Origin of the sequence: Micromonospora sp. NBC_00362 (assembly GCF_026342155.1) — a bacterium.
Taxonomy (GTDB): Bacteria; Actinomycetota; Actinomycetes; order Mycobacteriales; family Micromonosporaceae; genus Micromonospora; species Micromonospora hortensis.
This window is the reverse complement of the sequence record NZ_JAPENH010000002.1, coordinates 288,358-346,028: the sequence shown is the minus strand read 5'-3', so window position 1 is coordinate 346,028 and position 57,671 is coordinate 288,358. Positions and strand designations below refer to the sequence as shown.

43 protein-coding genes, 1 tRNA gene, 2 pseudogenes and 2 CRISPR repeat arrays (2 of these 48 only partly in view) are annotated in these 57,671 nt (G+C 68.4%); of the genes and pseudogenes, 27 read left to right on the top strand and 19 right to left on the bottom strand.

Annotated elements, in window-relative coordinates:
• The 4 genes from OG992_RS33495 to OG992_RS33480 all read left to right on the top strand — a co-directional run.
• Positions 1 to 901, top strand: the 3' portion of a protein-coding gene (locus OG992_RS33495; protein WP_266305505.1) for an ABC transporter ATP-binding protein. The gene continues 32 nt to the left of window position 1, outside the view; the window shows 901 of its 933 coding nt (coding positions 33-933); its start codon lies beyond the left edge, outside the window; the stop codon is at positions 899 to 901.
• Positions 898 to 1,701: an ABC transporter permease gene (locus OG992_RS33490; protein WP_266305504.1), complete on the top strand. Its 804-nt coding sequence runs from the start codon at positions 898 to 900 to the stop codon at positions 1,699 to 1,701. Before OG992_RS33495 ends, OG992_RS33490 begins: the two co-directional genes overlap by 4 nt.
• A 44-nt stretch (positions 1,702 to 1,745) precedes the next feature.
• Positions 1,746 to 1,943, top strand: a complete 198-nt coding sequence (locus OG992_RS33875) for a hypothetical protein (protein WP_323182032.1) — start codon at positions 1,746 to 1,748, stop codon at positions 1,941 to 1,943.
• A 131-nt stretch (positions 1,944 to 2,074) separates the two neighbouring features.
• Positions 2,075 to 2,389, top strand: a complete 315-nt coding sequence (locus OG992_RS33480; RefSeq protein WP_323182029.1) for a LuxR C-terminal-related transcriptional regulator — start codon at positions 2,075 to 2,077, stop codon at positions 2,387 to 2,389.
• Here OG992_RS33480 and OG992_RS33475 read toward each other — a convergent pair.
• The 5 genes and pseudogenes from OG992_RS33475 to OG992_RS33455 all read right to left on the bottom strand — a co-directional run.
• Positions 2,343 to 2,579 (bottom strand): annotated as a pseudogene (locus OG992_RS33475) (ISNCY family transposase); the annotation flags it as partial. The gene OG992_RS33480 and the pseudogene OG992_RS33475 overlap by 47 nt on opposite strands.
• Before the next feature lie 482 nt (positions 2,580 to 3,061).
• Positions 3,062 to 3,982 carry a serine hydrolase gene (locus OG992_RS33470; protein ID WP_266305503.1) on the bottom strand — a complete coding sequence of 307 codons (921 nt, stop codon included), beginning with the start codon at positions 3,980 to 3,982 and terminating at the stop codon, positions 3,062 to 3,064.
• The gene (locus OG992_RS33465; RefSeq protein ID WP_266305502.1) at positions 3,975 to 4,265 is read right to left on the bottom strand and encodes a hypothetical protein; all 291 of its coding nucleotides are present in this window, start codon (positions 4,263 to 4,265) and stop codon (positions 3,975 to 3,977) included. The genes OG992_RS33470 and OG992_RS33465 overlap by 8 nt, the downstream gene beginning before the upstream one ends.
• A gap of 36 nt (positions 4,266 to 4,301) precedes the next feature.
• Positions 4,302 to 4,802, bottom strand: a complete 501-nt coding sequence (locus tag OG992_RS33460; RefSeq protein WP_266305501.1) for a SigE family RNA polymerase sigma factor — start codon at positions 4,800 to 4,802, stop codon at positions 4,302 to 4,304.
• Positions 4,795 to 5,673 carry a hypothetical protein gene (locus OG992_RS33455; RefSeq protein WP_266305500.1) on the bottom strand — a complete coding sequence of 293 codons (879 nt, stop codon included), beginning with the start codon at positions 5,671 to 5,673 and terminating at the stop codon, positions 4,795 to 4,797. Before OG992_RS33455 ends, OG992_RS33460 begins: the two co-directional genes overlap by 8 nt.
• A 742-nt stretch (positions 5,674 to 6,415) precedes the next feature.
• On the opposite strand from OG992_RS33455, the gene OG992_RS33965 reads away from it, so the two are divergent.
• Positions 6,416 to 6,664, top strand: a complete 249-nt coding sequence (locus tag OG992_RS33965; RefSeq protein ID WP_353962162.1) for a CGNR zinc finger domain-containing protein — start codon at positions 6,416 to 6,418, stop codon at positions 6,662 to 6,664.
• On the opposite strand, the pseudogene OG992_RS33450 reads toward OG992_RS33965, so the two are convergent.
• Positions 6,654 to 7,224, bottom strand: a pseudogene (locus OG992_RS33450) (serine hydrolase domain-containing protein); the annotation flags it as partial. The gene OG992_RS33965 and the pseudogene OG992_RS33450 sit on opposite strands and share 11 nt — an antisense overlap.
• A 113-nt stretch (positions 7,225 to 7,337) precedes the next feature.
• On the bottom strand, positions 7,338 to 9,143 hold the full coding sequence (locus OG992_RS33445; protein WP_266305499.1) for an FtsX-like permease family protein: 1,806 nt from the start codon (positions 9,141 to 9,143) through the stop codon (positions 7,338 to 7,340).
• On the opposite strand from OG992_RS33445, the gene OG992_RS33440 reads away from it, so the two are divergent.
• The 3 genes from OG992_RS33440 (at position 9,143) to OG992_RS33430 (ending at position 10,455) form a co-directional block, all read left to right on the top strand.
• Positions 9,143 to 9,517, top strand: a complete 375-nt coding sequence (locus OG992_RS33440) for a tyrosine-type recombinase/integrase (RefSeq protein ID WP_323182040.1) — start codon at positions 9,143 to 9,145, stop codon at positions 9,515 to 9,517. The genes OG992_RS33445 and OG992_RS33440 overlap by 1 nt on opposite strands.
• The gene (locus OG992_RS33435; protein WP_266305498.1) at positions 9,499 to 9,846 is read left to right on the top strand and encodes a WD40 repeat domain-containing protein; all 348 of its coding nucleotides are present in this window, start codon (positions 9,499 to 9,501) and stop codon (positions 9,844 to 9,846) included. The genes OG992_RS33440 and OG992_RS33435 overlap by 19 nt, the downstream gene beginning before the upstream one ends.
• Before the next feature lie 543 nt (positions 9,847 to 10,389).
• Positions 10,390 to 10,455: transfer RNA gene (locus OG992_RS33430), tRNA-Val, on the top strand.
• Between the two features lie 426 nt (positions 10,456 to 10,881).
• Here OG992_RS33430 and OG992_RS33425 read toward each other — a convergent pair.
• Together OG992_RS33425 and OG992_RS33420 are read right to left on the bottom strand one after the other, a co-directional pair.
• Entirely contained in the window at positions 10,882 to 11,055 is a 174-nt protein-coding gene (locus OG992_RS33425; protein ID WP_266305497.1) for a hypothetical protein, read from the bottom strand.
• 201 nt (positions 11,056 to 11,256) lie between these two features.
• Positions 11,257 to 12,312 (bottom strand): hypothetical protein, encoded by a 1,056-nt coding sequence (locus OG992_RS33420; protein WP_266305496.1) that lies wholly within the window; start codon positions 12,310 to 12,312, stop codon positions 11,257 to 11,259.
• Positions 12,313 to 12,997: 685 nt separating this feature from the next.
• Between OG992_RS33420 and OG992_RS33415 the strand changes: the two genes are divergently transcribed.
• The 5 genes from OG992_RS33415 to OG992_RS33395 all read left to right on the top strand — a co-directional run bounded on the left by OG992_RS33415 (position 12,998) and on the right by OG992_RS33395 (position 20,295).
• The gene (locus OG992_RS33415; RefSeq protein ID WP_266305495.1) at positions 12,998 to 14,527 is read left to right on the top strand and encodes a glycoside hydrolase family 3 N-terminal domain-containing protein; all 1,530 of its coding nucleotides are present in this window, start codon (positions 12,998 to 13,000) and stop codon (positions 14,525 to 14,527) included.
• Positions 14,521 to 15,576, top strand: coding sequence for an Ldh family oxidoreductase (locus tag OG992_RS33410; protein WP_323182027.1), 1,056 nt, complete (start codon positions 14,521 to 14,523; stop codon positions 15,574 to 15,576). Before OG992_RS33415 ends, OG992_RS33410 begins: the two co-directional genes overlap by 7 nt.
• Complete coding sequence (locus tag OG992_RS33405; RefSeq protein ID WP_266305493.1) at positions 15,573 to 17,177, top strand: hypothetical protein; 1,605 nt, start codon at positions 15,573 to 15,575, stop codon at positions 17,175 to 17,177. The genes OG992_RS33410 and OG992_RS33405 overlap by 4 nt, the downstream gene beginning before the upstream one ends.
• A complete protein-coding gene (locus tag OG992_RS33400; RefSeq protein ID WP_266305492.1) occupies positions 17,174 to 19,306 on the top strand; it encodes a hypothetical protein in 2,133 nt (710 codons plus the stop codon). The genes OG992_RS33405 and OG992_RS33400 overlap by 4 nt, the downstream gene beginning before the upstream one ends.
• A 167-nt stretch (positions 19,307 to 19,473) precedes the next feature.
• Complete coding sequence (locus OG992_RS33395; protein WP_266305491.1) at positions 19,474 to 20,295, top strand: sugar phosphate nucleotidyltransferase; 822 nt, start codon at positions 19,474 to 19,476, stop codon at positions 20,293 to 20,295.
• A 25-nt stretch (positions 20,296 to 20,320) separates the two neighbouring features.
• On the opposite strand, the gene OG992_RS33390 is transcribed toward OG992_RS33395, so the two are convergent.
• The 6 genes from OG992_RS33390 to OG992_RS33365 form a co-directional block, all read right to left on the bottom strand.
• Complete coding sequence (locus OG992_RS33390; RefSeq protein ID WP_266305490.1) at positions 20,321 to 20,737, bottom strand: hypothetical protein; 417 nt, start codon at positions 20,735 to 20,737, stop codon at positions 20,321 to 20,323.
• 890 nt (positions 20,738 to 21,627) lie between these two features.
• Entirely contained in the window at positions 21,628 to 22,275 is a 648-nt protein-coding gene (locus OG992_RS33385; protein ID WP_266305489.1) for an N-acetyltransferase, read from the bottom strand.
• 35 nt (positions 22,276 to 22,310) lie between these two features.
• Complete coding sequence (locus tag OG992_RS33380) at positions 22,311 to 22,844, bottom strand: hypothetical protein (protein ID WP_266305488.1); 534 nt, start codon at positions 22,842 to 22,844, stop codon at positions 22,311 to 22,313.
• A gap of 455 nt (positions 22,845 to 23,299) precedes the next feature.
• Positions 23,300 to 23,977: a GPP34 family phosphoprotein gene (locus OG992_RS33375; RefSeq protein ID WP_266305487.1), complete on the bottom strand. Its 678-nt coding sequence runs from the start codon at positions 23,975 to 23,977 to the stop codon at positions 23,300 to 23,302.
• A gap of 11 nt (positions 23,978 to 23,988) precedes the next feature.
• A complete protein-coding gene (locus OG992_RS33370) occupies positions 23,989 to 25,002 on the bottom strand; it encodes an acetamidase/formamidase family protein (RefSeq protein ID WP_266305486.1) in 1,014 nt (337 codons plus the stop codon).
• The gene (locus tag OG992_RS33365; RefSeq protein WP_266305485.1) at positions 24,999 to 26,405 is read right to left on the bottom strand and encodes an APC family permease; all 1,407 of its coding nucleotides are present in this window, start codon (positions 26,403 to 26,405) and stop codon (positions 24,999 to 25,001) included. Before OG992_RS33365 ends, OG992_RS33370 begins: the two co-directional genes overlap by 4 nt.
• 305 nt (positions 26,406 to 26,710) lie before the next feature.
• Between OG992_RS33365 and OG992_RS33360 the strand changes: the two genes are divergently transcribed.
• A complete protein-coding gene (locus OG992_RS33360) occupies positions 26,711 to 28,510 on the top strand; it encodes a prolyl oligopeptidase family serine peptidase (RefSeq protein WP_266305484.1) in 1,800 nt (599 codons plus the stop codon).
• 4 nt (positions 28,511 to 28,514) lie between these two features.
• Here the strand turns inward: OG992_RS33360 and OG992_RS33355 are convergent, their stop codons facing one another.
• Positions 28,515 to 29,891 carry a helix-turn-helix transcriptional regulator gene (locus OG992_RS33355; RefSeq protein WP_266305483.1) on the bottom strand — a complete coding sequence of 459 codons (1,377 nt, stop codon included), beginning with the start codon at positions 29,889 to 29,891 and terminating at the stop codon, positions 28,515 to 28,517.
• A gap of 329 nt (positions 29,892 to 30,220) precedes the next feature.
• Here OG992_RS33355 and fxlM point away from each other — a divergent pair, with 329 nt between their 5' ends.
• From fxlM to cas2, 12 genes are all read left to right on the top strand, one after another.
• Positions 30,221 to 31,477 carry a methyltransferase, FxLD system gene (fxlM, locus tag OG992_RS33350; RefSeq protein WP_266305482.1) on the top strand — a complete coding sequence of 419 codons (1,257 nt, stop codon included), beginning with the start codon at positions 30,221 to 30,223 and terminating at the stop codon, positions 31,475 to 31,477.
• A gap of 35 nt (positions 31,478 to 31,512) precedes the next feature.
• On the top strand, positions 31,513 to 31,641 hold the full coding sequence (fxlA, locus tag OG992_RS33345) for an FxLD family lanthipeptide (protein WP_266305537.1): 129 nt from the start codon (positions 31,513 to 31,515) through the stop codon (positions 31,639 to 31,641).
• Positions 31,642 to 31,730: 89 nt separating this feature from the next.
• On the top strand, positions 31,731 to 34,496 hold the full coding sequence (locus OG992_RS33340) for a lantibiotic dehydratase (RefSeq protein WP_266305481.1): 2,766 nt from the start codon (positions 31,731 to 31,733) through the stop codon (positions 34,494 to 34,496).
• Complete coding sequence (locus OG992_RS33335; RefSeq protein ID WP_266305480.1) at positions 34,493 to 35,569, top strand: lanthionine synthetase C family protein; 1,077 nt, start codon at positions 34,493 to 34,495, stop codon at positions 35,567 to 35,569. The genes OG992_RS33340 and OG992_RS33335 overlap by 4 nt, the downstream gene beginning before the upstream one ends.
• Before the next feature lie 27 nt (positions 35,570 to 35,596).
• Positions 35,597 to 36,364 (top strand): thiopeptide-type bacteriocin biosynthesis protein, encoded by a 768-nt coding sequence (locus OG992_RS33330; protein ID WP_266305479.1) that lies wholly within the window; start codon positions 35,597 to 35,599, stop codon positions 36,362 to 36,364.
• 522 nt (positions 36,365 to 36,886) lie between these two features.
• Positions 36,887 to 40,606: direct repeats of the CRISPR family, unit length 37 nt; unit sequence GCTGCGCCCGGTCTTCGGACCGGGCGAGGATCGCAAC.
• A 762-nt stretch (positions 40,607 to 41,368) separates the two neighbouring features.
• Positions 41,369 to 43,609, top strand: coding sequence for a CRISPR-associated helicase Cas3' (gene cas3, locus OG992_RS33325; RefSeq protein ID WP_266305478.1), 2,241 nt, complete (start codon positions 41,369 to 41,371; stop codon positions 43,607 to 43,609).
• Between the two features lie 8 nt (positions 43,610 to 43,617).
• On the top strand, positions 43,618 to 44,304 hold the full coding sequence (cas5c, locus tag OG992_RS33320) for a type I-C CRISPR-associated protein Cas5c (RefSeq protein ID WP_266305536.1): 687 nt from the start codon (positions 43,618 to 43,620) through the stop codon (positions 44,302 to 44,304).
• Positions 44,304 to 46,130, top strand: coding sequence for a type I-C CRISPR-associated protein Cas8c/Csd1 (cas8c, locus tag OG992_RS33315; protein WP_266305477.1), 1,827 nt, complete (start codon positions 44,304 to 44,306; stop codon positions 46,128 to 46,130). The genes cas5c and cas8c overlap by 1 nt, the downstream gene beginning before the upstream one ends.
• A complete protein-coding gene (cas7c, locus tag OG992_RS33310; protein WP_266305476.1) occupies positions 46,127 to 46,993 on the top strand; it encodes a type I-C CRISPR-associated protein Cas7/Csd2 in 867 nt (288 codons plus the stop codon). The genes cas8c and cas7c overlap by 4 nt, the downstream gene beginning before the upstream one ends.
• Complete coding sequence (cas4, locus tag OG992_RS33305) at positions 46,990 to 47,637, top strand: CRISPR-associated protein Cas4 (protein WP_266305475.1); 648 nt, start codon at positions 46,990 to 46,992, stop codon at positions 47,635 to 47,637. The genes cas7c and cas4 overlap by 4 nt, the downstream gene beginning before the upstream one ends.
• A complete protein-coding gene (gene cas1c / locus OG992_RS33300) occupies positions 47,630 to 48,655 on the top strand; it encodes a type I-C CRISPR-associated endonuclease Cas1c (RefSeq protein WP_266305474.1) in 1,026 nt (341 codons plus the stop codon). Before cas4 ends, cas1c begins: the two co-directional genes overlap by 8 nt.
• A gap of 1 nt (position 48,656) precedes the next feature.
• Positions 48,657 to 48,947, top strand: coding sequence for a CRISPR-associated endonuclease Cas2 (gene cas2 / locus OG992_RS33295; protein WP_266305473.1), 291 nt, complete (start codon positions 48,657 to 48,659; stop codon positions 48,945 to 48,947).
• A 127-nt stretch (positions 48,948 to 49,074) separates the two neighbouring features.
• A CRISPR array of direct repeats spans positions 49,075 to 50,363; the repeat unit is 37 nt; unit sequence GCTGCGCCCGGTCCCCGGACCGGGCGAGGATCGCAAC.
• A 1,091-nt stretch (positions 50,364 to 51,454) separates the two neighbouring features.
• On the opposite strand, the gene OG992_RS33290 is transcribed toward cas2, so the two are convergent.
• Entirely contained in the window at positions 51,455 to 52,246 is a 792-nt protein-coding gene (locus OG992_RS33290; RefSeq protein WP_266305472.1) for a hypothetical protein, read from the bottom strand.
• Between the two features lie 236 nt (positions 52,247 to 52,482).
• Entirely contained in the window at positions 52,483 to 55,788 is a 3,306-nt protein-coding gene (locus OG992_RS33285; RefSeq protein ID WP_266305471.1) for a hypothetical protein, read from the bottom strand.
• 869 nt (positions 55,789 to 56,657) lie between these two features.
• Between OG992_RS33285 and OG992_RS33280 the strand changes: the two genes are divergently transcribed.
• Entirely contained in the window at positions 56,658 to 56,945 is a 288-nt protein-coding gene (locus OG992_RS33280) for an NIPSNAP family containing protein (RefSeq protein ID WP_266305470.1), read from the top strand.
• On the opposite strand, the gene OG992_RS33275 is transcribed toward OG992_RS33280, so the two are convergent.
• A protein-coding gene (locus OG992_RS33275) for a WD40 repeat domain-containing protein (RefSeq protein WP_266305469.1) crosses the window boundary here: on the bottom strand, positions 56,940 to 57,671 show its 3' end. Its footprint extends 2,790 nt past the window's final position; 732 of the gene's 3,522 nt are visible here — the last part of the coding sequence; its start codon lies beyond the right edge, outside the window; it ends in the stop codon at positions 56,940 to 56,942. The genes OG992_RS33280 and OG992_RS33275 overlap by 6 nt on opposite strands.

The window sequence follows — 57,671 nt, the reverse complement described above, 5'->3', positions numbered from 1 at the left end:
GCGTCGCAGCTATGGGAAGTTCGAGGCGGTCCGGGGGGTGTCTTTGGCCATCGGCCGGGGCGAGCTGTTCGCCCTGCTGGGCACCAACGGCGCCGGCAAGACCACCACAATCGAGGCGCTCGAGGGGTTGCAGCGGCCAAGCTCCGGCGAGGTGCGTGTGCTCGGCCTGGACCCGATCGCCGACCGCTCCGAGGTGCGTCCGCGGACCGGCGTGATGCTCCAGCACGGCGGTTTCACCGGCGCCCTGACCGTACGCGAGACCATCGAGTCCTGGCGTGCGCTCACCGTCCGCCCGCGCACCACCCGCGACATGCTGGAGACGGTGGAGCTGGCCGACCGGGCCGACGTCGCCGTCGAGCAACTCTCCGGCGGCGAGGGCCGGCGGCTGGAGCTGGCGCTGGCCGTGATGGGCCGGCCGGAGGTGCTCTTCCTCGACGAGCCGACCACCGGCATGGACCCTGCCTCGCGGCGCCGCACCTGGGATGTCATCCGCGAGCTGCAGGCGGGCGGGACCACCATCCTGCTCACCACGCACTACCTCGAAGAGGCGGAGGTACTCGCCGACCGGGTGGCGATCATGCAGGGCGGGCACATTGTGTCTCGCGGGACGCCCGAGGAGGTGGTGCACACGCTGCCGGCGCGGATCACGTTCCGCTCACCGGAGGGGTCCGACCTGCCCGATCTGCCGCACGGCACGCTCTCGGTAGACGGTGACCGCGTCGCCTACGAGACCCGCGACCTGCAGGGCGACCTCTCCCGGCTGCTGGACTGGGCCAACGCCACCGGAGTGCGGCTGTACGGGCTCTCCGCGCGCCCGGCCACCCTCGAGGACGTCTTCCTGAACATCGCCGGCGAGCACGATAACGCCGGTCACCGACCGGAACGTGAGGAAGTTCGATGACCACCGTCACGACAGATCGGGCGGCGCGGCCGTCCTGGCAGATGCTCGCCCTGCTGCGCGTGGAGCTGCTGGCGCTGCGGCGCAACTGGACCGCGGCCGCCCTCTCCGTGGTCACTCCGCTGCTCATCGGGCTGCTGTTGACCAGCGGATACGGCGGCCAGACGGTCCCCGGAGTGCGCCGGGTGGTCAGCGTGACCGCGCTGATCATGGTCTTCGTGGTGCACCACCACCTGACCACCGTTTACGCCTCGCGCCGGCAGGAGAACGTGCTCAAGCGGATGCGTGTGGGTCTGCCGTCCGACCGCACCATTCTGCTCGGCACCGCCAGCAGCACCGTGCTCACCTTCCTGGCGCAGACCGCCGTACTGGCGCTCTATGCCATCCTGGTGCTCGACCTGCCGGTGCCGCGGCACCCGCTGGTGATCCTGCTTGCACTGCTGCTCGGCGCCGCGGTGATGGCCGCCTTCGCCGCGGTGCTGTCCGCGGTCACCCGCAGCTCCGAGGCCGCGATGCTGACCACCCTGCCGTCCATGGTGATCTTCCTGGCCACCCCGGGTGCCCTGCTGCCGCTGGGCGCGCTGCCGGCGCCGATTGAGAGGGTGCTGTGGTTCCTGCCGACCGGCCCGTTCACCGAAATGCTGCGCGTCGGGTGGCTGGCACAGACCGACGGGGGCCGGGCGCTCGGCTTCTGGGAAAGTCATCTGCTCGCGCTGCCCTCGGCTGGTGTGCTGTTGGTGTGGCTGGTCATCGGCGCCTGGCTGACCCGCCGGTTCTTCCGGTGGGAGCCCCGGCACGTCTGATCCGACGCCAGCCCATGGTGCACCATGGGAGAGGTCCAGACGAGGTGACGGTGCGGATGATCATGGGCGGCGACGGCGCGGGGCCGGTGATCCGGGTGCTGCTGGCCGACGACGAGGATCTTATCCGGGCGGGGCTCGCCGCCCCGCTCGGCTTGGAGCCCGACATCGAGGTGGTGGCCGAGGCATCCGACGGGCGTGGCGCGGCTACCGCCGCTCGCGCCCACGCCCCGACGTCGCCGTGATCGACCTGCAGATGCCGGCCCAACGGCACGGAGGTGAGCGCCGAGCTGGCCCGCGTCCTGCCGGTTGCCAGGTGGTGATCCTCACCGGACACGGCCGCCCGCCGCATCTGTATCGGGCGCGCTGACCGCGGGTGCCAGAGGCTTCCGCTCCGGGCGGCACACTGGCGGAGGTGATCCGCCGCGTGCACGGCGGCGGGCGCTACGTCGACCCGGCGCTCGCGGCCGACGCGCTGACCGCCCCCGAGTGCCCGCTGACCCCTCGCGAGCTGGACGTCCTGCGGCCGGCTGAGTTGGCCACGCCGGTCTCCGAGGTGTCGCACTGCACCAGTCTGTCGATCGGCTCAGTCCGCAACCACCTCTCTGCCGCAGTCAGCACGCTCAAGGTGGCCAACCGGGCGGAAGCTTTCCGCACGACGACTCGTAGCCCAGCCGGTAGCGGTGCTTGAGGAACATCAACCGCAGGTAGGTCTCCATCGGCACACTCGGCCGGCCCATCCGCACCGAGAAATACGCCTTGATCGGGGTGAGGAACCGCTCGTCATCGAGCCACTGATCGACCCGCGCCAGCTCAGCCGGCAGCAGTAGGCACGCCTCCGGCAGCACCGACTCCCACAACGACGGCTGAACATTGCGCATACGAAGCACCAGATGCCCTTACGCCATAACAACCCCTCACCCTGATCAACGACAACGAGGCCGGCCACGCAGCGCGCAACCAGCCTCAATCGACCAATTCGTCGTCTTCACAATCGCGTCCTGACTGAGAGTCACGCCCGCGTGCGCCCACTGTTAGTTGACAGGCAACGTCACAGACTGAGCTGCCTACAACCAAGATCACAAGGGTGATGCCGTGCGCGCAGCACGAGTGAACCCTCCGAGCAGGTGCGCGGCCCAAAATCGGGCACCCCTCGCCACCTCACCTCTGCGGTGAAGCCGTCGGCTCGAAGGTGAGGCTTGCCCGATGGGTACCAGCTACGAACCGATGAGTCTGGCCAGGCAAGGCCGAAGACGGCATGGGGGCGCGCGGCCGGGGGTGGGCACTGTGGAAAGCGCTGATCGTGTACGCCGACTGACCTCGTCAAGGTGGTAGCCGACGTGGGGCAGTTCGGTTCTGCGGCCTACCCCTTTGAAGGGCCGTCGCCCGCTGTGGCGGCGCGCAGCTCCTTGAGCACGTACGTGGTGGCCTTCTCGACGACGCGGATGCCCTCTTTCTGGCTCACGTGATGATCGGAGAGCACGGCGATGAGCCAGTCGTGACGGGCCTCGACGATCCGTCCGATGCTGTTGACCAGCCAGCGACCCCCGTCGACGTCGGCGGTGTCCCAGCCGTTCTTGACGTAGTCGGAACGGCTGCCCGGCTCCCGCGCGGCGGTGACTCCCCATCGCTGCTCGGGGATCACCTTCTTCATGAGGCCCATGACGAAGGTACGGTCCTGCGGGGTCAGCGGTCCCGTCGGTGACGTGAGCGCGGTCAGCAGACGGAGTTGGTCGGCGACAGTTGTCGTGGTGAGTCCCCACTGCGAGTTGGGCTTCGTCTCACGCAGACCGAGCGCGCGGTTGGCGGCGGTGAGGCCGCGCGAGCCATCGATCCGCTGCCACAGGGCGACCGCCGCGTCGTTGTCACTGGACACGATCATGGCCTCGGCCAACCGCCGGGTGTCAGAACTCAGGGCCTTTCCCGGCGGGTTCTGGCGCAGCAGAAGGGCCGCGAGGATGTTGACCTTGACGATGCTGGCGGTCTCGAACCGTTTGGCGCCGACCGTCACCGCAGCCGTTCCTTGTCGGTCCAGTGCCGCGACCGCCAGGTGGCCGTCGTATCGCTGCACGTAGGCCTTGATGCGCGTTCTCGCCTGGTCGATCCGGTCGATGGCCGGCGTCGTGGGGATCGGACTGGCAGGGGAAGAACTGTGCGATGGTCCGGCTCCGTCGCCGTCGCGGCCGCGCGTGGCACCGAAGGCGGCCGTCGCGACGCCGGCCAGCGACATGGTGGCCGCGGAGATGACCCAGCGTCGCGGCAGCTGCCGACTCCGCTCAGCCAAGGCGGGCCACCGCCCTCGCGGCGATCTGATCCACCACGACCTGGCTGCCCGGATCGGGCAGGCGGACCGTCGAGACCGTCTCGCCTCGTCTCAGCATCACGAAGTACGTGACGGTGTTCGGGGTGTCCGCATGCGCGATGCGACCTCGAACGAGCATGCCGGTGCCCTCCAGATAGTGGATACTTGCCACAGCAGGTGGCGCTTCAGCCGACGACGCGTGGCGGCACGCTCGTCGCCGCCGCAGCACCGGCGCGGCGGTTGCCAGCCGCCGGCTCGACACCACCGGGATTCCCCGCACCCCGGCGACAGTCGGAACCCGTCAATGGCGTTCCTCGGCGAACAGCTCGGAACGGGTCTCGCCGAGCACCTCACGCAGGCGGTTGAGGGAGCGCATGCTCTGGCTCTTGACGACGGCAGTGGAGACGCCCACAACCTCGGCGGTTGTCTCCACGCTCAGGTCGTCCCAGTAGCGCAGGACGATGATCGCCCGGTCCCGCAATGGCAAGGTGGCGACCGCGTCCAGCAACGTCATGCGCAGCTCGGCCGGATGTTCCTCGCTGCGCTCCGGCGGCGCCGACATCGCCAACTCGCGGCTGGAGCGACGCCGTTGCTGGTCGATCATGCAGCGCAGCAGTATCTTGCGGGCGTACGCGTGGGGGTCGTCGGCCCGGCGGACCCGCCTCCAGTTGGCGTACACCTTGGCCAGCGTCGTCTGGGTGAGGTCCTGGGCGAGATGCCAGTCGCGGCACATCAGGAACGCGGCGTCGCGCAGCCGGCCGGCGGTCGCCTGCGCGAACTCCACGAAGTCTTCGTCAGCCATTCGACCGGGCCAGCTTCGGGAACTTCTTGGCACCGTTGATGACGAACTCGGCCGGCAGTTTCGTCCCCCAGGTCGGGTTCGCGGCGATCTCGGTCGCCTCCTTCACGGAGAGGACGGGCGGTGCCGGCACAGTTCCCTTGGCATCCCAGGCCAGACAGGTGGAGATCATGAGATCGACCTGGAGGCCAGCGCGGTGGTGAACGGTGACCGTCTGGGTCTGCACGCAGTTGTCGGGTACTTCGGTCAGCTCCACCGTCCCCGGGGCAGGGTCGCCGCCGAGGCGGTCGCGGTAGATGGAGAACCGCAGCATGCCCGGCCCATCGCCTCGGTCCAGGTAGAGCTGGACCGACGGCATGCCGGGGCCGGCCCCGCTGCTCTCCAGACTCGCGTAATCGCTGGTCTTCCCCCTGGGTAGAAGCCGGGTCAGCAGTTCCAGCGCGCCCTGCGGTGTGGCGGTCAGCAGCTCACCGTCCGGCCCCGCCCCGATCCCCACGGTGTCGATCACCGTGGTCGAGGGAGTCGGCGACACTGACTGAAGGGGGTCCCCTCCGCTGCCCTGCTCGAACCCGCCCGAGGTGCCATCTGGGGAATCGGCCGGGGACGGCGTGGCGGTGTCGACCGATCCGCTCGGCAAGCCCACGTTCGCCCCGCCGGGCTGACCGACGTCATCCGCGCCGACGCCGAGCGACCCGGCGGCCAGGCCGATCACGAGCAGCATCGCCAACGCCGCTCCGCCGACGCCGAACTGCGCCAGGCGGCGCTGGCGACGAATTCGGCGGCCCTGCACCACCGACTGCTGGACCAGGTCACCCAACGGCGGGGCGGGATGTTGGGCCAGGTCGTCCCTCAAATGCCCACGCACGTCGCCCATGTCCCTTATCCCTCCTCGGCCGACCGCCCGCAGTGGCGATCCGTCACTGACCTGACGGGTTGGCCAGCCGATTTGGTTACCGCGTTTCGGCGCGAATTCTCAGTCGCCCCCGTCGACTGACGGGGGTGCCTTCAGTACGCGCGCGCCCAGCAACACAGAGTTAGATTTTCCCTGCCAGGGGCGCTACCGCGGAAGGGCGAAGGGCGGCAGGCGCGTCTCGTTCCGCCAGTGCTAGGCGTCGTATCTGAAGGGATGTGCGGCTTGCTGGGAACAGCGCGCCGCTCTTCGCAGTAGCTCGCTGGGCGTCGCGCAGGCTGACCGTGGGTTGCTCGGAGGCCAATCCCGACGACCGGCGGGCACACGCACTCATCCTGTGCACCGCGCTCATGCGCGCCACCTGCCTCGACATCAACGAGCAAGGCGACGTCTGGGCCAAGATCGCTGACCAGTGCCGGACGTTGGCAAGCCCAGCGCCCACCCAGGAACCCCGAGCGTGGACCAATCTCACCGCCGACGTCCACCGCCTCCTGCTCGGCGCAGCACGCGCAGGCGGCATCGCCAGCGACTGGCTGAGCGCCTTCGAAGACACCGGGACAGCACTGCGCACCCTCCGCGAGTCGGGCAAGCTCACGCGAGGAATCCGCGGAATCACCGCGCTACCGCAGACCAGGCCTCTCTTGATCTTGTGCGCCCGAAGGGACTCGAACCCCTAACCTTCTGATCCCGACCGGCCGACGGCCGGGTGCGGGAGTCCTGGTCGGTTGACGACCCGGACCGGGCGGGACTGGCGGCGGCCGCCCTCGCGTTGCGGCCCCATCTGGCCGCGCACCCGGGCCGCCTCGGAGTCTGCGCGGACGAGAGGTGCGCCGACGTCTACGCCGATGCCTCACCGGCCGGTCACCGCCGGTTCTGCTCGCTCACCTGCCAGAACCGGACCCGGACGGCGGCTTTCCGCCGCCGCCGGGCCCGATCAGGGTGCTGCGCTCGGTGATCAGCTCACCGATCGGGCGGCCGCTCGCCTTCTGCGCCACCAGGCCGGCCAGGATGTAATTCGTGTTGCTGTAGACGAACTTGGCCCCCGGCGCGGATTCCGGCTTCGTGGCGAAGGCGGCCCGGAGCAGCTCGTACGGCTCGTAGTAGGTGTTGAGTCCTTTGGGGAAGTCCGCGAAGATCGCCTCGTCGTAGTCGAGCAGGCCGCTCGTCTGCTGCAGCAGGTGCCGGACCGTGATGGTGCGCCCGTCGATGCCGGGACCACGGACCACGCCCGGGAGGTACGTCTCGACCGGTGTGTCCAGGCCGACCTTGCCCTCGCCGACCAGCTGGAGCACCACCGTGGCGGTGAACATCTTGGTGTTGCTGGCGATCCGGACCCGCCCGTCGACCGGCATCTTCGCTCCGGTGCGCAGGTCCGCGACGCCCGCTGTGTAGTTGCGGGTACGGCCGTCGGGTTGCCGCACCGACGCCAGCACAGCGGGGAACCGGTCCTGGGAGACCAGCGAGTCCACACTGCGCTGGACGGGGGGAGGTGTCGGCGTTGGCCGCGGGCGCGGCGACTAGGCCGGCGCCGACGGTCACCAGGGCCGCCAGGATGCGGGGAAGAACACGGGACATCGGGATCTCCTGTCGGAAGGATGCAACACCGTGAAGTCTTCCGGGATCCACGCTCATGGCGCGTTCCCGGCTAGATGTGGAGCCTTGCGCGTACGGATACCGGCCGCTGCTGCGGCCACGGTGAGCAGCACGCAGGTGACGCCGATGCCGAGCAGCGGGAGCCATGGGATGGTGATGGGCACCGCGATGCCGACCAGGTCGGCGGTGATGGCGCGGCGTACGAGCCAGCCGAGCAGCCGGGTGGTGGCACCGCCCAGGAGCAGTCCGGTGCCGCCGACGAGGGCGGCCTGCCAGATGGCTGCTCGCTGGACCTGGTCGGGGGTCGCGCCGAGGAACTGGACCAGGTCGCGTTGCCGGCGCCGCTGGGATCCGCCGATGAGGGTGGCGTTGACGATCGCGATGGCGGCGTAGAGGCCGGCCGGTCCGAGCAGGATGGTGAGGCTGAGGTTGTTGGCCTGGCGGGTCTGGGCCGTGGTGGCGTCGATCCAGTCGCCGGAGTCGAGGATCCGGCTGTTGGTGCCGGCGAGGGTGCGCTGGAGGGAGACGCGCGCCGCGGCGGCGTCGGCCCGCGGTAGGACGAAGACCGTCCCGGTGGCACGTTCGCTTGCGGGCGGGAGCAGGCCGGCCGGGATGACGGCATCGCCGTACAGGTCGGGTGCGTCGGGGATGACGGCGACGACCCGCAACGGGACCCGCTCGCCGGCGATCCAGACCGGAAGAGTGCCGCCCAGGCCGACGCCGGCGTCGATGACCCCTGTGGCGGTGACCGCCACCACGCGTCCGTGGAAGTCGTCGAGGGTGCCGCGGGTGGCGGTCAGGCCCCGTGCGGCGGAGGCGGTGACGGGGTCGAGGATCTCGACCTCACTGCGCACGCCGGGACGGCCCTCCTCGTCACGCTGGAGCATGCCCTGCCGGCGTACGTCGGCGATCGCGACGGCCTTGTCGGACGCGACCGCCGCCGCTGCGGCCGGACTGTCCGCCTCGACGACGAGCGGTGCGCGCAGCCGGGCCCGGTCCTGCGCGTTCGTCCAGTCGGCGGTGAAGCTGAGGGACAGCAGCAGCGACCCGGCGATGGCGGAGATGGCCACGACCGGGGCGGCGACCGCGGCGGTGGTGCGGGCGGCCGCACGCACCTCGTCGCGGGCCATCCGGGCCGCGACGTCCCGGGCGACGAACGGGCGGGCGAGCAGGGCGGCAAGCCGCGGGATGACGGCGTGGCCGATGCTCATCAGGCCAACCACCACCACCTCGGGCAGCAGGATGGAGGCGACCAGGGCGAACAGCGGCGGCATGTCGGCGGCGACGACGACCACCACCACCAGGCCGCCGAAGCACAGCGTCGCGACGGCGAGCTGGAGAATGCTCGGCCGGGTCCGTTCGATCGCGGCCTCCCGCATAGCGGCGCTCGGGGCGATCCGGGCGGCGCGGCGCGAGGATCGCCAGACCCCGAGGAGCGCGATCACGGCACCGGTGGGCACGGCGACCGCCCAGGCGATCCACGGGCGCGGCGCCCGAAGGTCGAGCGTGGTGATCCCGATGGCCTCCACCAGCCCGAGAACGGCGGGGGCCAGCGCCGTGCCGAGCAGACCGCCGACCGTGGTGGCAGCGGCCGCGACGACGAGGGACTCGCCCAGCAGAAGCCGGCGCACCTGCCCTGGCGTCGCGCCGACCAGGCGCAGCAGGCCGAGCTCGCGCCGGCGGCCGGCCACGACGAAGCCGAACGTGCTGCTGACCACGAACAGCGCCATGAACGCCGAGACCGCCGACATGATCCCGAACATCGCGGCCAGGTCGTCGAGTTGGGCGCGCTGGTCGGCGGTGACGCCGGGCCGGCTGCCGGTGGCGCCGCGGCGGCGCACTGGCCCTGCGCCTGGTCGACCTGGACACCACCAACGGACTCGTCCGCCTCACCGAGAAAGGCGCCACCGTCCGGTGGCAACCGATCACCCTCGACCTCGCCGAACACCTGCACGAGCATGCCCGCGCCCGAGGCGCGGTCCTGCTCACCGACGCGCTCCTGCGCAACCACACCAGTCAACCGATCACGAGCCGCCGCTACGACCACCTGTGGAAACGCCTCGGCGAGCGCCTGCCGTGGGTCGCCGTAAACGGAGTGTCCACACACTGGCTACGCCACACCACGCTCACCTGGGTGGAACGGCACTTCGGCTACGGCATCGCCCGCGCCTACGCAACCAGATCTAGATCTGGAACGTGGTGCAGCAGCACGTAAGCATGCGTTGTATCGGCCACACAGGTGCCGTCCGTCAACTTAGCTGGTCACCCGACGGAAACCTGCTCGCATCCATCAGCGACGATGAAATGCTCTACATCTGGCACACCCAAGACGGGCGGCCCCTCGGCGTGCTCGACACGCCAGACGGGATAGTTCGCAGCCTCTCCTGGCAAGACACCCTCATTGTCACCTACAGCGACGGCAGGATTCTAAGCTGGGATGTATGCGGTGGTCACGCGAAGCGCTCGGTCGAAGACCGAGAACCGCGAGCGCTGACTGCCGAAGAACGCGAGCGATACGGGCTGCCGTCAGCGTCGACCGACTGAGACTCACCGAAACGCGGGCGGGTCGGCTCCAGCTTGATGGGCCACGCGTTCAAACCTGCCACTCGATGATAGAGCGAGGCCCAAGACAAGCGGCGACCCAAATGCGCCCGAACTGCTATGCATGGTTGCGGAAGGTAATGAGCGTGCGGGCTTGAGTCAACCCTGGCCGTACCGTATGCTATCAGCATGTGCACCCCGAAATGGTGCCCATATGATGCGTGCAAGAGTTTGAATCCCCCCTCGGACACAAATTTTTTGCCCACGGTGTGCGCTGAGATCCACTGCAGCGCGCACCGTTTGTGTTTCGGCTTGGCAGGTAAGTCGGAGGCCTAACTGCCGGTAGGCCTTGGCTTTGCCGTCGGGGTCGGCGTCACGCAGCACGATGGAAATGTCGCCGAGCGCTCGGCCTAGTTCGGCGAACTCGGAGCGGCTCATCCCGCGTGGCTGTCTGCTGGATCGCTTGAAGATCAGCTTCGGCTCGTGTCCGTTCGGCCTGAGTTTGGGTAATCCAACCGGTGACTAGTGCGGGACCTGCGCCGGCGTCGAAGGCGGCCCGAGAGCACTTCGTTCACACCGAAGAGGTCGCTGGTTCGATACCAGCATCGCCCACTCTCAGTTTGTGCAGGTCAGAAGCCCGTTGCCGGGGTTGCCGGTAACGGGCTTTGCCGTATGTGCAGCTTACATTTGGAGCAGATTGGGAGCAGCGCGGCTGGTTCTCGGTTCGGACCGGCATGGACCCGCCCGGCTGAGTGACCTGATTTGCGGTCCCGAGTGAGGCCTGCTGCCTAGTTGAAAAGCTAGTCATACCGGTACCGGTGCCCACATCACGAGAGGGTGCCCTCGGGTCATGGTTCACGGGCTGACTGGCCGGCCCGCGGGCCGGTGGTCCGCCCACTCGCCCGTCCACATTGCGAGGTCGTGTACCCAGGTGCGGTGCTCTGCCGGGACTTGGCGGGCCCACGTCGTTGCGTTCCGTGCCGCGAAGTGGGCCCGGACTTGGCAGTCAGTCGCTGTCCATGCGGGAAGCTGCGCTAATCACTCTTCTACCTGTTCGGCGCTGTGGCCGCTGCCGATTAGCCGTGGGATGAGCAACGCGAGTTCGACCCATGCGGCGGCCTTGGCGGACCGGTGCAGGGTTCCGCCTCGGTGCTCATTGTGGGTGTAGTAGCGCTCCGGCACACGGTCGAATACCGGATCGATGGCAGTCACAGACCCCTTTCGCGACGCGGGATGGCCTGCTCAGGTCACGCATAGGCGATCCGCCTGCGGACATTGGATTGGCCAGGGAAATGTGCGGCGTGCTTCTTGCGCGACGTCAAGCAGCTGGCGGATGCGAGCACGGTGAGGAGGCCTGGTGCGTGTGCAGCGGTGATGCCGCGCGCAGGAGGCCTGCACGACCTCTCGAAGTGATCACCGTGCGGGTGATGTCCGCGGCAACTTACGAAGTTCGCGGAGGATGTCGCGGACCGCTGGTGAGCGCGGTGCGGCGGGGGCGAGTTCGTCGTGAAGTCGGTGTAGTAGTGCGACGCTGCGCACGGAGCTGACGGCGGGTAGGCGGCCAAGGGCGAGGCGGGCTGTGCTGACCGCGAGGTCGAGGTCGCCGGCGGCGTTGTGTGCGAGGCTGAGCCAGGCGCCGTGGCGTAGTGCGGAGCGTTGCGGGGAGTCGGTTGGACTGGTGTGCGCGCGGGCGTGGAGCAGCCGTTCAGCTTGGCGAATGAGCGTCGGCCGTTGAATCGGCACCTGCTCGGCCAGTACGACGAGGCCTCGGCCGGTGATCGCGTCCAGTTCGACCCGATCGATGTACGACGCCCACAGGGGCAGTGGGGCGTCGGGGGCGGTGTCGAGGAGCGCGAGGGTGTTCTCGCGCGTGTGGAAGAAGCTGGTGAGGTCGCCGGCGACGGCGTGGGCGAGGGTGCTGCGGGCGGCTACCAGTGAGCGGACCGCGGGCGGGGTTTTTGCCGCTGATTCTTGGGCTGCTGAGGCGAGTTGCAGGGCGTCGAGGGCGTGGCCTCGGTCGGCGGCTTGGTTGGACATGAGGGCCAGGATGCTGGCGGCTAGGCCGGGATCGCGAGCGGCGTGCGCGGCGCGGAGAGCGGTGAGGTACCAGCGTTGGGCGAGGCCGTCCTCGTTGGCATCGAACGCCATGAACCCTGCGGTCTGGGCGAGCTGCGCTAGTGCGCCGGCAAGTCGGCGGCCGGCCTCCGCGTTGTAGGAAGCTCCGCGCAGGAGCCGGGCCACGGCGGCGAACTGGTCACTGACGAAGCCGCGGGCGGCACCGCCCTGCTGATCGTCGAGCTGCTGTGCTTGAGCGACGACGGTGTCGATCATGTCCAGCAGCGGTGGGGTGACCGGTCCGCCGTCTCCGGCAGCCGCGATCAGGTCTGGATGTGGCTGGTGAAGCGCGGCCCACGCGGGGGCGGTGAGCGCGGCGCCGGTGACACCGATGAAGGTGCGACGGGTCGGCACGGGTCCTCCTACGAGGCTGAGCAGTCCGTTGCTGTCCCAGGGTAGATCCATCGCGTGATTCGCCGGCAGCGCCGGATGCGAACGCGGGGCGCTTACCCCCCAGACATCCTCGAACATCAGGTCGATTCTGAGCTTGGCGGAAAGTACCTCGACGACGAGTTCGGGTATGTCACCGTGTGGCACAGCGCCGTCTGAGACCCATTTGTAGGGGGTTTTGGGGTGGACTCTGCGGGTGCTGCCGCGGGCCACCAGAGCGGAGTTGATTCGTCGCACGAGGGCCTCCGGTCCCCATTGCGCCCCTCGGAGCAGGCCGGCCAGCCGTTGGTTGGCGCGGGATGTTGTGGGTTCGGCTTCCACAGTGGGATCCCCCTTCCGGGTGCCGGTAGTGCAGCCGCGGGCCTGACAGTAGCGGCCACGGTCAGTGGCGGGGAACGAAGCGCACCATCCGCACCAGGTTCCAGGCGAACGACACCGATGGCACTCCGTCAATGCCTGCCCCAAGCGCTCTGAACCGACAAAGGTCGATGTGTGGGCACGGCCAGGGCCTCGGTTGTCACTCCGGGATTCCTGCCGTTGATGCCCACTAGTCGACCTGCGGTCGCAAGGGAGAGCTGCCATGCCACGTCCGTTTTCCGGCCAGCCGGTAGGAATCGATCCCGTCCTTACCGCTGACATTGATCTGCTGGTGCGCCCCGGCCGGATGTCCCTACAGCCCGACGATCGCGCTCAGTCAATGCACGAGCAGGCCGGTAGTGAGCCGGGCCGGATCAGTAAAGCCATCGTCGCAGGCCCGGCGCGGTTGAGCCAGGTCACCCGGACGGCGAGCGAGAACTCAGCCGGTTCGCCGCCGCTGTTGCTGAGCGTGAATCAGGAGGGCGGCCGGTTGAACGCGCTGGACTGGCCAGGCGTGGCCCAGTTGCCAGGAAATCTGGCGCTCGGGGCAGCGGGGGACGAGGACCTGGCCGAGCTGGCAGGGGCGATGATCGGTGAGCAGCTCCGGGCGGTGGGGTTGACCTGGAATTTGGCGCCGGTGTGCGACACCACGGGGTGGCCGGCGGCTGCCGCGGTCGGCGCTCGCTCCTTCGGCTCCGATCCTGAACGGGTTGGGCTGTTGACGGCAGCGTTCGTACGCGGATCGCAGGCGGCTGGAGTCGCGGCGACGGCCAAGCACTTTCCCGGTCTGGGCGGAGTTGGTGGGGACCCGCACCACGTCGCGCCGGTGGTCGACCGACTCGGCCAAGGTGCGTTGCTGCCGTTTCGAGCGGCGATTGACGCGCAGGTGGCGTGCGTGATGGTCGGCAGTCACACCGTGCTCGCCGTGGACAACAAGCCGGCGTTGGCATCGCCGCGCGTGCTTGGCCTGCTGCGCGACGAGCTGGGCTTCGGCGGTGTGGTGGTGAGCGAGAACTTGTCGATTCAGGCGGTACATGAGCCGCTCGGCGGGCTGGCCCGGGCGGCGGTCGCCGCAGTGGCCGCCGGGGTGGACATCGTGATGCTGGATTCGGAGGTTTCCCGGGGGCGCAGCTCGTTGACGGCACGGACGGCGGCGGTTCGGCAGCGCACGGAGGTGGTGCGGGCGCTGACGGCGGCGGTCGACCAGGGCGTGATCGACCGCCAGCGCATCGGCGAGGCAGTGGACCGTGTGCAGAAGCTGCACCGGCGATACGGCCTGACGCCCGGCTCGGTCTGGCCGGACTGGCCGTCGGCGAATGCGGCGGCCTGGCGTGCGGCGGAACGGGTAGCTGACCGTTCGGTGGCGGTGGTGCGTGGAGACCGGCTCCTTCCGGTGGACGTGCCGTCCGGCAAGGTGTTGGCCTTGGTGCGGGTGCCTGACGAGGGGCAGCGGCGCGCCGACAGTGCCCGCTTAACGCCGGACTATCTGCCCGCGCTGTTAGCCGCGCGTCACCGTGTGGTGCAGGTGCCGGTCGGTGCTCCAGTGCCGACAGCCGGCCCGGTGATCGTGTACGGCTACGACACCCGCACCAGAACGGCGGGTCCGAGTAGAGCTGCCCAGGAGGCCGCACGGCTCGTTGAGTGCGGGCGGAGGGTTGTTCAGGTCGCGTTCGGTGATGTGGACGACCTGGCCGGTTCGCCCGCGCCAGTGTTGGTGGCCGCGTTCAGCCCGCACTGGGCTTCTGTCGCCGCGGTGGCCCGAGTCCTGCTTGGCGACGGCCGCGCCCACGGTGTCGTGCCCGTCTCCGGTGCGTCGTGGTGACCCGGGTTCCGGCCGGCCAACTCGCCAGTTTCCTGCAGTGCCTGTATGAGGCAGCAGGGATGACCCGAGCCGGGGCGCGAGTGATGGCCGATACCCACGTGGAGGCTGACCTTCGCGGCATCCCCGGCCACGGCAGCCGATTGGCCCCCGGCTACCTGGACAAGCTGCGCACCGGGCACCTGAACGCGCGTCCCCTGGTTCGGATCGTGCAGGACGAGGAAGCGGTCCTGGTCGTGGATGCCGACCTGGCTCCGGGACCGGTAGCCGCCCGCTTGGCGGTCGCCGCGGCGATGCTCCGTGCCCGGCGCTGTGGCATCGCCGCTGTGACCGTTCGTCGGGCCGGTCATGTCGGCGCGCTCGGCATTCCCGCCGCGCAGCTGGCCCGGCGCGGTTTGGTGGGCGTGGCCGCCGCGCAGGCGTCCGCGCGCAGCGTAGCTCTGATCGGAGGCACTAGCACGCCGGTCCTGGGCAGCAGCGCACTGGCGGTCGCCGTTCCAGCTCCGGACCGGCAGCGCCCGGTGCTGGTGGACCTGGCCGCTGCCGCGATGTCGTGGGGCCGCCTGTACCACCTGGCCCGCTCGGGACAGGCGTTACCCAACGGGTCCGCTCTCGACGCGAGCGGGAATCGGGTCCACGATCCGCACCTCGCCGTGGCGCTATTGCCCGTGGGCGAGCGCGGCCAAGCCCTGGCGATCGTCCTGGAACTGCTGGTCGGCGCCCTGACCGGGAGCACCCCCTTGCCGGCAGGAGACGACGGCCGCGGACTGCTCGTCGTAGCGGTCGACCCTCGCCGCCTCGCCGTCGCCGAGTCGCTCGCCACCGGCGTAGCCGCTGTCGCCCTAGCGGTGCGCGAGCAGGGTGCCCGGATGCCCGGGGACCGCGCCTGGTCCCAGCGCGACCGGGCCCGCCAGGACGGCATCGCCCTCGACGCCGACCATCTCGCCGCGCTCATCGAGGCCGGCCGTCGCCTGAACGTCCGTGCTCCCCACGGATGGATCCAACCCGAACCCCTCGACGCCACCACCGGATCACAGAAGGAGCAGATGTGAGCAGTCCGACCAGCACACCGACCCTCGACGACCAACCGGCCGCCGACCCACCGGCCGCCGACCAACCGGTCCTCTATCGCGGTGCGGCCCGATCCGAGGTCGCCCGCCGCCTGCAAGCCGTCCTCGACCTATCCGACCCCTACCCGGTCGTGAACGCAGCGCGCGAACTCGCCGCGGGGGCGCTGGAGCGTGCCCTGGCTGACGTCGTCGCGGGCCGGCTGCTGCACGAGCCCACCGGCCGCCGCATCCCGCTGCAGGAACTACCCGCCCGCACGATCGCCGCGCTCACCCGCACCCACCACCTCGACGCGGACCAAAGCGACGCCCTGGGATTCGCGCTGCGCTGCGCCTTCGCCTGGCCCGGCGTCGTCGGTACCCCGGACGCTCCGCACGCGCTCAAATCGGTGCTCCCGGCCGGATTCGCGCCGATCGCCACGGTCGAGCAGATCGCCGCGAGCCAGGCCACCGCCGGGCCCGACGGGCTGAACACCAGCTACATGATCTCGCAGATGAAGGGCGGCATGTCCGCCGACTTCGGCATCGGCTGCCCCCTGATGTGCGCCTACTGCTACCGGCGCGAAGGCGACACCGTCGACGGCTACCTCGGCTCCTGGGAGCCGACCGGCTTCCTCGAACCGGAGGACGTGGTGGCGCGGCTGCTGTCGCATCCGTGGTTCACCCCGCACCACACGCCCATCGGCCTGCACATGTCCACCTCCGAGGCGTTCCTGCCGAAGCTGTGGCCGCGAACCTGGCGCGCATTGCAGCTGCTCGACCAGCTCGGTCTGACCAACCGCGTCTCGTGCATCACGAAGTACACCCTCTCCGATGAGCAGATCGACTGCCTGGAATCCCTCGTCCACGTCGACCTCGACATCAACGTCTGCTACGCCGCCATGCCCGAGTCGATCGAGCCACCCAACCGGGGGCGCCGCCTGCGGTTTCTACGCCGCATCCTGCACTCCCAGAAGATCAACGTCCTCGCGTACTACCGGCCGATCGCCGAAGGGCTCAACACCACCGACGCCCACCTGCGTCACGTCTGGCAGACCTTCAAGGACGCCGACGCCCGCACCGTAGTCCTCGGCGGGCTGAAATTCGCCGACGACCACGTCCACTCCTTCATGTCCTACGGACTGCCCCTGCCAGCAGGCTCCTTCACCCCCGGCAAGAAGCTGCTCACCGCCGACACCGAAGCGCGGATCATGGCCGCCTTCGACGAGGTGTACGCCGACGTCGCCCCAGACTGGCGCCCCGCAATCCTGAAACGGTCCTCGTGCGGTCGAGCGGTGGAACGCGGCAGCCACATCCCCGACTACAACGGCCACTACGACCAGCCCACCACGAACTGCCGCTTGCGCTGCCCCGCCGCCCAGCATGAGGTGTGCGCGGCAGCGCAGCCGCCGGACGAGGAAACAGTCCGGGACCTCCTGGCACGTATCGGCAGGCATGACGCGCGGGTGGACATCACCAGGAGCACCACGGTCGTGCACGCCAAGCTGAGCCCGTTCGAACGAACGTTCCTGCGCCAGAACCTGCTCTTCCCGGTACACACCGCCCGGCAGGCCGCCGAACTCGTCGCCGGAAGGATCCCCCGATGACCGCCCCAGCACGCCCCACGCCTATCCGCGTCTTCCTGCCCCTGGCCCAGTCCCCGCTGCTCGACCACCGCCACGACGACGAGGACGTCGACCTCGCCGTGCTCCTGGCCACGGCCGCCGACCCCGACCCGGCCACCGTACGGGCGTTGCTGTCGATCACCGCCGTGCCGGCCGCCGACCGGATCGCCCGCGCGCTCGACGAGCGAACGGACCTGCCCCTCACCTCACTCGCGCTGCTTGTGGCACACCGGCCCGACGCTAAGCAGGCGATCGGTGCCCTGCGGGGCAGACTCTTCCCCGACGCCACCTCACCCGGCGCGTGTCATCGATTCGCCCGCACCATGGCGACCCTCGTCCACCAGCCCGCATTGGTCGACGACGCCTACCTCGACAGTGAACGATTCCGCGCATCCGCCGCCGCAGCGGACCCGGTGATCCTGGGACAGTTACTGGCTCCGATCCTGGACGGGGGCACCCTGGCCGGTCCCGCCCAGACCGGGCTGCTCGCGTTGCTCGAGGCGCGCGCAGGACGCGTCCCAACGGCCCCTATCGACCTGGCGGGCGCTACCGCCCTCGACCGCGCCCGCCATCACCAGGTGCGCGCCGCGCTTCTCGCACGGCGCGAACAGACGATCCGTGACCTCGCCGACCACACCGGGGGACTGACGCTGGCCGCCGAGCTGTGGTACTCCGCTCTCACAGCCACCGCCGACACCCCCGCCCAAGCCAGCCAGGCCCTCGCCCTGGCCGAGAACGCCGCCGACATCCTCGCCGCGGGGGAAGACCCGGCCTGCGCTTGGCCCGCCGTCCGTCGCCGTTGGCAGCACGTCACCGCCGCCGCAGGCGCCGCCGAAGCCCATCCGGGCGGCTGGGAGCAGGCGTGGCAGGCAGCCGAGTCCACCGACGAGGGCGCACGGTGGGACGACACCCAACGCGCCCTCGTGGCCGGCTACGACCTGCTCGCCGACCACGTCCGCAGCACCTGGGGATCGCCCGACACCCCGCCCACCCCCAACCAGTGCTGGGCCGCCAACCCCACCGGCCGCACGCTGCTGCACCTGGTCGCCGACCACCTCACCGGCCACCAGACACACAGTCCCCTCCCGCACTACAACGACCAACTCCTCATCGCCTTCGTGCACGGACTCGCCAAGAACCGCCACGACCAAATCCCCGCGGACCTACACCTGCACGGCCTGATCGCCGCTATCAAGGCCGCCCGGTCCAAAGCCGCCCTCCTAGCCCGGCAGGTCCCCGTCGACCTCGGCATCGTCGTGCCGATGCGCGCCGAAGCCCACCGCCTCACCGCCATACACAGCGACGACGCACTCACCGTCAAGATCGCCCAACTGGGCTGGCTCCTGCAAGCCTGCCCTGACGCCCACGCCGACCTCCTCCTGGTCGACGAAGGCACCGACGGAGCCTCCGCCCGCGCCGCCCGCGCGATCGACGCCGACCACCCGCAGATCTGCGTGACTGTCGCCCAACGCCCCGACGACACCAGCGCCAAAGGTGGTGCGGTGCTCTGGGGCCTCACTGAGCTCGTCGGCGCCGGCCGCACCCTCCTCGCCTACACCGACCTCGACCTCACCTACCCACTGGAGCAACTCGGTCTCCACGTCGCCGCCCTCGACCAGCCCGGCGTCGGTGCCGTTATCGGATCCCGCCGCCGCCCCGACTCCCACGGCTACTACCCGCCCAGCGGCCCGACCCCCACCAGCTGGCTGTACCAACGAGCCGTCCAGGACCTCCTGCAACTCGACGCCACCGACCCGCAGGCCGGCTTCAAAGCCTTCCCGGCCACCGCCCTGCGCACCGCACTGCCCCTCACCGCCGACCACAGCTTGGCGTTCGACACCGACCTGCTCGCCGCCATCGCCCGCTGCGGACACACCGTGGCGGAGGTTGGCGTAGCCGCCCTTCACCAGTACGTCGCAGGTCATCGGAGCGCCCCGCACGACTACGACACCATGCTCAACGGCGTCCACCGGCAGGCCCTGCGCCACGGCCTCGACCCCTACACACGCCGGACCCCGACGTGGGACCGCATCCGTGAGGCCGGCTCCCTGGCCGCAGCCGCCGCCAAGTCCACGACCACCACCATGCTCAAGGCACCCACCTCACGCTGACGAAATACTGCGGGCCGCCGGCGTCGACGCGCGGGCGGCCTGCACCCGTGCCTGCCTTCCCCATGTGCCCCGAATCGGACCAGTGCGATGCGTAAACTGCACAGATCCGCCCGGCTCACTGTCGCCACACCTTGACGGCCGGTGCAACCCAACCGAAAGGTAAGCGCGTGAGGGCCGTCATCGCTGTCGCCGGTATGGGCAGCCGCTTCTTCCCCGTCGGCAAAACCATCAACAAGTGCATGCTGCCGATCCTCAATCAACCAGTCGTCGCCTACGCGGTCGCTGACTGCGTCGCCGCAGGCGCCCACGAGATCGCGATCGTCACCGCCCCCGGCGAGATCGGCCGCCAGGTGCGTCATTACTTCACCGAAGACCACGACCTGAAGGACTACTTCACCGCACGCGGCTGGCAGGACAAATACAGGCCCCTCGCCGAGCTGCACAGCCAGGCGAACTTCACGTTCATCGAACAACCACGCGACGACCGGTACGGCACCGCGCTGCCCGCCATCATTGCTGCTGATTTTATCGACGGCGACGACTTCCTCCTCGTCGCTGGTGATGACCTCCTCCTCCGCAACGATGGCGGATCGGACCTGGCCGACCTCGCCGCTGCGCGGGCGGCCGCCGGAGTACCGGCCGCGCTCGCCGCCGCCACGGTGCCGGGCGCCGAGGCGCACCGCTACGGCATTTTGGCTCCGCGAGCATTCGAGGGTCACCAGCTACTCGACCAGCTGCTCGAGAAGCCGGACGACTACGGCGAGCCGACTGCCTACATCAACATCAGCCGAACCCTGCTACCCGCTGATGCAGTGGCCTACTTTCAGAAGCTAACCCCGGCCCCCAACGGCGAGTACCAGGCCACTGACGCCGTCATCGCCTTCGCCCGCGACAACGACGTACTGATCCACCCCGTCACCGGCGAGTACCACGACTGCGGCAACCCCGCCGGCTGGCTCGCGGCCAATAACGCGGCGGCCCTGGCCTAAGGGCTACCGTCAGCTATTCGTTGATCTACTGCACCTGCTTCAGCAAATCCTGCACTCCGGTCAGGGTGAACGGCACCCGCTCCCCGTCGACTGCCGGCAACCTCACCGCCAACGCCAGCAGGCCGAGCGCGTCCGCCGGCACGCTGCTCGACTCCACGAACCGCAGCGTCCCTCCGACCGGTATCCGCGTACCCCCGTCAACGGTCAACGCCTTCCGGTCCGCCTCGGCGGGGTCGTCGTACGAGTAACCGGCCTCCTGATCGCCCTCCTGCCGGAGGTCACCGTGCAGCAGCGTCGTCCGCCGAACCCCCGGGTCGAATGGCAACACGGCCTGGGTGCCGTTATAAACCTCTGTGGTCACCCGCACGACCGCCGCAGACTTCGCCACGTCGGTTGCCCACCCGTTCGGCACCCGCTCCACCGCGACGAGCTTCGCGGTCAACCCGTCCCCCCATGCTGCGCCGGCCGCAGCCGGGCCTTCCGTTACGAGCGTCAAGTCATCCGGCTGACTTGGCTCGCCCGACCCCGCAGGCGTGACCGCTAACGGTGAAGGCCTGGCTTGCGGCTCCTGGCCGCCAGAGCACCCGCCCGTTGCCACCGCCGCAAATACAAAAATCAGGACACCTCGAAGAACATGCATCCGTTCAGGGTGAATCATCGTCGGTGATGCACCGGTCACCGACACGAACCCGCGCGCGACACCGAACGTGAATCTAGAAGGTTCGTGAAATGGGCCTTTGTGAGCTGCTGATCTTGCAGCTCAGGGGTGCGGCGAACTCAAAGATCCATGAGGGTGAGGCGCTGGCAGCACCGTAGCCAGCGCCGGTCCCGGTGGTGGCGTCTCGCGCCGACCGGAGGGCACTGCTAGCCCTGGCCCAACTGCGCAACGGTGACAATTACACCCCGGCTCGCTGCCGGCTTCGAGATCGTTGTCGCCACCATCTGACGCAATGTGCAGGAAGCGATCACGCGGCTCGCCGCGGTCGTCGTGACCCGGCCCGGGGATGCGCCGCATCAAACGAGTGGCGCGCCTCGACCCGTTCTGATGCGCATCGGTGCTACCCGACACCGAGCCATCGGAGCCCGAGCCAGACAGGTTGCAGGTCGACAATCCGTCGTTGTCTGGGCGGCGGGCGGCTCCGTAGCGTCGCGAAGACGGATCGGTCTAGTTCGGTTGGCTACCGGCCGACTCCACGCGTCGGCCGGCACCGAACCACCAGGGCTTCACGAGTCAGGCGGGTACTGGGGCTGGGCGCGCTGCAGCATGCACACCGGCTCGATACTGACGGCTTCGGCCGGGCGCCCGCACGTGAAGCCGATGATGGGCCATGGTTAAAGACCGAATTGGCTGGCCTGGTCCCGGGTCGCGCTGGTCTTAGCTGGCTGGATGTCGCCGTGGAGTGGGCTGCGGCTCATGGAATAGATGACCGGGCCTTCGGGCAATTGAATCGCTGGTCCCGAGGTGTAGCCATGCCGGACATGCAGGCTCTGGGCATCGGGGATGGTGCTCGTCCAGGACAGCAGGTTCACCTGGTCGAGGCGGCTGCGATGGTGGCTGAGCAGGGACGTGCCGTGTCCGGACCGCTTGGCGCTAGGGCGTACGGCGAGGAACGCGAGATGGTAGTGGGGCTCATTGGGTCGCTCGTTGGCGAGCAGCCGATCGAGTAGGTCGAAGCGATAGCTGTGAGGGCCTGCCGCGTCACCCAGGCGGGTGGGGTAGTTCGCTGGAGGTGGGATGGGCCGGTATCGGTGGAAGCCGACGGTGGCGGCGGTGGCGTCGTCGGTGAGGTGAATGTCGCCGTAGAACATAGCGTGTTCGACCCAGATGCCGAGGACGTCGGTGAGGATCCGACGGCGTGGGCCTGGGTCGGGGATCAGCCATGTTGCGAGAGGGCTGGGATACATCGCGTCGGCGATGAGTGCGGCGACGTTGTCTTTGTCCGCCCAGCGGGCGGCGCGGATGCGCGGGACAGTGTCCATGGCGTGGGTTTCCTCAAAGGCTTTTGGTTGCGGGGTCAGGAGTTGCCGCTGCTGTTGGCACGGGTGTGGACGAGGAACAGTTGGTAGTCGTCGACCAAGGGGCCGGTCCGGTCGCTCCCGGGTGGTGGTGTGAGTGCTGCTCTTTCGTAGGCGAGTAGTTCGCCGGTGGTGGAGTTGAGGATCAGCAGGAAGCGGATGTCGTCGGAGGTGGCGCTGACGCCGATGCCGGTTCGGCCTGCCCGGTCGGTCACCGGGCCGTGGTAAGTGATGCCGAGGGTGTCGCTTAGGACGGTGAGGATCGCGGTGCGGGCTGCTTGGTTGGGGGTGCGCCAGCCCAGCAGGCTGGCGAGGCCGCGAATGACGGCGGTGGGTCCGCAAAATCGGGGCTGGGTGGCGTCGATATGCGCGGTGAGTGCCGCCGGGTCGGCTGCGATCGGCCCGATGGGTCCGTCCAGCTCCCCAGGGTGGTGGGTGCTGTCGTCGGTGGGCTGCTGACCGGTGGGGTGGCGGCTGCGGATGACGCGTCCGGAGGCGTCGTCGGCGCGCCGGCGTTGCTCTTCGAACAGCACGAACCTCGTGGTGGTGGTGTTGCCCGCGATCGTGGTGTCCGTGGCCTATTGCAGCAGGTGGACGTAGGCGAACCGGCCCGGGATGGCGTCGCAGCCGGACGGCCCCGCCGCGACCGCTGTGAGAGCCTCCCACGCCGGCAGACGCGTCGGCGACGGGTCCAGTTTCTGCTGTGCGCGTGCCTTGAGCTGTGCCGCAGTCAGGGCGGCGGGCGACGGACACGGCGCCACGGCTGGGAGAGACGCGGTGGCGCTGGAAGGCGAGGGTGCGGATTGGGCCGGCCCAGCGGTGCCCGTCCAGATCGGAATGGCCGTGGCGGTTGCGAGCAGGCCGAGCGCGCAGACGGCGGCAGTGACCTTCACGGCTCGCCGGCCCAACGGGTGGGGCTTGTCGGTCGGAGGTCGCAGGTGAGGCAGCTTGTTCACGGTGAGCTTTCTTGAGGTGAGGTGACTTGGGGCTAGCGGTAGGCGGCGGTGGCGAGGTCACCGACGGCGGCGTCTACGGCGGCGGTGATGTCGCGTACCGGCTGGTAGTGCTGCCCGGCGATGGCCTTCAAGCGAGCGGTCAGGGTGGTGATGTCGTCGTCGAGGTAGAGGTGGTGGGTGAGGCCGAGGTCAGCGACGAGGCCGGCGAGGGCGGCGGTGTGGTTGTTGGGTTGTTCGCGGCCGGCGGCGAGGTAGCGCAAGCGGGAGCGGGCGATGACGGCCCATTTGGTGTCGGTCGCGAGATAGGCGTCGGTGCGCATGAGGCCGCCGAGGCGCCGCCGGGTGTGGTGGCGCAGGATCCCGCCGGCAACCAGGCCAGCGCGGGTGCGGTCGTAGAGGTCGTCGGAGAACCCCCGCAACCACCCCCGCAGCGGTGGGTGGACGTGGCGGATGGTGGCGGTCGCGGCGTCGGCGATCAGGTCCCCGACCGGGCGGTCGACGTGCGGGTGTATCCGTTGGTGGCTGGCCGGGCGGGTGTCGTCGTTCGGGTCGAGGGTCACCCGCCCGGCCAGGTACAGGTCGATCAGGACCGCGCCCGCGAGGCCGAGGGCGAGGGTCTGCCGGTGCACGTGGGGGTGTCCGGTGTCGTCGTCGTGGCCGAGGAGGAACAGGTCATCGCGCAGCGGCAGGCGCGGGATCGACGCGGTCATCGGCGGGGTTCCTACCGCAGCCCGGCGGTGAGCCGCCGCAGCCGCTCGTGTGCCCCGCCATAGGCGGGACCGGCGGCGGGGAGCAGGGTTTTGTCGACGGCGGCGAGGACGGTGTAGTTGGGGTCGCACACGTTGCCGATCGGCGCCCGCCCCGCCTGCGACACGAGCTGGTAGGCGTCCAGGGTTTCCAGGCCGGTCAGGGCGCTGGTCCATCCGACGAGGTCGTGCTGGGCGATGCGGTACGCGTCCTCCAACGGGCGGGCGCACCCGATCGTCAGGATGTCCCGGTCGGTTTCCAACCGCGGCCACCGGGTGGTGACGCCTTTGATGACGTCGATGGCGAGGGTGGTGGTCGTGGCGATTTCCACGCCGACGCCGCAGGCCTCGCCGTCGCCCTGGCGGGCGTGCCCGTCGCCGAGGGCCAGCATCGCCCCGTGAACGTTCACGCCGAGGTAGAGGGTGGTGCCGGCGCGCAGGTGCGGGGTGTCGAGGTTCCCGCCGTGGGTGTCGGGCACGAGTGTGGAGCGGGCTTCGAAACCGCCGGGGGCGACTCCGATCGTGCCGATCATCGGGTCCAGCGGCAGGTCCACGCTGTGGTCGCTGCGGGTGGCCTCGAACCGGACGGTCCCGGTCTGTCGGTCGATGTCGTACACCCAGACCCGCTCCTCCAGCGGAGGCTGGAGGGTGGCGGTGTGGGAGGTGGAGGTCAGTGTCCCGAAGTGTGGGAACGTCGAGGACACCCCCCAGTCCCGGGCCGGGGTGATGGCGGCGAGGTGGACGGCGAGGGTGTCGCCGGGTTCGGTGCCCTCGATGAAGAACGGTCCGGACACCGGGTTGAGGTACGGCATGCGGCACACCTGCGACGGCAGGTCCGCCGGCCCCCTCACGAGACCACCGAAGCAGTCCTCCGTCACGACGGTGAACACGTCACCCCCGCGCACGTGCGCGACCGGCATCCGGCCGCCGAAGGTGTAGGCCAGCTCGTCTCGGGCGGGCCGGTAGGTGAACGTGTCCATGCCGGTCACACCCGCTCCACGTGACGTGCCTGCGGCTGCGCGGGCGCCAACCCTGACAGTGCCGGCCGGCGGCCGGACAGGTACAGGCCAGCCAGAACGACCATCCCGAGGGCGAGCCATGCCAGGCCGAGGCGTTGGGCGGCGATGTTGGCGTTGACCACCACCCACACCAAGATCGCGAAGCCGATCGCGGGCACTACCAGGTGCGCCCACCAGTTCCCGCTGCGCGCCCGGATGAGGTGATGCACCACGACCGAGACGTGCAGGACCAGGAACGCGACCATCGCCCCGAAATTGATCAGCGACGACAGCAGGGTGATCCCATCCGCCCGGGTCGCCATGTACAGGCCCAGTACCAGGGACACCGCCCCGGTGAGCAGCGTCGCGTTGATCGGCACGTTGCGTCGGATCGACACCTTCGCCAGGAACGCCGGCAACTGCCGGTCCCGAGCCATCGCGTACAGCAGCCGAGAGGTCGCGACCTGCGCGACCATCGAGTTCGGCAACCCCCACGCGATGGCTGTCGCGACCGCGCACAGCGTCGCCAGCCAACCCCCGCCAGCCACGGCGGCAGCGTCGTAGAACGCGGTCCCGTTCGGGTCACCCTCGGCGAGAAGCCCGCCCGGGTCAGGGACGAGCATCGCCGCCAGCCACGTCTGTGCGACGAACAACGCCCCCGCCAGGATCAGGACGGCGGCCATCGCCCGGCCGATCTGTCGGGAGCCGCCCTTTGTCTCCTCGGCCAACATCGAGATGCCGTCGAAACCGAGGAAGGACAGCACCGCGATCGACACCGCCCCCGCCACCACCGACCAGGTGAACGTGTCGGAGTTGTAGAACGCCTCCCAACTGAACCGGCCTCTACCCGAGGCGAGGGCCCAGCCTGCGACGGCCAGGAACACCGCCAGGATGATCAGCTCGCCGATCAGCATCACCCGCGTGACGGCCGCGGTCATGCCGATCCCGACCGAGTTGACGATCGTGTTGACTGCGACGAACCCGAGGAGCCACAGCCACACCGGCACCGGCGGGACCGTCGCGTGCATCGCCACCGACGCCACCAGATACAACAAGCCCGGTACGAGCACGTAGTCCAGGAGGATCACCCAGCCGGCGAGGAACCCGACCGGCGGGCTGATGCCGCGCCCTGCGTAGTTGTAGACGCTGCCGGACATCGGGAATGCCTTCACCATCTGCGCATAGGAGAACGCCGTGAACACCAACGCCACCACACCGACCGCATACGCCAAGGCGACCATCCCGCCGGAGCCGACGTACACATTGCCGAAGATCGCCATCGGGGCGATCGGCACCATGTACACCAAGCCGTACGCCACCAGATCCCGGAAGCGCAGCCTTCGGGCCAACTCCTGGTGGTACCCGTAACGCGCTAAGCCCTCTTGCAAATGCACTGCAGCCCTTCCGATCCGATTGAGTCTTGATTGGGCGGGGACATCTTTACCGGCCAGGCCTGTGGGCCTTTCCGCTTCGAAAGGGTCGCTCGGATTGAATAGCCGGGTCGATACCGGAAATGCGGACAGGGGAGTTGTCCGCATGAAGAGGGCGATGACACGGCGACCCGGCCTGCGCCCGGTTCGGCATACGGCGTCCAGCGACTGGGGCGGAGGACTCCGGCGTAGAGTCGCCGATGTCCGAGGAGCACTCGTGCCGGTTCCGGCGACGGGCGGGCTACGCAGAGTTGTTCGAGGAGGGGCCCGTGAACGTGGCGGAGTCTGTCGCTGCTGTCTCGCTGGGCGATGCCGTCGGCGCATCCGTCAGCTACGACCAGCTGCGCGTCTCAGACGGCACGCTTTATTGGTTAGAAACTCGCCCGGACGCAGGTGGGGTCACGACATTGACGCGCTGGCGGGGCGGCGAGGGCGTACGCGATGCCAGCCCTGCGGGGTTTAACGTGACTAACAGTGTCCACGCGTACGGTGGCGGATCTTTCGCGGTCGCCGAGGGATGGCTGTGGTGCGCTGGCGAAGGTGGCCTGTACGAGGGTCGTCACGGCGGTGAGCTCGACCTGGTCAGCCAGGCTTCCTTGGGAGATCTGACACTCGGCGACGGCGAGTTGCTGGCAGTGCGAGAGTCGGACCACGGCGACGAGCTGATCGCGATTTCGCTAACGGGCACACGACAGCGAAGAACCCTCGTCGCGAGCAGAGGTTTCCTCAGCGCACCACGGCCAGGTCCCAGCTCCCTGGCCTGGTCTGCTTGGAGCGAGCGCGACATGCCTTGGGACGCCTGCGAGGTATGGGTGGCGTCCTACTCACCGCACGGGCACATCGAGTCACCGGTGAAGGTCGCCGGCGGTGCCAACGAGTCGGCGATCGAGCCTCGGTGGGGACCCGATGGCGCGTTGTACTTCATGTCAGACCGCAGCGGTTGGTGGAATCTGTTCCGCTGGGATGGAGACAAGGTCGAGGCGATGGCATCCATCATCGGTGAGTGCGCCGCAGAGCCGTGGGAGCTGGGTTACGCGTCATACGACTTCCTCGAAGACGGTCGAATCGTCGTGGCAGTACAGGACGGGCCGCGACACCGACTCGTTCTCATCGATTCTTCCGGCGCTGTCCGTTCTGTGGAGCTGCCGTACACGTCGATCAAGCCCTACCTGGCCGCGCTGGGGACGACGGTGGCGCTGATCGGGTCGTCACCGACGGTGGCACCTCAGATCGCTCTCGTTCACCTGGGCGATAACGACCCGCAGGTGGAGGTGCTTGCCAAGTCGGAACATGCCGGGCTTGCCAGGGTTAAGGTGTCGACACCGACGGAGCTGCGGGTCCGCGTCACAGACGGTCGTGAGGTGCTGGCGCTGGTCTATCCACCGGCGGGCTCGCCGGCGTCATGGCGGGCTCCCGTGATCGTTCGGGCGCACCCTGGGCCAACCGCGTCCTGCCTGTTGCGCCTGGACTGGCAGGCACAGTTTTTCACCAGTCGCGGATTCGCTGTTGTTGACGTGGACTACCTCGGCAGCACGGGGTACGGCCGGGCCTTCCGGGAATCTCTGTATGGCCGCTGGGGCCTGGACGACGTTGACGACTGTGCAGCAGTGGCGAACCACCTCTTAGCAGCAGGGCAAGCCACGCCAGGGCAGGTTTTCATCCGCGGTGCCAGCGCTGGCGGATACACGGCGCTGCATGCGGTGGCACAGCATGGCCCGTTCGCCGCTGCTACCGCCATTTCAGCGATAGTCGATCCTGACCGATGGACGAAGACGGTGCCCCGGTTCCAGCGTGCGCACGCCATGAGGCTCCGCGGTGGTGCCGGGCGAGTCGAGGCCGCCGCCGTCCGGGGACCCGTGCTGTTCATCCACGGCACTGCCGATGAAGTGGCAATGGTGGAGGATGTATGCGAGCTAGCCGATCATCTGGCAGCTCGAGGCGTTCCCCATGAGCTGCTGCTTCTTTCCGACGTCGGCCATTACGTGGCGACGTCCACGGGTGCCGGCGCCGCATTGGAGGCGGAGTTGGCTCACTACCGTGCTGCGGTGGCGGCTGCGGCGACCAGTTGAGGGGTCACACTGCCGCATGAGGCAGCTGATCGCGCACATACTCGCCGAACTCACGTACCTCCAGCTCGCACCGGTAGGGCTCAAGGTCCGCCTGGACCTCGACGACGCGCTGCAAGCAGCGGTGCGAAGCGGTCTTCGCCGTGTGATCTACCGCCTGTCGAGCGGCAGCGCAGGCTTCGTCGATGCGCCCGGCGGCGGCCAACGACGAGGCCAGTAACGCGGTGTCGATGGCAAGACGACGAACATGCGTGGGGCTCAGCGCGGCGAGAGCATCCCGCAGGTGCCGTTGGGTTTCCTGGGGTCTGCCCAGGTCATGGAAGCAGTGCGCGATTTCATCAGCCAGGTAGGCCGACGTGAAGTAGCGGATCCACGTCGGCTCGTCCTCAGGTCGGCTGCGGGCCAGCTGCCTTTCCGCGATATTGAGGTGGTTGAGGCACTCGCCCTGTTGTCCGAGTCGGGCGTGCGACCGCGCGACCACGGCGTGCAGCCCTGCGCTCACTGCGGGCGTCGCCCGCGTCTGGCCCCCGTGCACCGCTGCGAGCGCCATCCGCAGAGCTGGCGCGGGATGACCGCAGTGCAGGGCGAGGTGGCCGATGTTCACGGCGAGCAGATAACTGCCGTAAAGGCGGTCGTCCGCAGCCTCCGTCAGCCGCAGGGCGCGTAGGTAGCGGCGCTGCGCGAGACCGTGGGCGCCGGTATCAACCGCCTGATAGCCGCACAACTCAAAGAAACCCGCTGCCAGCGTGTTGAGGCGCCGCCCAATCGCCGCCGAGCGGGGCGTCTTTGCAAGCAGACGGTTCAACTCATCTTCTATGAAGCGCTGCACCTGGGCATGCACCCGACCAGCACCATGTGTGTGGTCCAGTTGCCTGAACATCGCCAGGGCGGTCTCAGCGGAGAAAAGGTCCTCTTCGCAGACCTGATCCCGAGAGCCAAGCCGTTCGGCCATCGACAGAAGAGGGCTGGCTGTGGTGTTTAACCAGTCCAGAGCGGCACGATCAAGGACCCCGGGTTGGAACGGAACCCGCACGAGCATGCCAGGCGTCCCTGATGGTTGCTCCGAGTAGGTGGGCAACATGTTGGCTACACCAAGGTGGCCGGTGGGCGGCTCGCGCACGTTGTTGCGGCTCGCTTCAAGCAGCGGCAGCAGCCGCATCAAGGACCCGCTGGCTTCTAACGCCTTATCGCAGGCCTCAACGAACTCCCGGGAGGGAAACCGATCCGCTGTCTCGACCCGGCGAACCAGATCAGCGCTAAATCGGATCATTGCACCCAAGCGTGCCTGAGACAGACCGGCCCGCTCACGCAGTTGGCGAAGTTCGGCACCGAAGAAGTGGCGCTCGGACAGGGATGGCTGGAGATCCCGGGGGGCCTGACCCATGCACTGCCTCCTCGGGTCGTCGCTCCAAATCAGACGGCGGCCAGCAGCGCGGACACCGCCCAACTAGGGTCACGCACCCTTCGGTGCGATGCAACCAAGCATGCCTAGGAGAGGTTGATTACCCACCCGCCTCGTGGATGCCTGGCATGCGGACATCGGATTCGTCCGCATGCCAGGCATTACCTCCGAGGGCCTCGAAGAGTGAATGTGAAAGCCAGGGAGCTGGCCACCCATCAGCTCCACACCCGGTGGCAAAGCGCCGGTCGATCGTTGGAAGCAGGAGCGCCGCCGGAGCTCTGGCGGTCTGTACCTACCGGAGGGAGCAGCCCATGAGCGTCAGCACCATAGACAGCGCGGCTTTGCGCCGTGCAATGGTCGATCAGTTGGCCGATGACCATGCGGCGAAGGGTCTGACGTTGCGGACTGAGGTGGAAGCCGCAATGCGGAAGGTGCCTCGCGAGCTGTTCACGCCCGGCCTTCCCCTGCAGGAGGCGTACGAGAACAGGGCGGTCATCACGAAGCGGCGCGGTGAGGAGAACATCAGCTCGGTGTCGGCGCCGTTCCTCATCGCGGAGATGCTCGGCCAGGCGGCCGATGCGCTGGGCGGTCTGAAGGGCCGTCACGTGCTGGAGGTCGGTAGCGGCGGCTACAACGCCTCGTTGCTGCGAGAGCTCGTTGGCGCGGCCGGTTCCGTGACCACAGTGGACATCGACTCAGACGTGACGGACCGGGCAGTCGCATGTCTCAAGGCGGCGGGCTACGACGATGTCAAGGTCGTGCGCGCCGATGCTGAACATCCTGTTGATCCCGACCGCCACTACGACTTGATCATCGTTACCGCTGGGGCGTGGGACGTCCCGCCGGCATGGTGCGAGCAGCTCACCGACGACGGTGTCCTGGTGGTGCCGCTGCGCACGTTCGGGATGACGCGATCGTGGGCGCTTCGCCGTTCTCGTGTCGGCCTGGTCAGCGTGAGCGAGCGGCAGTGCGGGTTCGTGCCGGTGCAGGGCGACGGGGCGTTTGACGTGCAGTACGTCGACGTGGCCGACGGGGTCCACCTGCGCCTCGATGAGGGCCAGCAGATTCCCTCTCAGAGCCTCGACGGCCTGCTTGAGATGCCCCGGCAGGAGGCATGGGCCGGAGTCAGCCTGCCTCCTCCCACCGTGCTGGCGGACTTGGATCTGTGGCTTGCGACGCGCATCGCCGCCGCAGGACAGGAGTTCGTGGTGTTGACCGCACAGGACGCGGCTATCTCGTCCGGTGTCGTCGCGCCGTCTTGGCGGTTTGGGACCCCTGCTGTCCTGCAGGACGACGGCACGTTCGCCTACCGGTCGGAGCTGCGCTGGAGTGGCGACGCGTTCGATTTGGGCGCGTACGCCCACGGCCCTGACACCGCCGCGGCGGCTGCGGCAGCGGGGCGAATGGTCGAGAACATGCGGGCTTGGGTGAGCGCGGGCTGTCCGGCGCCGGCGCTGCACGTTCTGCCCGCGCAGATCCCCGACGGCGACCTGCCGGCCGGGACGGCCTTGGACAAGCGGCACAGCCGCATCGTCCTGGCCTTCACCACTGAGGGAAGGAAGTCCTGATGGAGTTCGACGAGTACGAGGTCTGCCAGGAACACATGGACGGCGAGCTCAACCTCCGGCTGGTCGACGCTGGCCCGGCGTTGAGCGCGTACGCAACTGCCACCGACGACGGCTGCGGCTCGGGCAACACCGGCTCGAACGCCTGCTCCGGCGGCGGCAAGTAACAGCGGCGCCGCGCGGTGGGGTCCGACCTCACGAAGTCGGGCCCCACCCTCACATCCCTCCTTGCCCAGCCGGTTTTCAGGAGCGCGCGATGTTCCAAGCGACGGGTGCCGCCCTGATCAGGGCAGCGTCCTACCCTTCCGATCTGACGCTGCCGACGTGGCCCGACCTGGCAATCGAGCAGCCAGAGCAATGGCGGGAATGGCTACAGCAGGCCTGGGCGCTACCAGGGTTCGCCGCTGCCGTCACCCACGCTGCGCCACAGCTGACAGACCAGATCGCCCGCGTACTCGCCGACGAATCCGTGACCGGGCCGAGACTGCGCCGCGTGGTGGAGGCGACGCTCCGGTACCTCCTGAGGTGGACGACGCGCGCGACGCCGTTCGGTCGATTCGCCGGAGTCGCTCCCGTGCAGCTCGGGCCCCGCGCGGCAGTCCGCTGGGGTGCGGCGCACTGGGAGACGAGGTGCCCCGATGGCCGCTTCATCGCCGAGCACACAGCCAAGGTGGAACGCAACCTGCACGTGCTCCGCTCGGTCAGGGTCGTCACGAATCCGATCGGGTATCCGCGCGGCGGTACGTGGGTGGTGCCCTGCGGCCACAGCGACGGCGACCGGGTCAGCGACGTCGAAATCGACCTCACCGACCCGATACGACTAGCAGTGCAGCTCGCCAGCTCACCAATCGCGTTCGCCGACTTGACAGCCCGGATGATCGAGCGGACCCAAACGAACCTGCCAGACGGCGCCGAGCGGCTCCTTGCCGCACTCGTTGCCGCAGGCGTCCTCGTATCCGAGATCCGCCCGCCAGTGACGGTGACCGACCCAGTCGCTCACCTCAGTCAGCACATCGACCTGCCTGACCCCGGCGAGCGTGTCCAGGTCGACCTACGCGTCGACTGCGCCGTAACGCTGCCACCGGCCGTGGTCCGCGAGGCGTGCGAGGCCGCCGCAGCGCTCGTGAGCGTGGCACCGCGCCTACCGGGCTGGGCCGCCTACCACTCCGCGTTCATGGAACGCTGGGGGCCAGGCGCGGCCGTACCGCTGCGCGACGTCATAAGCGTCCTGGGCTTCCCAGCCGGTCACCGCGGCTCGCTGCGCCGCGGCCCGACGGAGCTGACTAAACGCGACGTCCTCCTCGCGGAACTCGCCCAGCGCGCGGCCATGCAGAACTGCGCCGAGGTGATGCTCGACGCCAAGCTCGTCGACCAACTGCGTGGCGACGATGATCGGCCTCCGGTCCCGCACACCGAACTTCAATTCACCCTTGCCGCAGCTACGCTCCGGAACCTCGACCATGGCGACTTCACGCTCACGGTCGTCAGCGGCGCCCGCCACGCAGGCACCGCAGCGGGCCGGTTTCTGCACCTGCTCACCCCGTCCGAACTCGCGCGGTTCTCGGACGTCTACACCAACCTGCCGACAGCCGTGCCGGGCGCGGACGCCGTACAGATATCCGGCCCTCCACTGGGCAGTCGGTTGGCCGCGCTCGCCCGCGCTCCCGAGCTGCTGCCCGTCCTGCCCGTCGGCGACTTCCACCCCGAACCGCAGTGGACGCTCGCGGACCTGGCCGTCGCAGGTGATGGTCAGCGGCTTTGGCTCGTGTCGCGTACGACAAGCCGGCCGGTCGAGCCCATGCTGCTCAACTGCCTGCTGTTACCGACGCTCCAGCAGCCGCTCATCCGGTTCCTGACGGAGATCCCCATCGCATGGACGGCGCCGTGCGTCCCGTTCGACTGGGGCCGCTGCCACAGCCTGCCGTTCCTGCCACGCGTACGGCGAGGCCGGTCGATCCTGCACCTGGCCCGCTGGACCATCACCGCAGCAGCCCTACCCGAGCACGGTGCGCCGTGGCACCAGTGGCGGGCGGCCTGGCAGCGCCACCGTGAACAGCACCGGCTGCCCGACGACGTACTCCTTGGCAGCGGTGACGCACGTCTACGCCTCGACCTGGACGACACCGCCCACCTGGCGCTGCTGCGCAGCCACCTCGACCGGCACAGACACGCCACACTCATCGAGGCGCCGGGACGGGCCGGCTGGATTGACGGCAGACCCGCCGAACTCCTGCTCACCCTGACCCGCACCCCGCCGCACGATGAGCTGCCTCCTCGACCTGCGCGGCCCGCCAGCACCGCGCAGCACCGCCCGGGCCAATCGCTCTGGCTGGACGCCCGCCTCACCGGCCGAACCGAGCACATCCTCGCCGACCTGTCGAAACGCCCCGAGGTGTTGCCAGCTGGCTGGTGGTTCCTGCGCTACCCCGATCCAGAACCACACCTGCGGCTGCGTATCCCACTAGGCGACGCCGACCAGTTCGCCAACGTCGCCCGCGACGTTGCCGCGTGGGCTGAGCGGCTTGACGAGCAGGGCCTCCTGGCTGACTACAGCCTGGCCACCTACCGACCCGAGACACGCCACGGCAGCGGCCCCACGCTCGCCGCCGCCGAAGCCGTGTTCGCCGCCGACTCCCGCGCCGTCCTCGCGGACCTGACCGGCGACCGGCACGCCATGACCGCCGCCAGCATGATCACCATCGCCGAGGGCTTCACCGGAGACGGCGCGCGCTGGATAACCGAATACATCCCGCGCCGCAGTGGCCCACGCCTGGACCACACCCAGCTCAATCAGGCCCGCCGACCCCACCGAGACGACGAACTGGCAGCGGCGCTCACCACGGCGCTGACGGCCTACCGGGCACTCGTCGACCGAGACGGCCTGGACCCGGACCAAGTTCTGGCCGACCTGCTTCACCTGCACCACGCCCGTATGATCGGCGTCGACCTCGCATCCGAACGGCACTGTCTGCGCATCGCCCGCGCTGCCGCCCACACCGCCCTCATCCGCGGCGCGTCGTGACCGGAGGGCAGTCACTCGCCGACGGGGCAGTCGGCATCGCCCTCTGGCATCTCGAAGCCGGCAGGTGGAACGCGGCGTACGACGCGTTCCAGCAGGCAACCGCCGACGGCGTCAGCGCCACCGACAACGCCAGCCTCTACTACGGCGTACCCGCGCTCGCGTTCGTCCTCGCCGCGTCCGACCGGCCCGCGCTAACCCGGGCTCAAGCCGTCGCCGCAGCTGGGACCGCCACGGTGGCCCGGCGTCGGCTGCACACCGCTCACCGTCGCATCGACCAACGCCAACAGCCCGCGTACGCCGAATTTGACCTCATCCGCGGCCTCACCGGCCTCGGTGTCGTCCTGCGCCGCATCGGCGACCTCGGTCTCCTCCGCGAGGTACTGACCTACCTCGTACGACTCACCGAACCCATCGGCGAACTCCCCGGCTGGTGGTGCCCACATGGGCCCAACCGCACCGAGCCAGGACCCACCGGAGGCCACAGCAACCATGGCATCGCCCACGGCATCACCGGCCCACTCGCACTCCTGGCGCTCACCCTCCGCGACGGCATCACCGTCGACGGACACACCCAGGCAATCGGCCGCATCTGCCAGTGGCTCGACACCTGGCAGCGCCACACCAGCACCGGGACGTGGTGGCCCCAAACCATCACCCTCGACGACCTCCATTGCGGCGACCCGAGCCAACGGCAACCACTCCGGCCGTCCTGGTGCTACGGCACACCGGGTATCGCCCGCGCCCAGCAGCTCACCGCGCTCGCCCTCGGCGACACCACACGTCAACGCCTCGCCGAGCGTGCGCTTATCGCCTGCCTGAACGACCTGACCCAGATCCGTCAACTCACCGACCGCAGCTTGTGCCACGGAACCGGCGGCCTTCTCACGACCGCACGCCGCATCGCCGCCGACGCCCTGATACCCATACCCCTCGCGCCACTGCAACGTCTTCACGAGCAGGCCCCAGAGACGACCGACGAACCCGCCGGCTTCCTCGACGGGACATCCGGTGCCGCCCTGGCCTCGATCGGAACCACGAAGACCTCATGGGACGCCTGCCTACTCCTTTGCTAACCCGCCAACATCGACCGGACGGCACTCATGGAACAGAACTCCTGGAAGCAGGTGAACCTCGCTTACCCCGGCCCAGACCCCAGGCAACGGGAGAGGCAAGCCGTCGAACACCTCACCCGCGTGCTACCCGCTGCCGAAGCCGAGGGCCTTATCACCTCGTGGTGGTTCATCCGCAAAGGCCCGTGGCGGATCCGCTACCTCCCCGCCACGCCCGCCAACGATCCAGTGCACCTACTCCTCACCGATACCGTCAACTGGACCACCCACATCTACGAACCCGAAACCCATGCCTTCGGTGGCGCCGCCAGCATGAACGCCGCCCACACCCTGTTCCACCACGACAGCCGCCACCTCCTGGACTACCTCAGCGACAACCGCGACGACCGGCGCGAACACGCACTCATCCTGTGCACCGCGCTCATGCGCGCCGCCGGCCTCGACATCAATGAGCAAGGCGACGTCTGGGCCAAGATCGCTGAGCAGCGCGCCGCGCTGGTAAGCCCAGCGCCCAACCAGGACCTTGGAGCATGGACTAAAGTCACCGCCGGCGTCCGCCACCTGTTGCTCGGTGCACCACGCGCGGGCGGCATCGCCAGCGACTGGCTGAGCGCCTTCGAAGACACCGGGAAGACGCTGCGCACCCTCGGCGAGTCGGGCACGCTTACACGAGGAATTCGCCGAATCACCGCGCTGCACATCATTTTCCACATGAACCGCCTCGGAATCCGGGCGAGCACCCAAGCCACCCTCGCCCGCACCGCTCAAGAGGCCATCTTCAACGACGCAAAGACGTGATGCTCAGAAGCTGATGGTCGAGTAGTGCCGAACGTCCCGCTCACTGTCTCCGAACCTCGATCGGCTCCGGTGATGGCCTGCTTCCTCGCCTGCCCTGGGGCAGAGGACGAGGTCGCTGACCTACTCGACCCGATGCCTGTGCTCGATCTGATCCCCCATCGAGGTAAGGCTTGCCGACGCATCGATCGAGCTGGCCGCAATTCCGATCGGCGCGGGTGATCCTTGTGGGGCAAGTCAACTCTCCGTACCTAGACACTGGCCGCTGCCGAGGAGGTTTTGCCGGCCAAGCATCCATGGTCGATCTTTCGCGGACATTTCCCTGATCAGGAGGCACTGGGCACGTTTAGTCGGCGGTGTACGGCGTCGCGATCACGGCGCTGGGATCAGTTGATCTAGGAACCTCTGGCGACGGTGGGTTGAGCTCGGGGTTCCGAATTCAATAATCGGGCGATATGGCAACTTTCGCCCAAGCGGAGTGCCTGGTAATGGTCGAAGTTGGTGAATCTATGCTGTTGAGCAACGGCTGCGCCCGGTCTTCGGACCGGGCGAGGATCGCAACCTGGTCTGGGTGTGGCGCAACCGGTGGCGCTGGCAGCGCTGCGCCCGGTCTTCGGACCGGGCGAGGATCGCAACTCCAGCATGGTCCGTGACACGCCCATGACCAACCGGCTGCGCCCGGTCTTCGGACCGGGCGAGGATCGCAACCCCGACGTCCAGCGCGTGCTGGCCGGCCTCCTGGCCGCTGCGCCCGGTCTTCGGACCGGGCGAGGATCGCAACGAGGAGCAGGCGGCGCAGTTGCAGGCCGCCGTTGGCGCTGCGCCCGGTCTTCGGACCGGGCGAGGATCGCAACAGCCCCTCGACAGGCACCAACCGGGTCATCGTCGGCGCTGCGCCCGGTCTTCGGACCGGGCGAGGATCGCAACAACGCCGACCAGGCGGCCCTGTTCGCCAAGCTCACCGCTGCGCCCGGTCTTCGGACCGGGCGAGGATCGCAACTCCGGGCCGGACGTCGCCTACGACTGGGCGAGCTACAAGCTGCGCCCGGTCTTCGGACCGGGCGAGGATCGCAACATGTAGGCGTCCACCAGCGCTGCTACCTCGCCGCGGGCTGCGCCCGGTCTTCGGACCGGGCGAGGATCGCAACCTCGCCGCACTGCTGGTCCTCGCCGCGCTGATGGACGCTGCGCCCGGTCTTCGGACCGGGCGAGGATCGCAACGAGTTCTTCGTCAACAAGATCCCTGGCGGGAAGCGGTGCTGCGCCCGGTCTTCGGACCGGGCGAGGATCGCAACAGGTTCAAGGGCCCTTCCCGCACGACCGTCACTTCGGGCTGCGCCCGGTCTTCGGACCGGGCGAGGATCGCAACACCAAGGCCGACGCGGACGCGCTGGTCGCCCGGATGCTGCGCCCGGTCTTCGGACCGGGCGAGGATCGCAACATGTCCCCTGCGTTGGGGTCCATCCAGCCGAACTGGCTGCGCCCGGTCTTCGGACCGGGCGAGGATCGCAACGCCTGGAAGCTGACCGCAGAGGGCCGCAACAAGCCGCTGCGCCCGGTCTTCGGACCGGGCGAGGATCGCAACCGGCTTCCGGCCCTCGCTGGACACCCGGTCCGCCTCGCTGCGCCCGGTCTTCGGACCGGGCGAGGATCGCAACCATGGCCTCAGCGTTGATCTGGGCTGCTTCGTCGGCGGGCTGCGCCCAGTCTTCGGACCGGGCGAGGATCGCAACCACAGGTTTGCTTGCTGAACTCTGCTGAACCCTGTTGCTGCGCCCGGTCTTCGGACCGGGCGAGGATCGCAACATCAGACACCGTCCCGTTCACGGGACGCGAGGGCCGAGCTGCGCCCGGTCTTCGGACCGGGCGAGGATCGCAACTGGTCGTGGCGCCGCAACCAGCGCGCGGGGGGTGCGCGCTGCGCCCGGTCTTCGGACCGGGCGAGGATCGCAACACCTTTCGCGGGTACGACAAAGCCCCGCCGGACACTCGCTGCGCCCGGTCTTCGGACCGGGCGAGGATCGCAACAACCACCTCACCCCCGAAGAGCACGAGAGGCACGCCGCTGCGCCCGGTCTTCGGACCGGGCGAGGATCGCAACTCGACCCGGCGGCCGCGGAGTAGCGCTGCCAGGTCGCTGCGCCCGGTCTTCGGACCGGGCGAGGATCGCAACAGCTCCGCAAGCCGGGACGCCACCCAGTGCGTACCGGCTGCGCCCGGTCTTCGGACCGGGCGAGGATCGCAACGACAGCTCTTCCAGCCAGTCCGGATCGGCGACGCCGCGCTGCGCCCGGTCTTCGGACCGGGCGAGGATCGCAACTGGTCCCCGAAGGTCAACATCCAGGTCGTCGCGAACGCTGCGCCCGGTCTTCGGACCGGGCGAGGATCGCAACGGGTTGATCACCCAGCCTGCGGCGTCCGCCCGGACTGCTGCGCCCGGTCTTCGGACCGGGCGAGGATCGCAACCTCGCCGTGGGTTCCCTTCAGCCCATCACTGTTCGAGCTGCGCCCGGTCTTCGGGCCGGGCGAGGATCGCAACTACGAGTGGCTCGACGAACAGGACGTGCCGTTCCGCAAGCTGCGCCCGGTCTTCGGACCGGGCGAGGATCGCAACCACGGCTTGCCGCCGAGCACCCTCAGCGGTTTGTCGCTGCGCCCGGTCTTCGGACCGGGCGAGGATCGCAACCTCATCGAGCACCGGCTCGTCGACCGCAACCCGGCGGGCTGCGCCCGGTCTTCGGACCGGGCGAGGATCGCAACCAGGACGACCCGTCGCTCTCCCCGGTGTTCTCGCAGACGCTGCGCCCGGTCTTCGGACCGGGCGAGGATCGCAACTTGGACACGGGGTGCCTCCTACAGGAAGATCCGCAGCTGCGCCCGGTCTTCGGACCGGGCGAGGATCGCAACTGGCCCTCGTGGCGCACGGTGTCGTGCCGGATGCCGGCTGCGCCCGGTCTTCGGACCGGGCGAGGATCGCAACTTGGTACGTCGCAAACTTTGCTGCCACCGCAGGTCAGAGCTGCGCCCGGTCTTCGGACCGGGCGAGGATCGCAACGTCTTCGTCACCCTCGCGGCCCTCCCACAACTGCGCGAGCTGCGCCCGGTCTTCGGACCGGGCGAGGATCGCAACTCCGGGACGACGCTGCGGATCAAGAAGCAGGACGGCACGGCTGCGCCCGGTCTTCGGACCGGGCGAGGATCGCAACTCCACTTCCGCCCACCCGCCGTACAGCCAGGACAGGAGCTGCGCCCGGTCTTCGGACCGGGCGAGGATCGCAACACCGCTCAGGAGTTCAACCGGGGTACCGGCATCGTGGGCTGCGCCCGGTCTTCGGACCGGGCGAGGATCGCAACATCGCCACCCGGCTGATCTCGCACCAGTGGTCGCCCCGCTTCGCCCGGTCTTCGGACCGGGCGAGGATCGCAACGCCGACACCCTCGCCCGGCAGATGCGCAAGGGCCACCGGCTGCGCCCGGTCTTCGGACCGGGCGAGGATCGCAACTGGCAGATCGTCGCCAAGCACGACACCACCGCCGACGCTGCGCCCGGTCTTCGGACCGGGCGAGGATCGCAACTCCGGTGACGTGAACATCATCGACGAGGCGTTCGCGTGCTGCGCCCGGTCTTCGGACCGGGCGAGGATCGCAACAAGCACGTAAGTTCGTCCCGTTACGACAGCAGCGCGCAAGCTGCGCCCGGTCTTCGGACCGGGCGAGGATCGCAACAAGGGCAAGCACCATCGGTTCAACGAACAGCTGCTGTAGCTGCGCCCGGTCTTCGGACCGGGCGAGGATCGCAACGCCGACGACCTGTCGCTGGTCGTCTCCCGCAACGCTCGCTGCGCCCGGTCTTCGGACCGGGCGAGGATCGCAACGAACCAGGGCTGGACGGTATGAGCACCGCGACGGAGAGCTGCGCCCGGTCTTCGGACCTGGCGAGGATCGCAACGACGTCTGCTGCGACGCGCCCGAGCTGCACTGGACGTGCTGCGCCCGGTCTTCGGACCGGGCGAGGATCGCAACCTGAGCGAATGCGGGCCAGTGGCCAGCACGCCCAGGAGCTGCGGCCGGTCCTCGGACCTGGTGAGGATCGCAACACCGGGCCCGCCCTGCGCACGTCGAGACCGCCCGCCGGCTGCGCCCGGTCCTCGGACCAGGCGAGGCTCGCAACCTGCTTGCCCATCGCGGCCGCCACCTCGGCGACGGACGCTGCGCCCGGTCCTCGCGGGCGAGGATCGCAACTTGGAGACGGATCAGAGTCGGACAGGCTGCACCCGGTGTTCGGATCGGGCGAGGATCGCAACGGTGGTGAGCCTGGCGAGAACGTTCCCTACGCCAACCGCTGCGCCCGGTCATCGGATCGGGCGAGGATCGCAACAACGACTTCAGCGCGACGTCGCAGCACGTCTGGACGCTGCGTCCGGTCCCCGGATGGGGCGAGGATTGCAACCAGCACCTTCGCCCCCGGCAGGAACAGTTGCGCGACGGGCTACGCCCGGCCCCGGACTGAGCGAGGATCGCAACACCGTGCTGGTCACCGCCACCGTCCCCGACGAGAGGCAGCTGCGCCCGGTCCTCGGACCGGGTGAGGATCGCAGGGGCGTGACCGGGTTCAGCGAGTTCGGGCGGGTGCGCGCTGCGCCCGGCCCTCGGAGCGAGCGAGGATCGCAACTGGACGCTTCAGGCCCTTGGACCGGGCGAAGCGGAGTCGAGACGACCACTGATCCCTCCGACGGACTGCGGTGTCTGCCGTCTAGGTCGGTGCCGAGGGTCGCAACACCGTGATGGTGTCGGATGTAGGTGCTGACATGGTCAGAGCTGGGGGCTGGGCCAGTCCGGCTCCCGGACGCCCAGACAACTATCCGACAGATTGTGAACTCGGCGTTGACTCCTCCTAGGGAGCATGACTCGATGGGTCGGTGATGGAGTCATTTGGTATGAGTTCCAGGGCTACGTGTGAGAGTTGAGGTTCCGCTAAGGGCGCATAGTCCCGCTTCCGGCACCGAGGTGTGGCACTCTCTCGAGGATCATCTGCGTGGCACGGCCATCCTTGCTCGGCGTTTCGCGGCGCCCTTTGGCGGCGGCGATCTGGCGTACTGGCTGGGTTTGCTGCATGACTGCGGCAAGGCCAGTGATGCCTGGCAGGAGCGGTTGTCGAAGGTTGCCGCTGGCGGCGGGCGAGTCGGAATCGACCACAAGGCGTTCGGCACCCGGGTCGCGTGGGACCGTGGTCTGGGTCGGTTCGCTGTCGGCATTTTCGGGCACCATGGTGGGCTCCTGGACCAGGGCGACTTCAAGAAAAAGTTGACGGCCGCGTTGAGGGATAACCTGCGGAATGTGGCGTCGGCGGAGGCTGCCCTGTCCCGTCTGCTGCCGGAACTGCCCGATGACCTGAGAGCCGCACTGCCTGAGCGTTGGCAGCAGGATCCGCTGGTGGGGGAGATGGCGTTGCGGCTGTGCTACAGCGCGCTGGTTGACGCCGATGGGTTGGACACTCACGCGCACCACCATCAGCTCGCCGCTCCGAGGGTGCGCCCGGACGCCGATTTTGGTCACCTGTTCGCCCTGTTCGAACGCCGGCGAACAGAGTCACTCGCGCAGCGTCCGCCGTCGCCGATCGATGGGCTGCGGGAACAGGTCTACACGGAGTCTCTCGTCGCTGCGGAGCGGCCCACCGGGATGTTCCGGTTGCACGCGCCGACTGGGGTCGGGAAGACCCTCGCCGCGGCTGGCTTCGCGCTGCGTCACGCGCAGCGGCGCGCTCTGCGTCGGGTGATCGTCGCGGTGCCGTTTTTGACCATCACGGAGCAGAACGCTGCCGTCTATCGGCAGATGCTCAATGAGGATGGTACGGAGCCTGTGGTGTTGGAGCATCACGGCCAGGTGGATTTCGATGCTCCTACGGCTGGGCGTTGGGCGCGTCAGGCTGCGGAGAACTGGGATGCGCCGTTCGTGGTGACGACGTTCGTGCGTCTGTTCGAGTCCCTCTACGCCCGCAAGCCGTCGGCGATGCGCCGGGTGCATCGGCTGGCGGGGTCGGTGATCGTGCTGGACGAGATTCAGGCGCTGCCGCACGACATGCTCGTACCGATCCTGAACGGCCTGCGTCTGCTGGTGGAGCACTTCGGGACGACGGTCCTGCTGTCGTCGGCTACCCAGCCTGAATTCTGGGCGTTGCAGACCTTCGCGGACCTGGATCGGTTCGAGTTGGTCTCGGAAGTGTCGGTGCTGAACGAGAAGATGCGGCGTGTGTCGTACGAGTGGCGGCTGGACGCAGGTCTGACCTTGGCTGACATCGCTGATGACGCCAGCATCGGGCTGGCTGCCAGCGGTGACGGTGGCGCGTCGGCGATGGTGGTGGTGAACACGACCGCGGATGCGCGGACGGTGTATGAGCGGTGGCAGGAGGAAGGCTTCGGTGATGTTGCCTGGCACCTGTCGACGCGGATGTGCCCGGCGCATCGGCGGCGGGTGCTGGAGGTGGTGATCCGGCGGTTACGTGCCGGTGAGCGAGTGCTCCTGGCGGCGACGCAACTGGTGGAGGCGGGCGTGGACCTGGACTTTCCGCTCGTGTATCGGGCGATGGCGCCGGCTGATTCGTTGCTGCAGGCCGCCGGTCGGGCCAATCGGGAAGGGCGCTTGGAGTGTGGACGGGTCGTCATCTTCGCTCCGTCGGACGGGGGGCAGCCTGAGGCGTACAAGAAGCTGGTCGGTGTGGCGAAGACCTGCTTCGGGCCCGACGTGGCCGATCCGGACAAGGCGTCGGCGTTGTCAAACTACTACCGTCGGGTCTATGACGCGCTCAATCTGACGGACCCGGGTCACGTTGGCCAACGCATCCAGCAGGCCCGTGAGCAGTGGGCGTTCCAGACCGTTTCTGACGGCCCGCTCACCGACGTCCGTAGCGGCCGTCGTGATCACAAACGCGCGTTCCGGCTCATCCGCGACGAGGGCATCTCCGTCGTGACCCCGCAAGGCGCGTCGACGGACGCGGAGTGCGCCACGCTCATCGACCTGATTGAGAAAATCCGCCACGCGCCGGTGCCGGACCTGCACGATCTGCGTCAGCTTCAGCCCTACACCACCACCGTGCACAGCGGTGTTCTCCGTAACCCGGAGGTGAAGGAACGGATGCGGCCGATCATCGGTGATGAGGTGCAGGTGGGTGCATTGGTGGAGTGGATCGGCGGATACGACCAGGCAACTGGCATCACCTTTGACCCGAGTTTCGAGGAGTTCGTGCTGTGACGACGGATTTGATCGACGGGGTGACCCTGCGGCGGAGCCGCGAGGGCGACCTGCCCGTGGTGGTTCAGGTCGCCGGCGAAGCCGCCCTGTTCTCCCGCCCGGAGCTGAAGGTAGAGCGGGTGAGCTACCCCGTCATGACACCTCCCGCCGCGGTGGGAGTGCTGGAGTCGATCTACTGGAAACCGGAGTTTCAGTACGAGATCGTGGCGATCGAGGTGCTCCGCCCAATCCGGCAGTTCACGATCCGCCGCAACGAAACCACGGACGTGGCACCGTTGGCGGAGGCGATCAAAGGCACCCGCCGGGTGGACACGGTGGCACATCGCGATCAACGCAATGCCGTGTGCCTGCGGGACGTGGCTTACCGCATCCACGCGCACATGGTGCCAGCTGCACATGCGGACAAGCCGGCTTCCGCGTACCGGGATCAGTTACGCCGCCGGGTCCGCCGGGGCGCCTGCTTCCAGCGTCCCTACCTGGGTACGAGGGAGTTCAGCGCGGAGTTCAGCTGGCCGGACGACACAGCCCCGCGCCAGCACGATCTGCATGAGGACATCGGCATCATGCTGCACTCGATTCACCGCGACGGTGGCGGCAGTCCTCGCATGGAGTGGTTCTCCGCCCGGGTGCAAGCCGGGGTTCTGTACGTGCCGCAGCGGGGGATAGAACTCGCCCTGCCGGGCGGGGGCATCTGATGTTGTTGCAGCGGCTCGTCGAGTACGCGGAGTCCAGTGCCGAGGTGACTCCGCCATTCTATGCCAGGAAGCCGGTACGGTTCCTGCTCTACATCGCCGCTGACGGCACGCCCGCCAACGCCGAGCTGGTCGATTTCGCGGATCCGGGAACCCCCGGGCAGCGCTTCGGGATCGACCGGTGGATGCCGAACGTCACCCGCACCGTAGGGGTCGCGCCGACGCTGGCCGCCGATACCGTCGAATATGTGCTGGGCTGGGTCGCCGAGGACGGCAAGGCCGACCGGGTGGCCAAGCAACACACCGCGTTCCGGGAACTGATCCGGGACTGGGCTGCCGCGGAGCCAGATGGCCCAGCTTCCGCCATCGCCGCCTTCTACGCTGGCGGTCACGCTCCGAAAGTCGTCACCGATCGGACGTGGAGCCGCGCCGACGTGGTGGCCTTCGTCGTCGACGGGCAGATCGCCACCGAACACGAATCAGCGAAGCGGTACTGGGCGGGCGTCGCCGCCGGGCGTAAGGGGCTCGGCCGAGCGGGCTACTGCCTGGTCTGCGGCCAGGTCCGCGACCTGCTCAAGACGATCCCGCAGCAGATTCCGCGTCGGTGGCTGCCCGGTGCCACCCAGAGCGCCTCGCTGGTGAGCGTCAACGAGGCGTCCCACGGCTATGAGCTGACGAAACTTCTCGCCCACACGCCGATCTGTGTTACGTGCGGTCTGACGTTCATGTCGTCGTTGAGGGCGGTGCTCTCCGATGAACGGCACAGCACCGCGCTACCCGGGCAGAACGCCCGTCTGGCCTGGTGGTTGGTCGGCGGCTCCCGCTTCGACCCCATGGCCCCGCTGGACGCCCCGGACCTCGACGACGCCCGCGCCCTGCTCGCCACCCCCCGCGACGGCATCGAACCCGGCGACGATGACCTGTCCACGTTCTGCTCGGTGACCGTCGGCGGCAACGTCGCCCGGGTCGTCATCCGCGACTGGGTGGAGATGCCGCTGCCCCGGGTCAAGGACCACATCCGTTCCTGGATCGACGATCACGAGATCGCCGACTGGTCCGGTGAGGTCACCCAGGTCCGGCTGACCCAGCTGGTCCGCGCGGCGGGCCGGTGGCAGGTCGGGCGCGGTGGCGCCCCCGGCAGTTGGGTCAAACTCGGTGCCAGGGGCGAGGACCGCCCGCCCGGCCTGCAACACGCGCTGCTGCGGGCTGCGCTGCTCCACAGCCCGCTGCCGCCGCGACTACTCACCCATGTGCTCAACCGAATCCGCACCGACGGCCGGGTCGATCCGGCACGCGCGGCCCTGATCCGGCTCGGCCTGCGCCGTCGGCCGGATCGACCCGACGAGTCTGAAAGGCTGACCCCCACGTTGAACTTGGACAACAACGACCCCGCCTACTTGTCCGGCAGGGCCTTCGCCGTTCTCGATGACCTTCAGCAGACGGTTTTCCGCGCGGCGAACCAGCCGCTGAACACCACCTTCGCCGAGCGGTATATGGGCCGGGCCATCACCAACCCGAGAGTCGTCCTGGTCAACGGGCAGCGGACCTCGACCGCCTGGTTGCGCCGCCTACGTGGACCGCTGCGCAAACCGGGCTGGGCCAGGGCGTACGCCACCCGACTCGACGACATCTTCGCCCAGATCGACACGAGCCGGGACTCGATCCCGAGCACCGCCGTCCTGGCGCAGAAGGCCCAGTTCGTCCTCGGCTTCCACCAGCAACGCGCTGCCATGCGCGCCGAGCGCATCGAGGCCGCCGCCAAGAAGAAGAACACCGACCTGCCGCCCGCCTCGGACGACCAGCCCACCACCGAAGGAGACGCCGAATGAGCGACACCCACCTCGACCCGGCCCGCCGCCACGACGCTGTGCTCCTGTTCGACGTCACCGACGGCAACCCCAACGGCGACCCCGACGGCGGTAACCAGCCGCGCACCGACGACGAGACCGGCCAGGGACTGGTCACCGACGTCGCCATCAAACGCAAGATCCGCGACACCGTCGCCCTGATGCGTGGCGACGACCCGAAGTTTGGGATCTTCGTCGAGGCTGGCCACGCGCTGAACACCCGCATCGAGGAAGGTCTCAAGGCCAATCCCGGTCGCGCCGACGAGGCGCAGCGGTGGCTCTGCGAGCACTACTTCGACATCCGGATGTTCGGCGCCGTCCTCAGCACCGGCACCACCAAGGGCGGTGCCGGACAAGTGCGCGGGCCGGTGCAGCTCACCTTCGCCCGCAGCGTCGATCCGGTCCTCCCCACCGATCACGCCATCACCCGGGTCACTCAAACCCGCCAGGCCGACATCGACAATGGCGAGCGGACCGAGATGGGCTCGAAATGGACCGTGCCCTACGGCCTCTACCAAGCCCGCATCTTCTACTCCGCCCCCCGCGCCGGAAAAACGGGCGTCACCACTGACGACCTCGCCGTCTTCTGGCGGGCGATCACCCTGATGTTCGACCACGACCGCTCCGCCACCCGCGGCGAAATGAAACTCTGCGGCTTGTATGTCTTCAGCCACCCCGACGCCCTCGGCGTCGCACCGGCGGCCAGCCTCACCGAACGCGTATCCCTCAGCCGCACCAACACGGAAAAGCCTGCCCGGCACCACCTGGACTACCAGTTGACCCTCGCCACCGACAACCTGCCCGAGGGAATCGAGTTCACCCCACTGGTGAATCTCTGGCCGTGACCCTGACGACCGATGGCGACGGCACCCTCGCCGAGATCCCGCTCTCCGCACTCGAGCACTACGCCTACTGCCACCGACAGACCGCGCTCATCCACGTCGAGGGCATCTGGGGTGACAGCGCGCAGACCGTACGCGGCGATCTGAGCCATCGACTGGTGGACCTGCCCGGCCTGACCCGGCGGGCAGGTCTCACCACCATCCGCTCCCTACCGGTGGGCAGCGCCGTGTACGGCCTGAGAGGCATCTGCGACGTGGTGGAATTCGCGGGCACCACCGCCACCCCAGTGGAATACAAAGTCGGCCGCTACGAACCAGACGGGCCCGCTGACCTCCAACTCGCCGGTCAGGCCCTGTGCCTTCTCGAAGCCGGATTCGACGTGCCCCTCGGATACATCTACTCCGTCGCCGAACGCCGCCGCCACCCGGTCACCATCAGCCCTGATCTGCTGCACCGGGTAGTGCAAGCGGCCGAGGCCATCCGGCGTCTCTTCGCGTCCCCACACCTGCCAGTGGCACGTAACGACACCCGGTGCCGCAAGTGCTCACTGCGCGACGACTGCCTACCCGATATGACCGACGGTCGACAGACCCGACCGGCAGCCGACCTATTCACCCCACGGCCGTTGGGACAGTGGCGTGACTGAACTACTCAACACCCTCTACGTACAAACTCCCGGAACCAGCCTGCACCTCGACGGCGACACCGTCCGCGTCTACCACCCAGAACAGACCGGACGACGCCTGCTGCCCCTGACCCGAGTCGACCACCTGGTGCTCTTCACCGGCGTGACCATCACCGACGACCTGCTGCTGCGCTGCGCCGACGACGGCCGATCCGTCAGCTGGCTCACCGGCATGGGCAGATTCAGAGCCCGCGTCGTCGGCCCCACCAGTGGCAACCCACTCCTGCGACAAGCCCAGCACCGCGCCGTCGACAACCACGACCACCGAATCAAGATCGCCAAAGCCATGGTTGCCGGCAAGATACACAACTCCCGCCAAGTTCTGCTCCGCGCCGGCCGCGATACATCCGGTCACAGGCAGACCGCGCTACGCGCATCCGCGGAACTCATCGCCCAACGACTGGAACTGCTCAAGAGCGCCGAGAACATCGACAGCGTGATCGGCACCGAAGGCATCGCCGCACACGACTACTTCGCCGCCCTGCCATACCTGGTCACCGACAAGCAGTGGCGCGGCACCGGCCGAACCAAAAGACCACCCACCGACCCCGTCAACTGCCTCCTGTCGTTTCTGTACGGCATGCTCCGAGTCGCCGTACACGGCGCACTCGAACAAGTCGGCCTCGACCCCTACATCGGGTTCCTCCACGCCACCCGCCCTGCCAAGCCGGCACTCGCACTCGACCTGATGGAAGAATTTCGCCCCCTCCTCGCCGACCGACTCGCCTTCACCCTGCTCAACCGACGAGAACTCTCCGCCGACGACTTCGAGCTACTCCCCAACGGCGCATACCGACTCACCGAGACCGGCCGAAAAAACACCCTCAACGCCTGGCAGACCGCACGACGACGAGCCTGGCCGCACGCCCAACTCAACCGCGAAATAGAAGGCGCCGTTCTCCCGCTCGTGCAAGCACGCCTGCTCGCCCGGCACCTCCGCGGAGACCTCGCCACCTACCGCCCCTGGACAGTCAACTGACGTGGACATCCTCATCACCTACGACGTCGAAACCATCACCCCAGCAGGCCAGAGGCGGCTGAGGAAAGTCGCCAAAATCTGCGAAGCGTACGGACACCGCGTCCAGAAATCCGTCTTCGAAGTCGTCTGCCGTGACACCGACAAGGTAAAACTCGTCGCAGCCCTGCAAGGTGCCATCGATCCCACCCGCGACAGCATCCGCATCTACCGCCTACCGGCCAACGCACTCGACAACGTCGAACACCTGGGGCTGCCACGACACGCCGACCCCCGCGGCCCGTTCGTGATTTAGGAACCCCCAGCGACCACCCAGAGAGCCTGACGTTCCCAACCAATAAATCATTACTAATCGGGACTTCTGGGGTGCTGTTGTGAATGTCTAGCTAGAGACAAGCTTGAATAATGGCTGTTCATGAGCCGCTGCGCCCGGTCCCCGGACCGGGCGAGGATCGCAACGTCGAGCAGGTCCGCCCACGTCTCATCGTCCAGGTCGCTGCGCCCGGTCCCCGGACCGGGCGAGGATCGCAACCTAAATCTCGGAGGCCCTGGCGCGCCAGGGCATACAGGCTGCGCCCGGTCCCCGGACCGGGCGAGGATCGCAACGAGGTAAACGCCGTCCACGTCGGGGTGTACGCCACCCAGGCTGCGCCCGGTCCCCGGACCGGGCGAGGATCGCAACTCGAGCAGTGCCGCAATGCCGGCGGCCAGTCCCGCCGGCTGCGCCCGGTCCCCGGACCGGGCGAGGATCGCAACTCCTCCGTGCGGTGGATGCGTGGTTGGTCAGCGCACCGCTGCGCCCGGTCCCCGGACCGGGCGAGGATCGCAACACCTCACGCTCAAGGCTCGCCCGATCCGCCCGGTCCGAGCTGCGCCCGGTCCTCGGACCGGGCGAGGATCGCAACAACACCAGCAAAGACAACAAGGCGGCCCTGCTCTCGGCTGCGCCCGGTCCCCGGACCGGGCGAGGATCGCAACCCCGCGCGGACGTCCGCCGGCAATGCCCGCCAGCCGCCGCTGCGCCCGGTCCCCGGACCGGGCGAGGATCGCTACCTCGGCTGCGGCGATCTCCTCGCCTGCCTTGTCGTAGCTGCGCCCGGTCCCCGGACCGGGCGAGGATCGCAACCTGACCGAGGTGCTGTGTATGGAGGTGCCGAACCTGGCTGCGCCCGGTCCCCGGACCGGGCGAGGATCGCAACGCCCACGCGGCGTCGGTGTCGTCCTCCCACGACTTCGCTGCGCCCGGTCCCCGGACCGGGCGAGGATCGCAACGCCGGCCTGATCGTCAGTGCCGTCTCCGACCGGATGGCTGCGCCCGGTCCCTGGACCGGGCGAGGATCGCAACAAAGGGCCAGCCGCACGAGGTGCACGAGGATCTGATCGGCTGCGCCCGGTCCCCGGACCGGGCGAGGATCGCAACGTCGTACCCGGGGGCGGGACGCGGGCAGGCTGGCTAGCTGCGCCCGGTCCCCGGACCGGGCGAGGATCGCAACAGCGCCGGGGAAGGCGGCCTCTACGTCACCGACGACGCTGCGCCCGGTCCCAGGACCGGGCGAGGATCGCAACGCCAAGCCATCCGCGTTTTCCGGCGGCACGTTCTTGCTGCGCCCCGTCGCTAGACCGGGCGAGGATCGCAACGCCGGAGACAACGTCGCGCAGATGACCGCCTCGGGCGCTGCGCCCGCTCGCTGGACCGGGCGAGGATCGCAACTACTGCGACCCGGCCCACTGGCAGGACTACGTCGACAAGTTGCGCCCGGTTCTCGGAACGACGAGGACCGAGTGCAGCATCCCTGGCCGGCGAAAGACGAAGGTGCGATGCAGTTCACCGTCGTGCTCTATAGGTCGTGACGCTAGGTAGTGGCCCGTGCGGGTCAACTGCCCTAGAGGCGGCGCGGTTTTGCTCGGGGGCTCCATCTAGTTTCAGTCTATGTTGCACATTGCTGGTCGTTTGACTAGGCGCGGGGTAGCGCACAGTAAGCAAAATTCTCCGTGCCGGGCCTGCACGCACTCTGGGGCAATCCTGGGGAAAGCGGCGGATGGCTGAATTTTCCCAGCTCAGGGGCCGCGCCCTCGTTGTTCACCCAGATTTACGAGCACTACGACGAGCCGAAGAGAGGGCTCTGGCTTGGCTCGGTGACTACCTCAGGAGGATGCGCGAGGCCGGCGTCAACATCCGCGTGGCGAATTTGTCAAGGAGCGGCGTGAAGGTCTGTGCTGACGCAACCCCACTAGAGACGCTGTCGCGGCAGTCGCAGCAGTGACACCTGCTCGACCGCAGGCACCGCGCTCGTACCGCGTCTCCGCTGGGCGGGGTGTCCGAGGGCCTGCGGGCCTGCGGGCCTGCGCAACGAACTACCGATACACGGAACAGGCCGGGGCCGAGCACTTCCGGCCGGTGGCCCGGGGCCTTGGTCGAGCTGCGGGATAGCCTGGGTTCTTAGGGCGAGGCGGCGCAGGCCTGGCGGCTCCTGGCGCGCACCAGGTGGGTGAGCTGGACGGGCCGTCGAGGGCATCGGGGGTGGTCCGGCATGGCAACGGAGGCGCTGACCGAGGCCACGACCAGTTTGAGTTGTCGGCCTTGCAATCAAGGATGTCGCCGCGCTGCCGGGCCGCGCGGTGCCCGAGGTCGTGGATGCGCACGTATCAAGCCGGCGTTCCTGCGCATGTGAGGGCTCGTTCGGGATGAGACTGAAGGAGTAGAGGGGCCTACTCCCGGGAAACACCATAGTGACCCTTATGGAACGAGATCTCCGGCAGCAACGAGCAGAAGCCGACCAGTAGCTCCACTCTGGCTGCCGCCTACCGCTTCGCCCCAGCGCGCTGGCGCCGTTTCCGCCGTCGCACCAGCGTGGTGACGCCACCGGCGGCCACGAGCGCCGTCACGATGGTCACGATGTGTGGGGCCGACCAATTCGTCACGTCGAGGATCGACCGCCCGACCTGCTTCGCGGTGAATCCACCGGTTCGCTCGACCTTGAGATTGATGCTCACCGTCTCCCGGGGGACGAGTTCCTGGTTCGTCTCGGCCGAGAGGACGAAGACAGAGGCCCTGAGCGTGTACTCACCGGGCTCCTTCGCGCGAACATCCCACACCCACAGCCCGGCGTCGGTCGGGTCGGTGAGTGGCTGCGTGTTGTCCTGCGCGGTGACCAAGTTCTTGATCTCCACGGCGCTGTCGGCGGTAGCAAGAGTGACGCCAACGCGGCCACCAAGGCGCACGTCCGCGTCGTTTATCTCCGGGTTTGAGGGGGTGCCGCCCGTGCCGGACGGGCTGACGCACAAATCGTCGGTGTTCGCCGGTCCGCAGATTAAGACTCGTACGTCGAACCAGTCTGTGACCTTCACGCGTCGATCGGTCACCACGTGCAGCTCGCCTTTGAACAGGTCGCGTCGTTCATTCTGCACGGTTGCCTGGTATGCGTACTGCTTCGAGCCGTTATCAACGTGGCTAGCCGGTCTGACCGGATCGACGAGGATGGCGATCACTGCTGTGCCGCCACAACACAGGAGGAGTATCGAGAGGGCGACGGATCCGAGCACCAGGGCAACACGCAGGCCAGGGCTCAGCAACCTGTATCGGGTGAATGCCATCTAAACCCTTTCGCTGTCATCACCGCCACTGATTGACCAGGGGGAAGTGCACGTTGCCTCTTGAAAGGCTTGGTACGCAAGCGATATGTATGCCGCGGGTAGTTCGTGCTGCAGCCAACGGTGGGGCCGCCACCCGTTCGTTCGTGTCCGGGAGCAGGGCGCCTGACGCACGACTGGCGGGCTTCACTCGGTTACAGCTGGGGTAGCCACGGCCTGACGTCATCATCGGCTCGAATTTACGAGGTAGGCGACGGGGAGTCTCCGTAACCTTCGGTGATTCGCAGGACTAGTTCGGGCTGCAGTTCAGCTAATGCTGGGAGCGGAGTCAGCCATGATCCCACAGCGAAAGCACGTGCGAAGAGGTGCTGGCCTGCCGGTAGTCCGATGACACGGGCAATCTCCGTCAGCGTCTTGGCATGCAGGTCAGGCATGGCGATCGTGGTGGCGACTGCTTCCGCTCGTTCAGGTTCGTGGGCAGCGGCGGCCACCGCGACTGCGGCTAGGGCATTCTCCTGTTCGCCGAAAGCCGGATCGACCCCGCGCGCGATTCGTTCCGCCCGATCGCTGTCGCCGGCGGCCGCAACCAGTCGCGCGACCTCGGTCATCTCCCGGGACAGCCAGCTATTCGCACCACGCAGGAAAGAGATGGTCTGCTCGGCGCGGTCGCAGTATCCGGCTTCGGCCAACGCCCGTGCTACTTCAGCCACAATATTCAGAGCATCGCTCCGCTCGACCATCGTGGTCGCGATCCGTAGGGCGTGCTTGACGTCGTCTGCGGCGACGAGAGCGCTTGCGATCTCGACCAGGATCCGGGTCTCCCTGGGCCCGTGCCGAGACGCAGCTATTTCCTCGGCTGCTTCCCAGGCCAAGGCCCGGCTACGCGACTGTTCGCCGGCTGCCGCTAGCGCCTTGGCTGCCAGGGCCATGGCTTTGGTCCGTCGGTGACGGGCGGTGATGGTCCGGGCTGCGTCCTCGGCCATCAGAGCCAGGTTGCGGACCCGATCCTGCCGACCTGCTGTGGCTACCTGGACTAAGGCGCCGACGCGGTCGGCTGGATCGAGGATGCTGCAGGCGATCGCCTCCGCGTGCTGTGAGTCACCGGCAATCGCCGCTGCCCGGGCGGCGGCGGTCAACGCTTGCGCCTGCTGGGAGGCCGCCGGGATGGTACGTGCGACCTGCTCCGCTGCCTGAGCCGAGATCACGGCTTGTGCGCGGTCACCAGATTTGGCCACCGCCTCGGCGACCGCTGCTAGGGCCAGGGCTTGCTGGTAGATCGCGGGGACCATCGCTGCGATGCGCCTTGCCCGCTCGGGGTCACCGGTGGTGGCCTTTGCGACTTCTGTTAGCGCCTGGATGCGCCGATCTGGGTCGGTCAGTGCGTCGGCGATCCGTTCTGCTCGATCCACGTCGCCGGCGATGGCCACTGCCTTGGCGATGACGGTTAGCTCTGCGGCGTCCCCGCCGCTGCTCGCCGTCGAGCGGGCAATCTTCTCGGACCGCGAGGCTAGGATCCGGGCTCGCTCATAGTCCCCCTTAGCCGCGGCCGTCAGGGCGACCGCCGCCAAAGCTCGTGCCTGCTCGCTGGGCCGGCGGATGGCAAGGGCTATGTCTTCGGCTCGGCCTGGGTCGCCAGCGGTCACGGCCGATGACTGCTGCTCCGTCTCATCATCGTTTGCATACGCCGTACCGGTAGTGGCGGCGGAGATCCGAGCGACCACCTGGAGCGTCTGCAACCGCAGACTTCGGGCCGTTATGGAGGCGGCAATCAGCTCCGCCTGATGGACTGCGCCGGCAATCGCCACCGTGCGTGCGATGCTGGCCAGCGCGCGGTTACGGTCGACATACGTCGGCACCTCATCGGCCGCCCGCCTGGCCACTTGCGCCCACCTGTCCGCCTCCTCCCGGTCATCTGCGGCGGCCATCGCACGGGCAACCTCGGCGAACACTCTCGCTTTCACAATAGGGTCCGTGACGCTCAGCGCGACCTGGGCGGCGTCGGTGGCCCACCTGGCGGCGCTGGCCTTGTCATCAGCGCCCGCGAATGCCCAGGCTGCTTCTGCCAGGGCCCGCACCTGCTGGGTCTTGTTCGGAATGCTGTGCGCGAGTGACTCGGCGCGGACGGAGTAACCCAGCATGGCCCACAACGCCGGCAGGTTCGTCGGTATGGCGGTGTTGCGCTCCCGCAGGGCAGCCCTGTGGCGGGAAAGTCGAGCAAGGGCGCCCAAATCCGGCTCGGGCCCGTTCAGGATGAGCTTTTGAACCTCGACGATCTCGTTCAATACGGCGGCATCCCCGCCACTGAGATCGAGCATCCGATCCTGTCTTACGGTGTCAGTCGCCAGTGCGACCAACCGCTCCGTGTCGCCGATCTCGGCGAGCATTCGTGGATAGTCCCGCAGCAGGTATTCAGGGGTGTTGGGCGGCCACGGTGTGCCGCCGCCGTGCCTGCGATAGCTCTCGGCCCAGATTTGCAGACGCTCGCGGTAGACGGCGAGGCGTTGTGACCCTAGGTACTCGACGGCGGTCCGCTGTAGTTCCTCATGACCGAGTAGGTAGACCTCGTCGGCTTCGGCCGACCAAGCGCCGCCTCGGCGGGTGAAGGTACGGCCAGCCACGGTGTGGAGCACGTCCTCGACGGTCACAAGGTCTGCGCCGGTGAGCTCACGCAGATCGGTCTGGGATAGCCCGCCGCGCGAGGCGGTCAGTAAACCGAGAAGGTCACGCTCGATGTCCGACCCCTTCAGGATGCGGCGAAGTTCAGCCCTGCTGAGCCGTCTCTTATCGGTAGCGTGCGGTGAGGCGTCAAGCCGACGGATAGTCCTCGGATCGCCCAGTGGATGGGAGCTGTGCACGTCAACGGGGAGGGGCGGATTCGGCCGGCCTGCAACGATGACGCGCATGCCGTGCGGGGGATTGGTCGGCAGCAGTCCGGCGATGCTGGTGGAGTTCGGTCCCAGGGAAGCGTCGCGTTCTTCGTCTAGGCCGTCAACGACCAAAACAAGTCTTCCACCGGCCTCCTGACACACCGCTGCGGCCTCGCGGAGCAGTGTGAGCATCAGGGTCTCGCGGGTGCTCTCGTCGGCAATGGTCGAAAAGTCCTTGCCGGTTAGCGCGCACAGTTGGCCGAGTACAGCCCCGGTGAACGCCTCGCGAGTGTCCTGCCCGGCTTGCCAGGCGGTGATGAAGAACGACACGACCTGCACCCCGGCGGCGGCCAGCGCGGTTGGCGGATCCAGCACGAACGTCGATAGCAGCGCGGACTTGCCGGCCCAGGCGTCGGCGCGCCACCAGGCGTACGGTCCTCGGTCGTTCTCCGTGCAGAAGGCTGTCAGCTCGGCCAGCTCAGCGTCGCGATCGAGCAACTCCGGAGGCGCGATGCGCCGCACCTGCTCGAGGTAGACCGGCTGTGCCGCCTGCCGTGAGCGCGGCACGGTGATCTGGAAAACGTTGGTTGTGATCGGCGCGGAGTTGTCGCCACCCACATAGACGGCGCCCTCGCCTACTGGGAGTGGCGCGGCCGGTTGGCGCTTGCCGAGGATCACGACTGCGGCTCCACCAGGACTGGACTTGCGGCTGGGAGTCCCTGAGCCTATGTGATCCTATCCAAGGTGGACAGCGCGTCATGTGTCATCTCGATGACTGAAACTAGCGTTCGTAGAGTCCGCTGATGAAAACGCTAAGGGAAGGCTGCCATGGCGCGTCAGGGTCGTCGCTGGTTGTGGGCTGGACGCCTTGTGTGCCTCCTGCTGCTCGGCGGGCTGGTCACGTACCTGGTATTGGTGGGTCTGGACAAGGCCGACAAGGTCGCGAGTAGCATCGGTGCGGTCGCGGCGCTGTTGGCGCTGTGTGCGCCGCAGCTAATACCGTCGAGCCGAGGTGGCGGGACTGCCGAGGTCCATGCTGGCGGGGCGGGAGCGGTTGCGATCGGCGGCACGAACACCGGTGAGGTAATCACTGACGCATCGAGTGCGGCGGTCCCGTCCGCGGAGCCTGCTCGGGCTGGCGCTGGGGTGAGCGCGACCGGGCCGGCCTCCGTAGCCATCGGCGGAAAGAACACGGCGCAAATCCGTACAACCTTCACCGGCCACAAGCCTGCTGGGTGAGCATCTCAGGCTACGAAATCTGACCGGCAGGCGCAGCGATGATTGCTGAGGCGGGCACCGGCTTGTAGGCGCCGGTCAGGTCCCCGTCGTAGAGCGGGGATACTCGGCTCAGTATGGCCGGAACTGCCTGCGGCCGCGCCGGCTCCTCGGGTGATGGCGGATAGCTCAGGAGAGGAACACCTCGTCACGCTGCCGATGTCGTCCAGTGCCGGACCGTGTGCCCGGCCTGGTTCTACGACTTCGGCTAGGGTCGATGGCGTAACGCCATCGGTCGCAGCGCGGATGAGGTGACAGGTTTGGCACGGTCGGTGCAGATCCGTATCTACACGGTCCGTGCGGGGCTGCTGGATGAGTGGGTGGACAGGTGGCAGCGGTTGGTCGTTCCGCTGCGCCGTGATCTTGGTTTCGAGATCCATGGGTCGTGGAAGGACCGGGCGCGGAATCAGCACGTCTGGGTGATCTCGCACGAGGGCCCTGAGTCGTTCGATGAGGCCAACGCTGCCTACTGGGCCTCCGAGCGTCGTAAGACGCTCGGCTTGGACCCGGACGACTACCTGCTGGGCGAGGAAACCCGCGAGGTCGAGCAGACGCTATAAGTTGGCGTCGCCGGGTAGTAGGTGTGCCTGCCGTTCGTCGTCGGTGAGCGCGCGGAACACCCGTGAACGCGCTACTGCGGTCAGCTCGGCCAGGTCGACCGAGTCCGCCCAGACGCGCACAGTACCGTCCGCTGAACCCGTCACGACCTGCCGCCCGTCCGGCAACCACGCGAGGCTGGTCACGCCGTCGCGGTGAACGCCGATCACCTTGCCCTGGTCGTCGTTCGCGCAGTCCCAAATCCGTACGGTGCGATCGTCGGAGCAGGATGCCAGGCGCTGGCCGTCGGGAGCCCAGTCCACCGCGCGAACACGCTTATCGTGCCCGGTCAGGACCCGCGGCTGGTCGGCGCCGGTGAGGTCCCAGACGCGGACGGTCCAATCGGCGGAGCAGGTGGCGAGCCGATGCTCGTCGGGTGCCCAGCTGATTGCGTCGACGTAGTTCTGATGCCCGGAGTGGACGGTGCTGTCGCCGGGGTGTTGGATGTCCCAGACGCGGACGGTTCGGTCGTCGGAGCCGGATGCGAGGTACCTACCGCTCGGCGACCAGGCGAGCGCCCCTACCCAGTCGGCGTGCCCGCGCAGGACGCCAGCGGAACTGTCGGTGCGGACGTCCCATAGCCGTACCGAATTGTCCTTGCAGCCCGCTGCCAACCGGGACCCGTCCGGTGACCAGGCCAGCGATTCGACCTCAGCGCCGAAGCGCACGCTGCCGTCGGTGCCGATCAG

Coding starts and splice junctions, on each gene's coding strand:
- OG992_RS33290 (WP_266305472.1), bottom strand. CDS start 52,246: ATGGCATTCACCCGATACAGGTTGCTGAGCCCTGGCCTGCGTGTTGCC.
- fxlA (WP_266305537.1), top strand. CDS start 31,513: ATGGACGGCGAGCTCAACCTCCGGCTGGTCGACGCTGGCCCGGCGTTG.
- cas8c (WP_266305477.1), top strand. CDS start 44,304: ATGTTGTTGCAGCGGCTCGTCGAGTACGCGGAGTCCAGTGCCGAGGTG.
- OG992_RS33385 (WP_266305489.1), bottom strand. CDS start 22,275: ATGGACACTGTCCCGCGCATCCGCGCCGCCCGCTGGGCGGACAAAGAC.
- cas7c (WP_266305476.1), top strand. CDS start 46,127: ATGAGCGACACCCACCTCGACCCGGCCCGCCGCCACGACGCTGTGCTC.
- OG992_RS33330 (WP_266305479.1), top strand. CDS start 35,597: ATGGAACAGAACTCCTGGAAGCAGGTGAACCTCGCTTACCCCGGCCCA.
- OG992_RS33340 (WP_266305481.1), top strand. CDS start 31,731: ATGTTCCAAGCGACGGGTGCCGCCCTGATCAGGGCAGCGTCCTACCCT.
- OG992_RS33460 (WP_266305501.1), bottom strand. CDS start 4,802: ATGGCTGACGAAGACTTCGTGGAGTTCGCGCAGGCGACCGCCGGCCGG.
- fxlM (WP_266305482.1), top strand. CDS start 30,221: ATGAGCGTCAGCACCATAGACAGCGCGGCTTTGCGCCGTGCAATGGTC.
- OG992_RS33355 (WP_266305483.1), bottom strand. CDS start 29,891: ATGGGTCAGGCCCCCCGGGATCTCCAGCCATCCCTGTCCGAGCGCCAC.
- OG992_RS33490 (WP_266305504.1), top strand. CDS start 898: ATGACCACCGTCACGACAGATCGGGCGGCGCGGCCGTCCTGGCAGATG.
- OG992_RS33455 (WP_266305500.1), bottom strand. CDS start 5,673: ATGGGCGACGTGCGTGGGCATTTGAGGGACGACCTGGCCCAACATCCC.
- OG992_RS33400 (WP_266305492.1), top strand. CDS start 17,174: ATGACCGCCCCAGCACGCCCCACGCCTATCCGCGTCTTCCTGCCCCTG.
- OG992_RS33375 (WP_266305487.1), bottom strand. CDS start 23,977: ATGACCGCGTCGATCCCGCGCCTGCCGCTGCGCGATGACCTGTTCCTC.